The organism is Paenibacillus xinjiangensis, from assembly GCF_059686975.1.
Map to the genome: position 1 here is coordinate 57672 of NZ_JCAALS010000013.1, position 57671 is coordinate 115342.

The following is a 57671-nucleotide window of genomic DNA, read 5'->3' on the forward strand; positions in this document are numbered from 1 at the left end:
CCGCCGACCCCAAGAATAACAATATCGCCTTCCGTAGCTGCCAAATCTTGAATCAAGGCTTCCGAGGGTGCTGCTAATATCGCTTCCAGCTCTGCAACTGACTTCATCTCTACCATCCTCCTCATGACTTCCTGTCTCCATGATAACGAGGCGGCAGATATAAAGACAAATCTTTTAATCGTCTTTAAATACTCAGTAAGAGATGCTTAATGCTCCATCAAAAAGAGAATGCGAAAAATTTGCCGCGGCCGTCCCTTCGGCACCTTCTCCATCCCCGCGATCTCTACGAGACCGTTATCGATCCACAGCAGAAGCAGCCGATGCGCGCTCCTGACCGTAATGCCCAGCAGGGACGCCATCTCGTGAACCGTATATTCATACGTGCCGAATCTGGATTTATGGCTGAGCAGCCTGCTCAAATAAGCGCTTGTCATGCCCGCATCCTCTGCCTGCTTGATCAGTTCAGCATCGGTAGGGGTCAGGACACTTTGAACCGAATCTGCCATTTCGAGCGGCCCGATAAGAGTCTTGTCCTCACGTACGATGAAGCAGGTGTTCCCTCCCGCTTCCTTCGATTTTCTAAGCGCTATCCTTGCATTGGTACCCGCTTCATTAGCCGTCATGCCGAAGCCGACACCGAGACTAAGCGAGATGCCATGTGATTTATTCGCATCCTTCGCTAGCGGGATCGATTTGTAGCCGCCTGTTTCTCGTTCGAAGATACCCCTAGTCGTGAAAAATAAATACTCATCCCCGCCAAGCGAGGTCAAATAACCGTCCAGCGACTCCACATACTGCAGCAGCATCCGGTGAATATCCAGCTTCAGCTTCTGCACCTCATGCTCACTCGTTCGCTGCATCACAAGGGCACCAAAGTCATCGACATTAATGATGCCTGCCACCATCTGCGACTCTTTGCCTTTGCGAGACTCCGTTGCGAGTAGAGCACGCTCCAAGGCGACCGATAGATCTTGACTGGCTGGAATGAGCCACTCGCTCGTCAGACCAAGCTCCGTTAGCTGCTCGGATACAAGCTGCATGCCGGTAAGAGCCAGCGTACACGCCCCTGACTCCGCTTGATGGCGATGGAATGCTATTAGCTGCTCGGGAGCTGCGTAAGCCGGTCCATCGTATACATGAACGTTGACCTCTTCGAGGTCAAGCTCTCTCAGCGTTCGCTTGACCATCGCCAGCGTAAGCGTGTCTATCGATATTCCCCCTGCCAGCTTGTCCGTGCGATAACCTCTCAGCAATGCTTTGTACAACGCAATATCCGTAAGCGGCACATGAAGCACCGGAATATCGAGCTTCAGCTCTTCCTTCACCTGGCGATAAGACGAAGGGCTTGCTAGCAGAAGCACCTCGACCTCTGTGCTCAGCTGCTTCGCGATAGACAGTGTCTGTCCATCCTGCTCCACAATACGCGCTTGCGGAACGAATGTCGGGAATGCTCTGACTGCATCCAGCATTTTATCAATAATCGGCTGCGTCCCAATGAATCCAATGTTAATATGGGGCATCCTATCTGGCTTCCTATCCATCATTAGAGGCTTTCCTCCTCTTCTCATTCTGCTGCAATCATACCCCTCAGCACAGCAATAGTATACAATAAATTCCTGCTTATTGAACCGTCAACAGCTGCTAGCCGCTTGCAGCTGGATGAGCCGTTGTGCTACACTGGTGCTAATTTAAACGAACGGAGGGTTCCGTGTGATAGACTTTATCCGAGTTAGGTCTTTGCGCAGCTGCTAATTGAATAGCGCCAAAGCTCTGCCTGTGCGCAGAGGACTCAGGATAGGTCTGCCATTTTGAAGGTACCCATATTTCGCAATCACCTTTAGAACGGAATTTCCATATACGTGCATGCTAATGATAAGCTCCGGTAACAGCTGGATTACTCGAATCCTGCCTTACTGGTCAGCTATTGTTCATGAAAGTGTGGAAGACCATCATTCCATATGAAGAAGGAGCTATATGCTCCTGTGGGATATTTCTGGATTCCTCTTACCTATTAACGGTGAACACAGGCAGAGCTGCCTGTGTTTTTTAGTTTAACTATAACCTTCTAAAGGATGATGAATAATGGAACAATCGAAGCAAAAAGCAATAATCGTCGGCGTTGAGCTGCAGAGGCAGACCGACTTTGCCTATTCCATGGAAGAGCTTCGCAATCTGGCTGCCGCTAACGATATCGAGGTCGTCGATGAGCTTAGTCAGAAGGCAGACCGTATTAATCCAACCCATTATATTGGGACAGGGAAGATTGAGGAGCTGCTCGCGCTGCTTGAAGCGCATGACGCGCATGTCGTTATTTTCAACGATGAGCTGTCCCATTCCCAGATTCGCAATCTAGAGGCTGCTCTGGAGAGGACGGTCATTGACCGGACCATTCTGATTCTGGATATATTCGCAGAACGCGCCCAGACGAGAGAAGCTCAGCTTCAGGTTGAGGTAGCCAGACTGCAATATATGCTGCCCCGCCTTGTTGGCCTTCGCGCATCTCTAGGACGTCAAGGAGGCGGCGCTGGACTCAAGAACAAAGGCGCCGGCGAGACGAAGCTCGAGCTCGACCGTCGTAGAATCGAGGAGCGAATTACTGTCCTTCAGACTGAGCTGGAGAAGCTGGTCGCCAGACGTCAAATTCAGCGGAAGCAGCGGCATAAGAACGAGGTACCCGTGGTCTGTCTCGTCGGCTATACGAATACCGGGAAATCCAGCTTGATGAACGCGATGCTGGACCAGTATAACCCGGGCAGCGACAAGCAAGTGTTCGCTAAGGATATGCTGTTCGCTACGCTAGAGACCGCTGTCCGCAGCATTGATCTGCCACATAACAAGTCATTCCTGCTGACGGATACAGTCGGCTTCGTCAGCCAGCTTCCCCATCACCTGGTCAAAGCATTCCGTTCCACGCTCGAAGAGGTAGCTGAGGCAGACCTGCTCGTGCATGTCGTCGATTATGCCCACGAGGATTACGAGAAGCTGATCTCCGTTACCAACGAGACGCTCCAAGCGCTGGGAGCTTATGATATCCCGACGATCTATGCATACAACAAATGTGATCTGACGGATCATCCTTACCCGGTCGTTGAAGATAACAACATCTATATCTCCGCCAGAAACAAGAGTGGATTGGAGGATCTCACGAAGCTGATTAGCGACCATATCTATAATGACTATATGGAATGCGAGCTGCTCATCCCCTTCAGTGAAGGGAGATTGGTCGCCTACTTCAATGAGAATGCCCATGTCCTGTTGACTGAATATGAGGCGGAGGGCACTCGGATGAAGCTGGAATGCCGCGTCGCTGATTTCGAGAAATACCGCAGCAATGTTACTGTTCTGTAGCCGAGCAGATGAAACGCGAAGAAGAGGAAGCTGGCTTGATGGCCGGCTTCCTCTTCTTCGTGTCTACATCCAACGTGCTTCATGATTAACGGGCATAACTATTCATGCCGTTACATGCTCAGCCCAGTAGAGTAGACTTCTATATGGCTAATGGTCGGATACCAGCGGGAGCTTAAGATTACAAGGCGAATATGCCTAGCCGTCACTTCCTCGAACCGGCAAATGCGCTTATAACCGATAATACTGCCCTCATGCAAAGGTCGCCATACCTCGCCATCCTGCCACTCCACTCGGAATTGCTCGATCCGCTGACCCTCTTGGATATACTCCTGAATGACAACGCGGTCAAAAGCTTGCTCGCTCCCCAAATCGATTATTAATTGAGCCTCTTCCTGCCCTTCCGGCGCGCACCAATAGGTTGACGGCTGTCCATCGGTAACATGACCTGCTTGGTGGCTGGCATCTTTCTCATAAGTTGCCGACGCCCTAGCTCCGCTTGCTAGATTATGCTTGTAGGCTTCTTGTATTCGCTCACCTAGCTCCCGCATTCGGGCTGCGTCATTCTCATGAATGAGCCCCCTTGTATCAGGCGGCAGATTCAGCAGGAAGGTAGAGTTGCCGCCTACAGTTCGCTCGTACAATTCAGTCAATTCAACTAGTGATTTCACCTGTGCATCTTCTTCCGCATGATAGAACCATCCCGGACGAATCGATGTATTGACCTCAGCTGGATACCAGATCATTTCTTCTGCTTCCGCAAGTACATCTCGACTGCCGAGATCTTCATCCTGCGAGCCAACTCGCTTCGCAAATTCACCATCATCGGCATGCTGCGAGTTCTCCTGAATCTTCTCGTTATCCCGCATGGTCGCAGGCACGACACTCCACTCCTGACTGCGGGTATTGCCCGCTTCGTTCCCGCACCAGCGCACATCCGGGCCGCACACCGAGATTACAGCATTCGGCTGATGCTCCCGAATAACCCCATAATAAGCGTCCCAATCATAGATTTGCCGCTTGCCGCTTGGCCCTTCGCCGCATGCGCCATCGAACCAGACGCAGAAGAGCTCTCCATAGCCCGTTAGCAGCTCACTCAATTGATCAACGAAATGTCGGTTATACACCTCCGAATCTCCATAGCTCGGCTCATGCCGATCCCATGGGGATACATAAATGCCGAACTTCAGCCCTGCTGCGCGGCAGGCCTCCGCAACCTCGCGAACTACATCACCCTGCCCATTCTTCCAAGGACTATTCTTAACCGAATGCTCGGTATACTCACTTGGCCATAGGCAAAAACCATCATGATGCTTGCAGGTCAGTATCAGTCCCCGCATGCCAGCTGATCGGCATACCTCCACCCATTGAGCCGGATTCATTTCCGTTGGGTTGAAGATCGCAGGGCTCTCATCCCCCATTCCCCACTCACGGTCGGTAAAGGTGTTCACCGTAAAATGAATAAAGCCATAGAATTCCAGCTCCTGCCACTTCCATTGACGCTCAGACGGCGTTATGCGCGCAGCCTCCATAATCGAAATTCCCATACCTGCTGCCTCCTTCATAACGGGCCATTCTATGCCAAGACCCACTTAGCCCAAATCTGCCTTATCCGTTAAAACAACAGTAGGCGACTTCATCCCGTGAAGCTCGAGTACAATCAGTTCATTCTCTCCCTCTCGAAGCAAAGGCGCAGGAACATATAAGGTTCGCGTCGGTCCCTCTGCCCAATATCGCCCTAGATTGAAGCCATTGAGGAACACACTGCCCTTATTCCATCCGTCCAGCCGGATAAACGTATCTGCTGCTGTATCGACAATGAACGTACCAAGGTAGAAGGTCGGATGGTTCAACTGGTCATGATCTTCTATTGATGACTCATAGATAACGTTATCCAAGGAGTCCAGCGGCAGCGGATAGATCGTCCAGTCGTACAGGAACTGATTATCAAGCCGCACTCCCTCGGTGATGCCTTTGCTGTCACGCATAAGCGGACCATAATTGACGCGGCCCATATTCTCCACGAGAATATCCAGCCGGACGCCTCCTTGCGGAACTTCCAATGGCAGGGCAATCGGATTCCAACGCTCGACCGTTCCGATATACTCCCCATCTACGAATACAAGAGCTCGATCCCGCACCTCCTGAAGGGTGAGCTTCATCCCGCTTCTTGGCCCTGTAATCGTAGTGGAGTATACGATAAAGCCATACGCCTGCCCCACCTTCTCCATAGGGTCTGGGCAGGTTCGCTTCACGGGAGAGGAGAGCCGCTCGAGCTGATCCAATAAGCGAGCCGACTCTGTCAGGTGAACTTCTCCATAAGCTTTTTTGGCAGTAGGCTCGGGCAATTGCAGCTCTGGCAGATCCACATACTGCTCCAGCACCTTGCGAACGGCATAAAACTTCTCCGTCGGCTCTCCTGATTCGTTCAATAAAGTGTCGTAATCGTAGCTGGTAACTGTAGGCTCATATCGCTTGATATGATTAGCCCCATTATAGAAGCCAAAGTTCGTGCCACCATGGAACATATAGAAATTGACGGAGGCACCCTCCTGCAGCATCTCATCCAGCACCTCGGCCACCTCGGCTGCAGGACGGGATTGATGCTCCTCCATCCAATGATCGAACCAGCCATTCCAGAACTCCATGCACATGAGCGGTCCTTCCGGCTGGTATTCTCGCAGCTTGCGGAACGCTTCCGCAGCCCCAGAGCCGAAGTTAACCGTCTCTAGCACACCTTCTACCATACCGCCTTGCAGCATATGATCCTCCGGTCCGTCCGAGGTGAACAGAAGCACATCCATGCCTCGGTCTATCATCGCTTGGCGAATCGCTCGCAAATACGGCTTGTCATTGCCATAGCTTCCGTATTCATTCTCGATCTGCATCGCAATGATCGGACCGCCGTTCGTGCACAGCAATGGCTTCAGCCGAGGCAGCAGCTCGTCGAAATAGTGGTCTACCTTGTCCAGATAGCTTCTGTCATAACAACGTAGACGCAGGTTGGCATCCGCGAGCAGCCATGCCGGAAGACCGCCGAACTCCCATTCCGCGCAAATATAAGGACTTGGCCTCACGATCACATGCAGCCCGAGCTCACCAGCCAATGATACGAACCTCTCGATATCCGCCATGCCGTCGAAGCAGAATTGCCCCTCCTTCGGCTCATGCAGATTCCAAGGCACATAAGTCTCGACCGTGTTGAATCCGCAGGCCTTCAGCTTAAGCAGCCTATCCTCCCAGTACTCGGGAACAACACGGAAATAATGAATCGCTCCCGATAAGATCAATGTGGGTTTCCCTTGATACACGAACTGATTCCCTTCTATTCCAAAAGCAGCCAATCTGCTCATCCTTCCTTTGTATATGATAGACGAGAAGCTAGAAGCTATTAGCCCTTCACTCCGCCAAGCATCATGCCTTGAGTCAATTTCTTCTGAAGCAGCGCATAGACCACGAGAGTCGGTACGAGGACGATAACCAGACCAGCGAACAACGAGCCCCAGTCGGTCGCATATTGCTGAATCGACATTAGATTGGATAAGCCAATCGGAATGGTTTTCTTCGTATCGGTCGTAATGAAGGTCATCGCAAGTACGTATTCATTCCAGAAATCGAAGAAGCTGAATACGATGAGCGTAATAATTCCCGGGCGCGCCATCGGCATGATCACCCTGAACAGTGTGCCGAAATAGCCGCAGCCATCAATCATAGCCGCCTCTTCATAATCATGAGGGATGGACTTCATGAAGCCCGTCAATAAGAAGACAGAGAATGGCAGGCTCCCCGTTGCATAGACGGCACTCAGCCAAAAACGATTGTCGAGCATATGAAGGTCGTTCATCATAATAAATAAAGGAACAATAATATATACGCCGCCGATGAATAGGCCAGCCATATAGAAATTGGTCAAGAAAGACCTTCCACGGAACCGCATCCGCCCCAGCACATACGCAGTCGGAACCGCCGTAAGGAGCAGCACGGCCATCGACATGATGACAACGATGACGGAGTTGATCATGTAGTCGCCGATCTTAGCAGTCGTGAACGCTCGCACATAGTTATCCAAGTTCAATCCGGTGGGGAGTGACCATGGGCTTTCCATAACCTCGGTATTGGTCTTGAATGAAGCAAGCACATTCCATAGCAGCGGATACAGGACTACGAGAGTCTGGACAAGCAGGAAGATTCTTAGAATCAGCTTGCCGACGCCAATGGAGGACTTCTTCTTAGCAGGGATAGACATAGGGCGTACGGACATCTTAATGCGATCCCCTTTCTGTTAATTTATTGCTGATCAGGGCAAGCAGCAGGGAGATAATGAAGATAAAGACGCCGATCGCCATCGCATAGCCGAAGTTCGAATTCGTGAAGGCTTGACTGTACAGGTAGGTCATAACAACCTCAGAATGACGGTCAGGTCCACCCGCTGTCATAATCGATACGATAACGAAGCTGATTGAGAGAACCCCGTTGATGCTGAATATAATCGTAACCCGAATAATCTCCCATAGCATCGGAATGGTAATATAGAAAAATTGCTGCAAACGAGTCGCGCCGTCCAAGCCGGCCGCTTCATACAAATCAGGTGAGATGCTGTCGATGCCAGCCATATACATCACCATGTAATAACCCGCAGCCTGCCAGATCAAGGTCACTGCAAGCGCCCATAGCACGGTTCGTTGATCGCCGAGCCACGCCATCGCCCAGTCGCCGAGCCCTAACATCTCAAGTCCAGAATTGACGATGCCCATCGTAGGATGGTAGATGAACGACCATAGAATGGCAATTACGACGAAGGATAATATGCTGGGGAAGAAAAAGACGGTTCGATAAAAGCTTCGCTCTTTCAGCTTGGACTGCGTTAATAGGGACGCGTTCACCAGCGCGATCAACAGCGTCAGCACAGGGACAATCAGCATCAGGAATCCCGTATTGCGAAGAGCTAACAGGAAGGAATCATCCTGGAACATATCAACGAAGTTTTTCATGCCAATGAATTTGGGCTCATCGCCCACGCCGGTCCATTGATAGAGCGACTTCTGGAAAATTTGTACGGTCGGATATACTTTGAACAGAAAGAACAGCACCAGCCCCGGAAGCAAGCAGGCCGCGATGAACAATCCCCGTCTTGTTTTCATATTCATATTCATGCTCTTAACCAGCCCTTTCTCTCCTCAAGATACAGGAAAACCTGCCGGCTCTTCCAAACACGCGGCAGGTTTTCGGTCATTTAGCGTCTGCTTCCTATTCTCCGCTCTCTTGCAGTTCCTTCTGGATGTCTGTGTAGATTTTGTAGAGCTTATCGGCATACGCATCAAGACTCATCTGTTTGTTCATGAGCGAAGAGATTGGCTTGTAGACTTCATCGCTAGGATTGTATTTGCTGCCCTTGGCTACAGATTGGAATGACCCGTTAACCGCGAACATACCGCTGTCAACCGCTTTGTACACGTTATAAGTTGTTTCTGGAATAAATTCCTTCGCCATATCTGGAGCGCCTTTGACCGCCAGCACACCCTTGGATTTCTCTGCATTCAGCTTAACGCTCTTGTCGCTGTACAAGTATTTCAGGAATTCTTTGGCCAGCTCAGGATTTTTGGCCTTCGCCGGAATGACCATCTGCTCAACGTTGGTGAACACGGTAACTGGCTTGCCAGCTTCAAGTGAAGGAACACCAAGGAATCCGAACTGGAAGCCATCCTCACGAGGAGCGTCATTCATCTCATCCTCGAACCAAGTGCCATTCGGGATGAACATCGCCTTGCCCTGCATGAATGCGGTTTGTGCTTGTGTATGATTAAGTGCAATCGTGCCCTTCATAAGTCCATTGTCCAGAGTAGCCAATTGCTCCAGCATACCCCATACCTTTCGGTACGTTTCACTCTTCCAGAACTCCGGATCGTAGTTGAAGAACTGATCCAATGCTTCCTGTCCGCCAGCGCTATAGATCGCTGGAACGATCATTTCCTCTAGATATCCTGGGTATAACCCTTGATAGGTAAATAGGGAACGGCCGTTATCCTTCGCTGTCGCATTAGCCGCTATGAACTCATCCCATGTCTTAGGAGGAGCAATTGCCTTGTCATCGAATAGCGTCTTGTTATACCACAAGCCCATTACAGCGAAGTTGTAAGGAGCGAGATATACTTTGCCATCGCCATAAGGAGAGCTTGAACGCGATTCAAGTACGCCTGACAGAATTTTATCTTTAAGCGGCGCGCCTGTCTCTTCGGTTATTTCATTAAACACATCGGTTAGATCGAGCAGAGCATTATCCTTAATAAGTCCGCTTAGAAGAGGCGTGTTATCGCTTCCTGCAATGTACATGAAATCCGGAGGATTCCCTGCTACGATCTTAGGCCGGACAAGCTCGGCAATCTTGGGGCTCGCGGTAATCGTAATCTTCGTACCGGGATAGTCCTCAATGAAATCTTCAGCAATCGTGTCCCAATATTCGCGTCCATAACCACCTTGGAATACAGCTACGTTCAATTCCTTATTTTCAAAAGTGTTGCCTTCCACTGCTGGACTCTCCGAAGCGGCAGGCGTGGTTGGAGCTGGTGAAGCGTTATTGCCATTGGAATTACCGTTGCCATTGTTCGAGCCGCAGCCTGCCAGTACCGATACCGCCATTACGGAAGCAGCCACAGCTGTGAACCATTTCTTTTGTTGCATTTCATGACCCCCTTAACCTTTGTTGCTCTCATTATAAGCTTCAAGAGAAGCTAGCCAAATGAACAAAAGACATGAAGTTCATGGACGATTTCAAGGTGGATGAGAGAACGAATTCCTTATCACCAGACGATTTTTGTACACATCTTAAAATCGTCTAGGTTCACACCCTCTTCACATTTTTAGGAGCGTAGCCATAATGTCGTTTGAACAGCCTATTGAAATAAAAGGGGTCCGGAATGCCAACCTCGATGGCGGCTTGCTTAACCAGATAGTTGCCAGAGCTTAGCATCTCGAACGCTTTGGTCATCCGAATCTCGTTCAGGTAGGTCAGGATGCTCTGACCAGTCTCGGCTTTGAATATTTGGCATAGATACGGCTCCGATAGACTGACATGGGCAGCCACATCCGTTATAAGAACCCGCTCGTGATATTGCTGCTCCAGGTATTTAATCGCTTGGCGCACCTCATCCCGCCTGGCTAATATCGGAGATAGTCTTCTCATCCATTCGACTACTTCCGCAGATAAATTCCTTATGATTTCCTGTAGCTCTGAGACTGAGCCGGCTGCCTCCACTCTCCTCAGCCATGGCTGCTCATCCCATTTGCCTACTGCTTGGAGTTGCTCATCGCTTGCAACACTCCAGATACCTCCACGGAGTGCCCGCTTCAACACATGGGGATGAATATATCGCTTAGCCGCTGTCTCAACAAGACCGAGCGCGCTCTGTGCCCATTGATCAATAGCCTCCACATTCCTTGTGCGTATGCTGTCGCGGAGCTTGCTCTCCATAAGCCAGAACTCTTTATCCCCTTCACTCGCAGACTCTTGATTAGACAGGCAGCCTGATAGAGACTGTCCGTAGAACAACAGCTCTTCCGCCTGTCTACTGCGATTCATCTCCATAGCGAGTGCGTCTTCATCTGCCGCAACCGCAGCATAGATCACGCTAATCTGCACGCTGTAATACATCTGTGCTAGATTAATCATCCGGCGTGCAAGCTCCTCTGGCGCAGCCGAGGAGCTGTTCGAAGAATATGCAATTGCAAGCAGAAACCGCCGCGGCGCAGTGGGGATGATATAGGTCCAGTCACTCTCTGGGAACAACCCGTCGACTAGTTTGTCTAGCATGTCCAGAGATTCGCTCTCTGCACTAAGTCCGAGCTCGGCGTTATCTTGTAGCAGAATGACGAAGGAGTAGACACGGCTGTCCTGTACCATTAATTGATTCCTAACCCAAGCTGAAGAACCTGCGCTGCTCGCATCCATGGCCTTCAGAATATGCAATATCAGCTCCTTGGAATGGATCGGACGAGAGGATAGCCTCGCAGGCGCCAGTTCTGCCCCTTCTCTCCTGCCATCCAGCTTGACTGCCATTTCCTCTAAGGTCTGCATGAAGCTCTCGGTCTTGAGCGTCAGCTTCAGCATGTAATCATAGGCTCCGCACTTCAGCGCTTCCCGCACCAATTCGAAATCATTATAATTGCTTAAGACCAGCACCTCACCAGTGAATTCCTCTGCATTCAGCCGTTTGATCAGCTCCAAGCCATCCATCTCCGGCATTTTGATATCCGTAATGATAATATCCGCTCCCGTTCTGCCCGCCATATCCAGCGCTGACACACCATTAGCTGCAGAACCCACATATTCGAAGCGGCTTCCTTCCCATATAATCAACGTTTTTACCGCGTGGCGCACGATCATCTCATCATCGACGATTAAGACTTTATACATGGCTTTGACCTTCCTTCATCAGAATAGGCAGGGTGATGACTGTCTCTGTTCCTTCATGCAGCACACTCTGGGTAACTAAACCGTAGGTTTTTCCGAAATGAATGCGTATTCGTTCGTCCACATTGGCAATGCCGATTCCTGATAATTTGGAATGAGTAGCGGATTTGCGGGCATTGGCTTCATTCATGTCAAAGCCTTTGCCATCATCCGTAATGATGATTCTCAGGAAATTCCCCTCCTTGATCCCTTCCACCTGAATGCCTACCCGGCTTCCATCCTCGGTTCCCGCATGCAGGATCGAATTCTCCACAATCGGCTGCAGAATGAACTTGGGAACAAGATAGGCATACAGCTCATCCTCACTCATGGCAAAAGAAAGCTTGAACGAATCGCCATAGCGAATTCGTTGAATAGTTGCGTAATGCATCAGATTATTGATCTCGACATCAAGTGGAACAAGCTCTTCCTTCACAAGAATGGTGTTGCGCAGCAGCTCGGACAAGGACTCGATCCCCTGCTTCACTGCCTCATTGCCGCTCATCATCGCACTCCACTTGAGCGAATTCAGCGTATTGAACAAGAAATGCGGATTAATCTGTGCTTGCAGCATTTTGAGCTCCGCCTCCCGCTTCGCCTGCTGCTCGGATTCAACCTGATAGATTAAGTGCTTTAGCTGCTCAACCATTCGATCGATCGTTTCCGTCAATTTGCCCATTTCATCGGGTTCGGATTTCCCTAGCTTCGTCTCCAGCTGGCCCAAGCGGATCTGATTCGCATATTGCAGCAAGGATCGCATGGGGCTATGTATACTGTAATAAATCCACATTGCTAGAATTCCGCTTAGCAGTAGAGTGACGATACAGATGAATACAATATCAATCCGCATATCGTTGAGCTCCGCAATAAGGAAGGAATGGGGCACAAGCCCGATCAAATACCAATCTGCTGATCTAATATACGAGCTGACGATAAGTGTTTTATCTCCATCAATGTCTGCATAGAATGCTTCATTCCTGCGTTCTCCCGTAACCTGATCGAATACTTCCTTCTGCTCGAATTGCAGGCCATGGGAGATGTCCTCGTTAATGGATGAGACGACGAGACCGCTCGAATTGGCAATATAGATACGCCCACCCCTGCCTAGATCGGTCTGCTCGTATGTATTTCTCGAGAATACCTTCTCATCAATAACTATAATGACGTATCCGATAATCTGATTCAGATTATCCTCCGCATAGATCGCACGAGTAAGTGCAATGCGGTTCGCGCTTCGATTGGATTGCAGGTAGGTCCATAGCGCATTCCCCGATGAAGCATTGACCTCCGCCACCAGATTGTTCAGCTCAATGTTCGGGTACCATTCAAAGCCAAGGTCAAAGATAGATTTACTGTCTTTGGTTACAATGACTACGTTGGATATATTGCTCAGGCGGAATATCTGCTGACCCAGCTCATTGTTAATTTGGGTCTTGAGCTCGTTCTTCTCGTAATCGGTCAGCGCATTGAATTTGGGTAGCCCGCCCTGAATGGACTTATTCATGATGATCGTTTCACTCAGTGTTTCATATTGACTCAGCTCGCGAGCGGTATTGTGGCTGAGCTCCGTTAGAATCTGCATGGAGGAGGCGCTAATCTTATTGGTAATGGAGGAATCATATTTCACATTGGAATAGATCGCGACGAACGCGACGGGCAGCAGCGAGGTGATCAAGAAAGCAGCTATTAGCCTATGCTTAATGGAAAGCTGCCTGAGGATAGAGGAAGCCTCCCTGAAGCTGGGGAGAGAGAATCGTTGTGACATAGCTGGCACCTTCTCAAATGGATTATATTAATTAATTGTTAAGGTTACCAGCTGGAAGATAGATTGACAAGATTGAAATGATCTAAGGCGTTCCAAAAAAACCTGCAATAATGGATGGATCTAGATTAGAATACATCGCGGCAGCTGGCCACTGGCCAAAACGATCGGCTGCCTTTTCCACGCGATCGGGTAGGACAGAACCAATATGTGGTATTATGTGATAGCATAATACTCAATTACTTGAAAATAACAAATAGAAAATAACATATCCATGAAAGAGCTGATGACGATGCCAAGCATACCTATTGGTTACCTTATTCCAGTGCTGCTTGTCGCTTGGTGCATGTATTTTGTTATGATACCTCACAGCTGGCCTCGCGCTATTAATTCTTGGGGATCTTACTTTGGCATTATCAATGAGCTTCCATTCCTTGCACTGTTCTGGTTGATTAGTTCAACCTCGTTGGCCATTAGTGAAGGCGACGTTTCTTCTCCGGTTGGGTGGCTGGCCTTTGGGTTAACGATTCTAGAGGTGACAGGACTCGTTATGATAATCTATTTCGGGCTGCAAACTGCTCCGGTAGTCAGTCTCGCCTTGGACGATAGTCTGGAAAAAAGGTGGCGTGCTTCTATTAGCCCCAAGATTGAGGGTCGGTTACAGAAGAAATTTGCTGCCAAAGCCTTACTCTTTAGTGTACTAGGTTAAAGCGAAGATATGGTAATCTGTATTTACACATTAATTCATGGGGAGTTAAAATCATGGGAAAAGTTAGTGCCGTAATACAAGATCCATATTTTGAGCAGCCCTCTTGGTTATCAAAAGTTGAATACAGGGAAACAATTTATCTTTCCAGATTCTCTACATCGGGAGATGCCATCCTGTTTTTCACGTTGGTATGCGGATATAACGACTTAGATGTGGATAGAGAGCCTACTGAAATATTAAATGAACTTATAACTATTGATGAAGTTGCTATGAAAGGTGGAATTGCCTTTGAGACTAAAGATAAAGCAATACTTCCGAGTTGTTGTTGTGGGCTTGAGAATTGGAAAGACGTGCTTGAGGCTGTCTTAAGTAAAAAGAGTGTATGGCTTGGTCATGATCCATTCCCCACTTTAGAATACGCAAATGATTTGGTAAGAATATGGTCTGACGATTATTCTGGCACTATGAGAAATGATTTGTCAGAACAAGATTTGCAGAAAATGTTTTATATAGAATACAACCAAAATGACTTAATTAGTAAGCTGCAAGCCATTGAGACAGATTTATTGGAGTTTTATAAACATTCATTGGAAAAGGAATTATCTATTTTTGATGATAACCTGAAAGGAATGTTATTCATGAAATATTGTAAGTGGTTCAATCTGAAGGGAAGTTAAAGACTCCACAAAACTAGTTTATGTAAGATAAATAAATTAACATGGGATGTCCCAGGTGATTTTAATGAGTTTAACCCACGAGTTTTTTTATTAGCAGCAAGCTCAAGCAAAAGAGGCAGACCAGAATTTCATTAACATTTCTGGTCTGCCTCTTTGTCTGTCTAATAGAGTTCTCTTTATTTTTTAGTCTAAGCATTACCGTTCCAGATAACGCTCATAAGCCGCTTGCTGAATTTCTAGAGCTCTCTCAATCCCCAAGTCCTTCATCTGCTGTACAAAAGTATCGTAGCTGTCCACAGACTCGGTACCCAATATAATCTTCAGATCCGCTTCCTTGGCCAAGGCATTAATAGCGTTCATAATGCTGCTCAGCTCATCGGACTCTTCTGCGGTAGGTGTAATCGGAGGCAGCAGATGAGCCTCGTGATTGGTTGCCTTCCAGATGTCGATCGCCTCGGCTGTTTGTGTGTATTTGGACGGCAGATGGTTATCCTGCTGGATCATCGGGAAGTTGGTGCTGTGTGAATATTTCAGCATAACCTGATCGCTGCCCAGCTTCTCCTCGTTGTTAACGACGAGCTCGGTATACACAGGCTTGCCGTCCTCCAGGCTGTAAGTGATGCCTTCGATTCCAAACGTGTTCAGCATGCTTCCTTCCTCCGAGTAGGCATAATCCAGCCAACGTACTGCCGCTTCTGGATTGCTGGTAGTCGCCGAGATGGCTGCAGAGCTGGTTCCCGCATAGGCATTATCCAGCTGACCGAAGGTCGGCAGTTCTCCCTTCACTGCAGCCGGATAAGGAGCCGCCACAAAATTGGCATTCGGATCGATTTCCTGTACGGCCGCATTGTACTTCTCAATGTAGTACTGCCAGCCAATCGTAGCTCCGCTGACTCCGGAAGACATTTTTTGATCCACAGTAGCGGAATCAATAGAGGCAAAATCCTTATCAATCAGCCCTTCCTTATACCACTGGCTCATCGTCTGCAAGTAAGTCTTGTACTCAGGCTCCAAATAGCCATATACGACTCTGTCATCATTCACATAGAAATTGCCCATCACCCCGAAAGCCCCTGCGAAGCCGCTGGTCCGCTCTCCCAGAAATAACGTCCGTAAGGTCACTGGTGAACTAGCATTTTTCTTTTCTTTAAAAGCTGTCAGGACGGTGTGCCATTCATCAATCGTCTCGGGAATGCCCAGATTCAGCTCATCCAGCCAGTCCTTGCGGATAATCGGGCCGCCATATACCCGGCCTAATTCAGAACGGATGAAAGGGAAGGCATAGTAGGTGCCGTCATCCGTTTTGATCATTTTGTCGATAGTGGGATTCTCTTGCAGCACCTTCTTCAGATTCGGCGCATACTTATCGATTAAGTCGTTAAGCTTCAGAATATATCCCTGCTCCACGGCTCTGTCCGGCCCTCCCGGATATTGAAGCCAGGTATTCAGGAAAATATCCGGCAGCTTGCCGGAAGCCAGCACGAGGCTGAATTTCTGGTCAGTCATCGGTGCTCCGCCGAGCTGCTTAATGGAAATGCCGGTTTTCTTCGCATATTCTTCATCAATGGGCAGAGTCTCCGGGGCTCCCCCCAATTGCTCATTCATGAAGGTAAGCTCAACATTGCCTGTCATAGGATAAGTGAATGCTTCAGCAGCATCCGTGTTTACAATTGAATGTGAAGCGTTTTCATCATTGACACTGGTTGAGCCTCGACAACCGGCAGCCAGCAGCACTACACCTAATACAAGAATGAACAGCTTGCGAAGCTTTGTTTGCTGATCCCCTTTTACCAACATAAAAGACCTCCATCCTGTGCTCATCATATTCTTCGCTTTGCTCCATCAAAGGTTATTGCATATCTCTGTATTTGCCGGGTGTAACGCCTTCATATCGCTTGAATACTCGAATGAACGCGTTGCTGCTGGTGAAGCCTGTCTGCTGAGACGTCTCCTCAATCGTGTTCCCTTGGACAAGAAGAAGCTTAGCCTTCTCGATCCGGGTTCGGTTAATATAATCATATAGACCTTGGCCCGTCTGTTCCTTGAATAGCCTGGACACATATTGGGCATTGATGCCGAATTCTGCGCCGATCAGCGATACACTAAGATTCTGATCCATATAGCTGCGCTCTACATAGTCCGAGACTTGCTCGGCAATGCCTGGGCTCGACAGCAGCGACTTCCTGTCATTGATTCGAGTACAGGTAATATCCAGAATGAGCATCAGCTCCTTCCGGAAATCTGCCTTGGTGGTACAGGCGAGCAGATACTTCATCGGACGCCATTTGTCCCCCTGCTGATCCTCACGGGTCTCCTGTGGAGCAGATTTCATAATGGAGCTGGCTAGATCAATCATCGTATATTTCAACATTTCGATTGAGGACTGACTGCTGAAAATATGGTGAAGAATCTCATCCATCAGCTCCTCGGCCTTGGCAAGCTCTCCGGTCTTCACAACGTTAATAAAGGCCAGCTCATCATTAATAGTTAAGTAATAATCTTCGCTGGTCGGCTCAATATCCGCATACCAGATCGACACATTCTCCTCCAGCAGAAGCCGGTATTCCTGGGCCTCCAGCGCCTGCAGATAAGCTTGATGCATGCCGGCAAGCCCAAGCTGCAGCTCACTGCCTGCCATGACGGTCTGCAGCTGGTAGCGCCGCTCGATGAATTCCATCGTTTTGGCCAGCGCTTCCTCCATATCCTCTTTCCACACATCCATCCGCTGCGGATTAATATTCAAGATGGCCGTGAGCAGCCCGTCCATATCGGTGAAGCTAAGACTATGCAATCCGCCGACATTGTCCTCAATAATATTCGATACGATAAAGTTGGACAGCTCCGCTGACAATGACGTCTCCTCGCCAGGCTGGATATAGAACAGCAGCACGGCAAAGTTCTCCGATGTCCAGTCCAGATGATACGACGCGGCCGCTTCCAGAGCTGAACTGCTGTCCTCGGCCTGCCCTTTGAGCATGCGGGACAAGTAATAGGCCTGAATCACACGCAGCTGCTTGTGCTGCCTGCTGTTCATATCATCCCGTTCCTTAAGAGCAGCCAGTACATTCTCCCGAATGAAGGAGAATTCGTCCAGAACGGACTCGCCCTCTTTTTTACCGAATCGACTAAAGACATGAACCAGCTCACGCACCGGGTTATAGTTCCTGCGAGCAAAGTAATAAATGACAGCTCCACCCAGCAGAAAACAGACAAGAAGACCAAGCAGGTTCATCGTTCGAAGCTCTCTCGCCTTCTCCCAGAACACCGTTGAAGGAAATACGCTCATGTATGTCCAGTCCGAGGTGTCCGAGGTAACGAACGAGACCATGCTCTCCGTACCGTCAATATTCACGAAGGAGCTGCCTGTCTTGTCGTCTTCACCAATCGTGTTGATAAATACAGGCTCACTTCTGTTCTTATTGTTCTGGAATAGGATGTTATTCTGCTCGTCCAGAATATACACCTCTCCTTTGTTGACCCAATCGACGTTGTCGAGCATTTTACGTACCGCGCTTGTGTTCAACGGAAATAATAATGAGCTGCTTGAAGCATGACTCTCACTTGCCGCGCCAAGAGACTTGATCAGGAATACCGTGTCGCCCGAACGCTCGAAGGTGATCGTATTCAGCTGCTGCCGCTCTCCAGAAGCGGCATTCCTAACGGTAGCGAGCCATTCCTCATAATGGTCGGCGAACAGACGGCGATTAATATCGTAGAACATTTGCGAAGTCGTATAGGTTTCATCAGTTAGAATTGTGTCCAGCTTATCTGAATATACATAAATGCCATTAATAAAATCATTGGTAGACTTTAACTTGCCAAGCTCCTCACGAATCTTATAAACCTCATAAGCGGCAGTTGGCTCCGTGAGCCGTGATAGATTCAAAAATCGGTTAACATCACTGTTGATCGAGAGCTGCATCGCCAGCTTCTCGGTTTGGCTCACCTCACTGTCCACCATATATTTAACTTGCTTAAGCATGGCTTGGCTGGCTCGCTGAATCTCGTACTCCACGATTTGTTTGGTCTGAACATAAATGATAGCGCTAATCACCAAAGGAATAAGCATGATAACTGCATAGGAAATCATCCATTTGTATGCCACGCTCTTGCTGAACACGAACCAACGATCCTTCATAAGCCCCCTCCATAGATTAACTTAGGAATTGAATTGATTTGATTTGCATTATATCAAATAAAGACAAAAAACTCTGCCGACATCCAAGAATGGTTTGATTTTCCATTCCTGTTCATGCCAAGCAGCGTTCTTTGTATAAGTGTATTCAGCTCTATTCACACCACCCGGAATATCGGATGCTGCGGGACAAAATGCACGGGCAGGCCGGGATAAGCGGCGGCCAGCCGTGCTGCCAGAAGCTTCATCCCGGGAGCCTCGCTCTCCGCATGGCCCAGCATAATAAGTGCCTTCTTCTTGCCTTGATGAACAGCATCCTGTATATACTCCGGCGTTTCCCACTCCGGTCCTTCTCCAGCAATGATCAAATCCAGCTCCTCGCCGCCCCATAACGGTATAGCTTGGTCTGCGCTTCCCCTGTAGCCCACTAGCATTCCGACCTTGCTGCACGGCATCGACAGCTCCCCGGCTACGCGCACATAGGGAATGCCTAGCTTCCTTTTCAAATAGGCAGCAACCTCCCCCAGTTCCATAGCTGGGAGCGTCAAGAGTGACACTGCTGCGCGATGCTCCGTTACATACTGCTGCCACTCCAGCTCTGCAAGCAGTCCTTCCATAATCCTATCCGGCTGATCGCGGTGCAAGCCGTCATGGTCACGATAAATGGCTAGGTTAGACGACTGGATCAAGCTTTTTTTGTGCAGAACGACAGGATCGCACTCCATCCAGCCCCGCTGATCCTGGTGGCTGAAATACGTCCCTTCATGGGCAATGATCAGATTGGCGCCTAGAGCAATGGCCTGCTCCACGACATGCTGCGACGCGGAGAAGGCGGTTACGATACCACGAACCTCGTCATCTGCAGCTCCGGATTCAAGCTTGTCTACCGTGTGCTCTGGAAGCTCTATGCCTGAGACAAGCCGCTCTATCATTTGTCCGATCGTTATACTCATACGGCTATTCATTCGGATAGACGATAACCTTGAGGCTGCCGCTCTTGTTATGGATTGCCCGTTCCAGGGCCTCCTGCGTTCGTGCCAGCGGGTATCGGTCTGTAATTAGTACACCCGCATCCAACCCCTCTGCCGCCAGAAATGCAATGCCGGCGGGGTACGTGTTGGCATAACGGAATATGCCGTAAATATCGACTTCATTGTCGGCAATAAACGGAACATTCAGCGGAATCTCATCCTGCGCCGGCAGACCGACTATCGCCAATCTGCCTCCGCGCCGCAAGGAATAGAGCGCCGATTGCAGTGCGCGGGGATTGCCCGCAGTCTCCCAGGCTACATCCACCCCTGCCCCAGCGGTAAGCTCCTTGATGGTCTGAACCGCGTCCTCGTTCATGATATTGATGGCATGGGTGGCTCCGAGCCGGAGTGCCGCTTCCAAGCGAGCCTCCTCTAGATCCGTCACAATGATTCTGGCTGCACCATACGCTTTGGCCGCAGCCACAGCCATCAGGCCGACTGGCCCCATCCCCATAATGGCTAGAGTCTCACCAGCCTGCAAGCGGCTGCGTCTCGCCGCATGAATGCCGACGGAGAACGGCTCGTTGAGCGCCGCTTCCTCGAAGGACAGATACTCCGGAATAGGAAAGACCATATCTTCACGAATTGCCAAGTACTGTACGAAGGCTCCATCCACCGGCGGTGTAGCCAGGAACTGGACATCAGGGCACAGGTTATATCGTCCGGATTTGCAGGCACTGCATCGCCCGCAAGTAACGCCGGGCTCCACCGCCACTCGGTCGCCTATGGCGACACGGCTGACTTGGCTGCCTGTAGCTGCAATAATTCCTGCGCATTCATGTCCGAGAATGATAGGCTTCTCCACCACGAAGCGGCCGATCCGGCCATGCTCATAATAATGCAGATCCGACCCGCATACGCCGACAGCCATAATCTTCACCAGCACCTCGTCTTCCCTAATCGAAGGGACGGGCCTATCTTCCATACGGATAATTCCAGGCTCGGTCATCACAGCCGCTTTCATCGTCGCCGGAACGCTCTCTTCACTTGCCACTGCTTGTTGCTCTTCTCTCATCTGCACCCCACCTCTTCTAGTAGATCGTTCTTCCCTGTGCATCGTGAATACCGCTCTTGCGGTAGAAATAGGTGTTGATTGTATCCCGCCATTCCTTGGCATGCTCGGCCTGCTCGATAAGTCGCCGCTCCACCTGAATGAAGAGGCCTTCGTCCATTCGCTCCTGCAGGCTGCGCCATCCGGCCAGCAGCTCTGCGGCTCGCTTCGCACCTTCGAAGTGAGTATTATAAATATGTTGAATAACCGTTGTTCCCGAGTGGAGCACATGGGTATACGGAACATGATGGAAGAATAGCAGCAGCTCATCCGGACAGTCTGCCAGCGATTCGTAGCGCTCGGCATTCTTGCCCATATATTGGGCGCTGTAGCCTGTTCCTGTCCGGACAGTCCGGTCTACACCGATTCCCTTGTTGTCGGCATAATGATAAGTGCCCCACAGGGAATACTCATACCCATCGACATTAGGCCCATAGTGATGATTCGGATTGACCATCCAGCCTACCCCAAGCGGAGCCGTGTAAGACTCATAGATGCTCAAGGAATGGAGCAGAATTCGGGTAACGGTGGCCAGCACCTCCGGATCAGAGCCGAAGGTAAGCTTGACCCACTCCTCCGCAATCGCTTCAGCGGACAGCTCCGGATTCCAGGCCAGCCTGCCATAGCCGTACAGATTAGCCTGGGCCAGCAGATGACCCGTCCAGTTCAGATCATCGCCGACATTGGAGACTGCTGCCATTCCACTGTAGCGGTTCCCCCAGAGTGAACCGTCCACCGCATGCTTGACGGGTGAAGCCTCACCGCCCGCATAGGTCTTGAACTCCAGCACTTCTTTCCACTGGGGAACCAGATAGCAGACATGACGCTGTTGACCGGTATACTCCTGAGCAATCTGGAATTCGATCAGATGATTGGTCTCTTGCAATGCTCCAAACAGCGGCGATACCGGCTCTCTAACCTGAAAGTCCATCGGCCCGTTCTTGATCTGTAGAATTACATTAGCATGGAACTTGCCGTCCAGCGGCTTGAAATGATCGAAGGCTGCCCTCGCACGGTCTGTCTTACGATCCCGCCAATCCTGCTTGCAGTTGTACACGAAGCAGCGCCAGATTACTAGTCCGCCGAACGGCTCCAGCGCCTCTGCCAGCATATTGGCACCATCGGCATGGTCGCGCCCATAAGTGAACGGACCCGGCCGGTTCTCCGAATCGGCCTTGACCACAAAACCGCCGAAATCAGGGATGAACCGGTAAATCTCTGAAGCCTTGTCGCTCCACCATCTGCGCACTTCAGGAGCGAGGGGGTCCGCTGTCGCACATTCCAAGACATGCAGCGGGCTGGCGAAGTTCACACTTAGAAAGAGGCGGATGCCATAGGTACGGAAGATCTCAGCGATGGCTGCCACATCAGGCAGATAGGTCTGTGTGATGAACAGCGTCTCCTGCTCATGCACATTGACGTTATTGATAGCAATGGCATTAATGCCGACCGAGGACAGCAGTCTGGCATAATCACGAATGCGCTCCGGGTTATCAAGAAATCGGTTGTTCCCGTAGAAGAAGGATTGTCCGGCGTAGCCCCGCTCGACACTCCCGTCAAAATTATCCCAATGATTAATCATTCTGAGCCCGTTGACTGGACTAACCACTTCGTCCAGCTCTTCCAAGCTCGATAATCCGGCTGCAGTGCCAATGGAACGAAGCAGGTGGAATACACCATACAGCACCCCTGCTGGAGAAGAAGCCCCAATAGCCAGGCAATGGTGCTCCTTGCTCATTCGGAGCGCATATCCTTCACCCCCTGCGGACGGAATGACTTGCTCACCGAACACTTGGCGAATACGTTCATTGCCGCCCTGAAGGGTCCCGATGGCGATACAGAAGCCTTCAGGCTCCGCCTCCTTCACAATAGCCACATCCACACCCAGCATAGCAGCCATGCCGCGTCTATATTCCTGCGCAGCGGCTTGAAGCGTGGCATTCTCTTCGGGAACATATAGCGTGCTGAACCGTTCCAATCGCTCTGTAGTCCCCTGCCCATTCTGCAGCTGCGGGTAGCTCAGCCAAGCCTCATAGCCATTATTGTGATTCACTTGCGTCGATCCTCCTGAGTTTCTCATGCCTGCAGTCCTCCATTTTGTCGAATCAGTGACCGGCTGCCCGTTCCTTCATAGAGCCAGGTCAGCTCTACAAAAACAACCGGTACGAGGGCAGCCTTGAGCTCTTCCGTGCTTGCCGCAGCCGGATCAGGGACGGAGCGTACAGGAGAGTAGATTCGAAAGGTTACATCTCCCGCATGCCAAGTGTCCGTTGCAGCCTCCAGCGTTCTGCTGATTTCACTGTCGTGAAACGCTTTCAAAACTACCGGAGCAGATGAATCCGACGCACTAGGCTCCTCCGACTTCTCAATATCATATCGGGTGCTGGCATCCACCACTTCTTCAAAGAAAGGCAGTGCCTCATACCGCTGTCCATCATTAGACTCCAATCCGATATAAATGTTCTGGTCGGCCGGCTTCCCGAGTTCTATTCCAAGTCCCCCGTGCTTCCCCTTGAACCCTAATGTAAAGCTGGCAAAGGCACCGATCGGTGAGTGCTGCGCGTTATAAAATATATGGTTTCTTGTCATATTAACTCCTCTCGAAACGTTACTCTGCATGTCTTGCTCTTCACTTGCTTGCCTACATCCTAGCATGGCTTCACGAATGAAACCCATCTCCAAATCCAGCAGAATTTTACCCAAATCGGGCTGCGTCTGATATACTCTAGCCATAGATTCCATCTGAAGGGGGCATCTGTTATGGTTTCTCATTTCATCACACCTGCACTGGATCAGAGCATCAGTGAAAAGATCATTCCTGATATGAAAACAACGTTAAATCTATTCGGTATGCATATACGCCAAGTAAGCGGCCAATGGGACTACCCCGTCCACACCCACCCTCAATATGAATTCATGTATCTGCTTGAGGGAGAACAGCTGATTACTGTCAATAACCGCCGTTACTTGCAGCGGGCGGGGGATCTTGCACTGCTGAGGCCCGGAGAATTCCACTCCAGTCGAAGCGGCAATGGCGAGCCCTTCACCTACTTCTGCATCCATTTCGATATTGATGACAAGCTTCTAATCTCTTTGCTGAGCCGTCTGGATCATGTGCTCTTCGAGTCGGGCAGTACCGTTACGCTTAGAATCGGACCCGCTCTAGCCAAATTGGTGGAAATATCGGACAAAGTGTCAGGGGATATGACTATGCTGCAGCGCATGCGTGTCCAATCGGCACTCTTTGAGCTGTTCGGACAGCTGTGGGAAGCCTTCTCGGACGAAGAGCATCAGTCGTCTGCCACCTATGAAAAGGTCGAGCTGGCCCATCAAATCCGCAACCAGCTTCATGCATTGGTCTACCAGCAATTCAAGGCGGAGCAGCCCCCCGATAGAAGGTACGGCATCGATGATATCGCCGCTGACCTCGGCATCAGTGTCTCGCACTGTAACCGGGTATTCCGGCAAATCTATGGCATGTCGCCTCGAATCTATCTGTCGGAGCAAATGCTTCATGAGGCCAAGGTTCTTCTCGATGACTTGCGCCTGTCCATCAGCCAGATCTCGGGCATTCTGGGATACCGCGATATCGCCCACTTCAGCCGCCAGTTCAAGCGCTGGCATGGTCAATCCCCACGTGGATACCGCAATCACCCAGAGTAAATGCTGTCCTGCCTATGAGCGATTTCTTCCAGCTTAATCACTGCACAAAGCGGAACCAGCCGAAGTCGAAATTGCTCCCAGGCAGGAAGATGAAAGTTACCTGCTGCAGCCCCGTTACCTGCTCCAATTCGAATACACGCTCTTCGTATCCATCGGACTTCTCGAATTCCACAAGCTGATTGTGGTCGCCGTTCTCGCCACTAAATCGGATGTGAATGGTGTTGTTGTCGATCGGCGATCTCCCTCGTATGACTACCTTTGATGCACCCATGCCTGAGAACGCCATATGAGCGAACGCAAGTGAGACATTGTTGCCGATGCCTTCGACACACTCATCCGCTAAGGTGAACGTATCACCATAGATTCGATCGCAGGAGGCTGCTGCATTTTGTTCATAAGCCCGGTTCTGTGGCTCGAAGGAGAATCCTCTGATATGCACCTTCTGACGAAGCACAAAACTTACCGAAGTAATGCCGCGCAGTCTCTTGGTCAGGCGATAGGTTTCTTCTTGATAGACGTTCCACTTGGAAGGCTTCTGATAAATCACGTCAGCAGCTAAGGAGCTGCCTGCTTCGCCGGGCATCCCTTCCCATATTTCCAGCCTATAGGGCTCGCTAGACAAGGCGAAGATCGGAATCGTGATCGTATCTGAGCCATAAGGGCCGAAGTCGATATCCCTGAAGCCGACTGTCGTAACACCGTCTCTGCTCGTAGCTACACCTCTTTCATTGCCGTTCCCGACATCACCCTCACTGTAATCGTACAGTCCTGCTGAGATGAAAGAATAAGGATTCTTGTAGGCCGTTCCCAGACCTGTCGCCTTGAACTCCAGCTGCGAGATCAGCTTCGTCTTGTCCGTACCATTCTTCGTCGTACATCGCAGACGGAAGGCTCCGTCGCCGATAGCCGATATTTTTGCCTCAAGTCCATTCGCTTCGACCTTGGCTATATTCGAGTCGATACCCTCGTCCGTTACGGCGCGCCATTCAACCTCTCTATAGGTGGTGTTCTCCGGCCATAACTTGGCTAGAACGGTGAGCACCTTGGTCGATTCATCTAGCACTTGCCCAGCATCGCTGACGATTTCGATCTTCCGAACGGGAAGTTCATGATCGTGCCCTGTCACGCACTGCAGCTCTTGATTACTTGTGTTCGCTGAAATTCCAAGCAGCACGTCTTCTGCAGGGTGCGATTCGAATGCTATCACTGAAGCTGCCATCCCCTCAGAGGATACCTCCACTCGGATGGTTCCTGACTCCAGTGTCGCGCCGATGATCGCCATGAGCTTACCGCTGAACAATCTTCTGCTAGTTCCCTTATAGGGATCACAATCCGTACTGTCGCCATTATCAAGCCCGAGTAATCTTCCTGCCCCTGCTACCTGCACATGCACACGATTGTTCGCATTGTCTACCGAATTCCCTTCATCGTCCAGCATACCAATCTCTACGAATATCAGATCAGTACCGTTTGCTACTAGTGTCGCTTTATCCGCCCGAAGACTAATCCTGCTCGCATCCCTGAAGGATCGCCTGACATCGGTTGCTATTACACGGCCATTGTCGTCATAGGCAATAGCCTTGATCTCACCTTCCTCATAAGCTACCTTCCACCAGCCAACAAGCTCCGTACCATGCTCGTGGTCGATCTCATGAGCTCCAATCGTAATCCCGTTAAGCTGCAGCTCGATCTTGGGGGCGTTCGAGCACACACGGACATCGATGATTTGCCCGGTATTGAAGTCCCAGTATGGGAAGAGATGGACCATTGGATGGGTTCGATAATCTGTCCAAGCGGCTTGATAGATGTAATAGGAATCCTTTTTGAACGCAGCTGTATCGAGCTGTCCGAAATATGAATTTTTCGTATGATACGGCGTCGGTTCCCCAATATAGTCGAATCCGGTCCATATGAATTGACCAAGCGAGAACGGCGTATCCCTCTCCGCGACAATACAAGCCTCTGCCGATCGGGCTCCCCAGCTCGTCGAGCTGTTGCCGAGGGCGGAGCATTGCTCGTCATCGTCGGCAAGAATCGATTTCTCGAATGGGAAATGATAGATTCCTCTGCTCTGGACGATAGACGCAGTCTCGCTGCCATAGATGATCCAATCCGGATGCTCCTCATGATGCATACGATAATATTTCTCCGCGTAATTATAGCCGGTAGCCTTCACAATATCAGCACATTTCTGCGCATTGTCCCATGGCATATAATTCGAACCAATCGTTACTCGGGCATTCTGCCTCGGATCGAATTCCAATACATATTCCATAAGCATTCTGGTGACTTCCTGACCTCGCTCATCTGCATGCGTGTCGTAAATCTCATTCCCAATGCTCCACATGAGCAGGCTCGGATGATTACGATCGCGCAGCACCCAGCTTTTCACATCCGTATACGCCCACTCTTTGAAAAATCTCGCATAATCGTAAGTCGTCTTAGAGCGCTCCCACATGTCGAACGCTTCTGTGACGACGAACAATCCCATCTCATCCGCCAAATCCATGAATGCTGGGGCCGGCATATTATGAGCTGTACGAATCGCGTTAACGCCCATTTCTTTCAGAAGCACAAATCTTCTTCGCAGCGCATAGACGTTGAACGCCGCTCCTAGAGCACCCAAGTCATGATGCTCGCACACCCCATTCAGCTTCAGCTTCTTCCCATTCACCTGAAGTCCCAGCTGCGGGTCGAGGACGATACTCCGAAAGCCTAAGGGAGATATGATGCTCTCCAGTTCCTGATATTCTACCCCTGACTCGGTACATTCGCGATGCATGCGCGTGACAACCTGGTACAGATTCGGCTCATCCGGGCTCCATAATAAGGGTTGGTCTACGAGTAGTGTCTGGCTGTTCTTCACAATCGGGCCGTTCCTTGCGCGTACCCGCTCTGAAGAAACCGCCACCGTCTGCCCCTGATACATGATCGTATGCGAAATTAGTATGTCTTCTTCAGCTTGTACGTCCGTGTCTATCTCGACCAACCAGCCATTGCCCTCTTGCTTCGCAGCTGTCATATACACTCCGTCGGTAACAATGTGATTGGAGTCCCGTTCCTTCAGCCACACATCCCGATATATGCCCGCTCCCGAATACCATCGGCTGTTCGGGCTCTGGTGCACAACCTTCACGATGATTTCATTCTCTCCCTCGATAGCTAGATCCGTAATCTCGAATTCGAAGGAGGAATATCCGTATTTCCATTCACCGGCAAGCTGACCGTTCAGGTATACGGAGGAATCCATGTATACACCATCGAAGCAGATCAGGAGCTTCCGATCACTTCGTGTTCGATTAAATGTCTTGCGATACCAGCCAATGCCATTCTCGTAGAGCGCCCAGGTCTGATAGATCAGCCAATCGTGAGGAAGATCTACCGGCTCGAAGATGAGGTCAGCATAATCCGCAGCATCCAGACCGCTTCTAGCAAACTCCCAATTATCATTGAACAGTAACTTCGTATTCATGACTCGAACAGCTCCCTTTTATCCATTATGAGATCGAGCGTATTGTCAACGAAAAGGGCTGGGCGCAGCCTCCTATAGGAAGACACACACCCAGCCCTTAATGTTCTTAATTAATAGCCTAGCAAGCTCTTCGTCTTCTGGAAAATATCATTGGCCATGTCCGTATACCGCGTGCTGCCATTCGCTTCAACCTGAGCCTTATAATTGTCCCACTTATCGAAGCTTTCTTGACCCGTTATGAACTTCAATGTCATTGTCTTAACGTAATCCATAAGCGGCGTCGAGATTAATTTCATCTGCTCACTTTCCTCTGGAGTCGCCATGATCGGCGGCGCCAGCTTGATCTTGTCCCTAGTAGACTGGACACGAGTCACAAAGTCCTTCTCGTCCTCGGTCATCTTAGACATTCTGAGCTTCTCCGAGCCGCCATACGCGAACATTCCTCCGGCGAAGCCGTAATCGACGTTCAGCTGCTTAGTCGCTCCTTCATTCATTCCGTTGTAATAAATATCTGACCCCAGCACGACATTGCCGTCCGCATCAAGGGTATACGTCTCGCCTTCTACACCCCATAAGCTGAGCATTTGACCTTCATTGGAATACCAGAACCAGTCAATGAACCGGAGCATCTTAATAAATTCTTCTTCGCCCAGATCATCGAGTGCGTTCTGACTGATCATAACCCCGTTCTCCAATCGGGAAGTCTCGACCTGAAGCTTTCCTTTTGGCCCGCCGGGCTGTGTAATCATGTATAATTCACTGTTCGGATCTTGCATCTTACTCTTGAAGTCTGCTAATACCTGATAAATACCGCTTATGACATAGGTATCGCCTTTGAAGAACTTGGCTCTTGCAATATCATCTTCTTGTGTGAAGGATTCCGGGTCCATGATGCCCTCGGTAACGAGCGTATTGAAATAGCTTAGATAGCTCTTGAATTCATCCGAGTTATCGGCGAAGGAGAACTGCTGCTTATCATGATCGAACGCCAGACCATTAGACAAGCCCCACCCTCCAGTAACGCCATATTGAACAGCGGCAATGTTCAAGGCCGACTCGCCCTTGAATTGATCAGAGAGGACATAATCTGCGCCAGTATGCTCTTTGACCTGCTTCATCGCTGCCCGGAAGTCCTCGTATGTCCAATTTCCTTGCTGACCCTCGACATCCACGCCTGCCGCTTCGAACACATCCTTACGAATAATATAGGAATAACCGCCGCCCGCGATCTCCCACATGCCTGGAAGGACATAATATTTCCCGTCCTCCTTCAGCTTGGCCTTCAGATCCTCTTCCATTCCCCAGTCCTTCACAGCTTTCATATAATTCGGCATATATTGCACCCAATCGCTGACCGGTACGATCTGGCCTGTTGCCACGAATGCGGATTCATCATAGGTTTTCGGAATAATATAAGGTGCATCGCCACTGTTGACTAGCAAAGACTTCTGATTCTCGTATTCTGTTCTAGCTGTAATAGACAAATCGAAGGTTACGTTGGTTTTCTCCGCAATGGCGCTCCAGAGCCTCCAGTCCTTGCTATAAGGATAGTTCTCATGGTCACTGTACATCATGGAGTAAGACACCGCTTCCTCAGAGTGGAACGTCTGGTCTTCTCCGAAGGTGTAGCCCTCTGCCTCTCCTGCTGGTCCATTCGTGCTTGCAGCATCCGTGGCAGCCGGCTTGTCTGTGTTCGAAGCGCCTTCATTCCCGGACGTACATGCCGTCAATACGAGCATCAACGCCAGCATTGCCAATACCAATGATTTACCGAATCTCATCGTTTTGCCTCCCCTTTTTTTGGTTCTAGCTTGTATATATAACGGAAACAGCCGTAGCGTCCCCCATTATATCGATTATCCCTTGACAGCCCCGATCATCATCCCTTGCACGAAATACTTCTGTACGAAAGGATAGATGCAGATAATCGGTAACGAGGTGAGTACCATAGCTGTCGACTTGATGCTTGCCGCGATTTGGCTGGTCTGATCGGATGTGGCCCCGATTTCAGTCGGACTTACCGCATTGTCAATGATTTGCTTCAAATACAAGGCAACAGGCCATTTCTCCTTCGACTGCAAATAGAGGGATGGTCCGAACCAGTTGTTCCACAGGCCGACGATGACGAACAACATAATCGTTACTAGAATCGGCTTCGATAGAGGAATAATAATTCTCGTGAATATCCCGAACACGCCTAGACCGTCAACACGTCCCGCTTCTTCCAATTCATTCGGCAGCCCAGCGAAGAAAGTCTTCATCAAGATGACATTGAAGGCGCTGATCGCTCCTGGAATGACGATCGCCCATATGGTATCTCTCATGCCTAAGGTCTTGGCAATCAGGATGTAGTTCGGTATAAGGCCTCCGCCGAAATACATCGTGAACAGGACGAACGGGATGAAAAATTTGTTGAGGCGCAGCTTTTCTTTGGACAGCGGATAGGACATGACTGCCGTCGCGGCTACCGCAATAAATGTGCCGATCACCGAATAAACAATCGTATTCCAGTAGTAACGGAAGAAGTCAGGCTTGCTCAATATGACTTCGTATGTTTTGGTCGTAAACTCCACCGGAAAGATGGTCACCTTGCCCGCATAGATGGCGGCTTCAGAGCTGAAGGACTGAGCCACTAAATAGATGAACGGGTATAAGGTGAGCAAGACAACCATCGTCATAAATAAGCCGTTTGCAATATTAAATAGGCTAAAAGTTGAAGTTCTCTTCACTGGATGGGCTCCTCTCTACCATAAGCTGGCTTTTGTAGTCCTCTTCGATACTTCGTTCGCAGTCGTCACCAGGATTAGTCCAATAATGCCTTCGAACAGCCCTACCGCCGTCGCATAGCTAAAGTTCCCGCCGGTAATACCCATTCGATACACATAGGTGGAGATAACGTCCGCCGTTTCATAGGTAAGAGGATTATACAAGAGCAGTATCTTCTCGAAATTCGAGCCCAAAATGCTGCCGATATCCAATATTAAGAGCACCATGACCGTAGGCAATATGCCAGGAATCGTAACGTGCATGGCCAATCGCAGCCGGCTCGCGCCATCGATCTTCGCCGCCTCATAGAGCGCCGGATTAATGCTCGTCATCGCAGCCAAATACAGAATCGTTCCCCAGCCTAGACTTTGCCAGACGCCGGAGGTGACATATATAGCCGGGAACCACTGCGGCAATGAGATGAATGCAATCTTCTCAAGACCGATCGAGGCTAATATATTGTTGATCGGTCCCGTTAAGGAAACAATCTCTTTCACCATCCCCGCCACAATAACCATGGATATAAAATGAGGAAGGTAGGATACCGTCTGCACAAATTTCTTCCATTTGACCATTCTGAGTTCGTTCAGCAGCAACGCGAATAGTAAGGTAATAGGGAATTTAACCAATAGGTAGCTCACGCTTAAGTTAAGATCATTGAAGAACGCTCGCCAGAAAGTCGGGTCCTTCATGAACATCTCGAAGTACCTGAAGCCGACCCATTCCGATCCCAGAATATTTGGTCCGCCTTTATACTTCCGGAACGCAATGATGTTCCCGAGCATGGGCGCATACTTAAAAATGATGAAATAGAGGACGGGGATGACTAGAAAGGAATACAGCTTCCATTCCTTTTTCACATGTTGCCACAGCGGGGTTGAATCTGTACCCTTGACTTGCGCATGAGTTGCCATTGCGTGATCACTTCCTTACGAAAATTTACTCTAGCAGTACTCGAGCAGGAACACTCATTTCTATAACCAGCATGAAACCATCCTGGATATTCGATTCTTCCCATCTTGTAACCGTTCCCAAAAAGTACTGCCGCAATTAATAGCGAGTCTATCCTATTGCCCGCTCCGTCGCTCACTTAATGTAGTTGAATCGCCCTCCGGCAGCAATGTTCAATAACGGAAAAGCATGTGCAATAACGCAAAAATGACGATCATCAATTTGAGACAAACCTGCTATTTCCCTAATCCGCTGCAACTCCCCAGTCGGAGTTGCAGCGGCTACAGAGGAAGATAAGTGGGACGTATGCCTATTTTCCAATCCTTTAAATAGGCAGCTGCATAGGCTACAAGGTAAGCAATGAAAATGATAAGGGGAGAATGAATATGTACCGTCATTCAGGCTATCACTATCAATGGCATAATCCTATGCAAGACAACTGGAACAACAGTCATTGGAGGAATAATTGGAATCCTCATTATTACAATTGGAATAACAACAACAACAACAACAACAACTGGCATCCTTATGTTCACAACATTAAATTAACCGACTATGGACCAAGACCATTTGTAGTGAATATTGACCGAGCTACTAAGCAAAACAATACTTACCGAACCGCTTTATGGACAGGGAAACACTTTCAAGTGACGCTAATGAGTATTAATGTTGGAGATGACATCGGTTTAGAAGTTCATCCCACGACAGATCAATTCATACGTATTGAAGAAGGTCAGGGACTTGTTCAAATGGGCAATAGTAAAGAAAGAGTTGATTTTCAAGAAATGGCCTATGATGACTATGCCATTATGATACCTGCTGGAAAATGGCATAATCTTACCAATACGGGTAATACACCACTGAAGGTATACGTTATCTATGCTCCGCCTGAGCATCCGTTTGGTACGGTGCATGAAACAAAAGCAGTCGCCATGTCCGCTAACGAAGACTAATGTATCGAGAAGCAAGGGGATTGCACACCATTTAGCAGTAATTCAAATATAATTATTCCGACCAATTTACTTTATATAGGGCTATAAAAAAGTTCGATGCTCCCTCTCCACTTGGGAGAAAGCATCGAACTTTTTTGTTTCTATAGCCCGCCCCTATCAACCTTATTCCGTTGCGTTGCGTTGCGCGCTAGTCTTGTCGACTTGGATTTGCCATTCCAGTCTCAGCTAACGCTGTTTTTGAGCTTGTTGGCGGCAATCGGCCTCGGTTTCTGGCATCTAAGGTCGTTTTTGAGCTTAGATGGGCCTTCTCGGGCATAGACTAGCTAGTTTCAGTTCATCTAAGGTCGTTTTAGAGCTTATTGATGCGTTTCGAGCTCTCATGCCAGCATCTAAGGTCGTTTCTGAGCTTATTCCGGCCTCTGACCGCACGCATCAGCTCATTCGGACTCAGCTAACGCTATTTTTGAGCTTGTTGGTGACGATCGGCCTCGTTTCCAGGCATCTAAGGTCGTTTTCAAGCTTATTCCGGCGTGAGCCTACAGGCTGCTATTCTACAGAAGCGAGCAGCTCCAATGCCTCCTCATGATCTGGCTCAATCACTAACGCCTGCTTAGCATACTTCGCAGCACATGCTTCGTTCTCCAGCTCATAGCAGCATATAGCCATGCGATAGAGCTGCTCCGCGTCAGGCTGGCGCCCCTCATCCACTGCTTGCTCGAAGAATTGCAAAGCTTCCTCGAACTGATCAATCTGATACAGCAGCATGCCGCAGTCTACAGCCAAATGCTGGCGTTCCTCCACCTGATAGTAGCCTCCCCACATCACCTGAATGCCTCCGCGCAAATCCTCCCATTGCTCCTCATCCCCTTCATCCAGCAAGGTCGAGATTCGCTTGGCGCTCTGCAGGAACAATTGAGAGTCGTAGCTTCCCAGCCGCCAGAAAGAGTAGATCTGAGAGAGCTCCAGCTGCTCCAGATGCTCATCGAACCATTGCTTCATGCTGAAGAAGTCGTCCGGACCATACCGATCTACGAAGCGCCGATAAGCAAGACGGGTATGGGCATAGCTGCCCGGGGCGTCCAGCTTCAGCATACAGCCGACATTCAGGTTGCGATAATGATGCTCTGTGAAATAAGACTTCGCCCCCTGCTCTTCATAGAAAGCTTGGATGGCGTGATAATTAGCTGTCAGTGAGAAGCTTCCATGATGAATCAGCTTAGGAGGTGCTGCGAACGCCCAATTGTCCAGCCGATGATCCCCTTTATCTGCCGTAATCAATACGAACCCTTCCTGCGACAGCTTCCCCAGCCGTTCGAGGCAGGCAAGACCGCTCACCGGGAACAGAATATGCGAATCCTCAAGCTTACACTGATAGAGCTCGATCACGCTGCGATAAGGATAAGTATCCTGCTCATATTCAGGCGCTCTATAATAATGATATTCGGCCGAAGCCCGCTCCAGCTTATCCGATGCGCTAACCGCGTCCTCCGAGAACTCATAGGAAACTCTGCATTCATAGATGCTGCCCTCGTCGACGTAGAGCAGCTCTTGCGGAATACTATCGAAGAAGTAGTTCGCTACGATCAGCAGCGGCTGCGCCAGATCAGCTGGACTAATAATCATGCCCGACTGCGTCAAGCGCAGCTCGGTATCCTGCACAGCATCGAAGACGGCAAAGTCCAAGATGCCTTGCTCTACGAACGGAGACAGCCGCGGATGCTGCTGCCAGAAGGTCACATTTTTCTCAGCCAGATCACTCATGACATAACGATAAGGAGGAAGCTGTATCCCTGCATAATCGATGAGCTCGCTTAACTGCTTCATAATATGAAAGGCCAATCTCCCCGAGCCCGCACCAAGCTCCACAATCGTAACAGGCTCGGAGCCGCAGCCAAGCGCCGCACGATCCTGCAGAAACCCGAATATCATCTCGGCATAAGCCCTCGCGATCACCGGATTGCTCGTAATATATTGTGGTACTTCCTCACTCTGCCATGCTTGAATGCCTTGCTCCTCGAAATAAGCTCGCTGAAGCTCCCATATTGGAGACTCGCTAAACCGGTAAACAGTCTGTGTCATTAATCATTAACCCACTTTACTATATTTAGTATGTACTTACAGCAGCAGCAAAGCACCTATCAATACAATCCATAAGGAAGGAATCAGATTAATAATGATAGCTGTGCGCCTCCTGCGGTCGCGAATGATCCAAGCTGCAATAGCGCTTGCTAGAAGTGCCAGCGGATAAATCGTGATTCCGATGAAGAAAAGCGTGTTCCACACATGGATGCCTCCATCAAACACCATAACGGATAGCCCCCAGACGATAAGCCATGGTACTAGAGCGCATGTATAAATAATTTGACTAATGACAAGGTAAGTCTTCATCCTACACCCCTCACTCGAATTTGATTCTATAATAGCATAGGTTAACATCCTTATAGGAAACGAAGTTCCGCACTCGCTTACTTACTTCCTGCCCCTAGCAGAAGAAGTCTTTGTACTTATGTAAGCTTTTCCGTTATAGTAAAGACTTCTCCTTATACGTAATAGAAGCAAAGGACTGATCGCATGCAGCTCGCTACAAGTGAGCCCTATGTCATTACGAAAGATGAATTGATTCATAACGGCCTGACTATGTTGCAGGAATTAGGCTCAGATCCTATTTGCAGAGTATGTATTACGAATGGAGGCTCCTGCTGCCGAGGCTGCTCTAGCTTAATTAACGGGCTTGGCTGCCAGAGTCGTAATACGAGCTGTACCTCATGGCTGTGCGGCTATCTTAAGCTGTTATTGTACAGCGCACAAAGACTAGAAGCATGGAATGAATTCTGGGAGGACGTTCCCGGTATGGATTACAGACAGGATTTCACCCCTCCGCTGATCACCATGACCAAGCATCTGGAGATGCCTTCAATAACCGAGTGGGGCCAGGCATTAGCCAATGACCTGCAGAGCAAGCTGGACATTGATCAAGACAATCTGGATTTCATCATATTGGCATCCGAATTGGATGAAACCATTGATGAGATCATAACCACTACGGATCCCGCTATGATTGCTCTATTAAAGAGAAGACTTCATTCCCTGACCAAGGATTTGCATGAATTCAATACCACCATCTCAGCCCATTCAAGGTACAGCACAAAAAACGTCCATCCAAGTAACTTATAACCGGGATCGACGTTTTTTTCGTATGGTATTGGACAGCCGTTCAAGAATGCTTGTTTATAGGAATATGCCGATTAGCGGTAATGATAATCGCACGGCTTTGATTATAGGTTAGAATTTCAATAAGCTGTTCTGCCATATGCTTGGGTGTATATTTGAACCCGCCCTTCACCCATTCCATAATTAATCCGAAGAGCGCATAAGCGTTATAGCTGGATAACAAATCAGTGTTTATCGTAGGATGCACATTCACAAGTGATGATAAATCCTGTTGGAGCAATTGTATTAAGGTGTCACAAATTTTATTCTGAAACCCCGGCAAGGCATTGGAATTAACAATTATCGTGTAGAAATTGGAGTAAGCTGCAACATGCTCAAAAATCTTCACGGTGGAGGTCGTAAGCTCGCCAACAATTAATTTTTCTGTATGAAGGTACGGCTCCTTGAAGGCCCTTATCAAATCTTCCATGACATCATCAATCAGTTCATTCAGAAGCTCATCCTGCGACTGATAGTGCTTATAGAAGGTGCCACGATTCAGATCCGCAGTCGTCACAATATCTGTGATCGTAATTTTCTTGAAATCTTTGATTTCCATAAGCTCGGTCAACGCATTCTTCAATTCTTTCCTCGATTTGCTGACTCTTCGATTATTTTGTATCAACAAAACACCCTCTAAATGTTTATTTTGCATTCCTATTTATACAGATGCTTGTCTGACTATATATTTATGAACATTTTGAACTTCATTTGCTGATTGATACCTCAATTATAGAGGATTACACTAGGTATGTACAAATGTTTGCGTGCTTCGATTGTTTGTCTATTTCTCTACTCATTGCACAACAAATACACAACGTAAGGGAGATAATAAAACATGAAACTTCAACAAAAAGTAGCTGTTGTAACAGGTGCAGCATCTGGCATGGGAAAAGCAATTGCGGAATTGTACGCTAAGGAAGGTGCGAGTGTCATTGTAGCGGACCTTAACTTTGAAGGTGCAGCACAAGTGGCAGAAGGCATTATTAGCAATGGCGGAACAGCGCGTGCGATACAAGTAAACGTTGCCAAGCTTGAAGATATCGAGAATATGATTGATACAGCCGTAAGTGAATATGGTACTTTGGATATTCTGGTTAACAATGCTGGAATTATGGATGGCTTCGAGCCAGCTGGTGAAGTAACGGATGACAGATGGGATCTCATCTTCGATATTAATACCAAAAGCGTCATGCGTGCTACACGCAAAGCATTGCCTATTTTCCTTGAAAAAGGACAAGGTGTAATCGTCAATACAGCATCTACTGGCGGACTGAACGGCGGTCATGCAGGCGCTACTTATGTAGCATCGAAGCACGCGGTCGTAGGATTCACGAAAAGCACAGGATTTATGTATGCCAAAAACGGTATTCGCTGTAATGCGATCGCTCCAGGTGCAACTATCACTAACATCAGCGCCTCTATGAAAAATGTTAGCGAATTCGGTGTAAGCCGCTCGCAATTAACTCAATCCTTGATCCCTCGTGCGGGATCTGCAGAGGAAATTGCTAAGGTTGCCTTGTTCCTCGCTTCTGATGATTCCAGCTTCATTAATGGAACAGTCATAACGGCTGATGCTGGCTGGACTTCTGGTTTCTAATTGATTGAGCAGAAAACAAACAACTACACAGACGAATGTTCTTACGATCGCTTCTACAGAATCATTCGTCCGCTCCGTTGCCTTTACCATCTAAACTAAAGATCGCATAATAAAGAGGGGGTGTCCCATAAGTCATGAAAATGACGAAGGGACACCCCTCTTTTATTTGGTTAAACAGCAACCTACGCATTTTAATGTTCTTCCGATTGCCATTGCCCAGTGATTCCTCTGAATCAATGTTTTAAAGGTAGGAATCCCTTCACAAAAACGACCGCTGACGCTTCTCCAGAATCATTAAAATGCTCCGTTTGCCATTAACCTGTTCAAGAAATGCTCAAACTAAAATAACCGGGGATTCCGCCGGTTCCTGCTTCGAGGTTTGCCAAAAGTCAGCCTAGAGGTCGGGTGGCTTTCGCTTGCCCACAATTTGCTGAAGAAAGCTGCAAAGAGTCAAAATCGAAAAATAGCGTTACAGGGTCTGCAACGCTATTTGTATGAGAATCACTTCTTAATTTACTAATGCGAGCCGTTTCTTCAGCGAGTGAACCCTTTTGAGACGGCCCCTTTATTACTTAAGCCTTACGATATTTCTTCGTACGCTCATCCTCAATGACGCCGCTCCAGTTCAGTCCGAACCCGAAGTCATACTTGTTGTTATCGGAATCAACATAGCATTCCATGTCATGGGCAACGTCCTCGAATTGCTCCTCAACCGTCTTCATATTGGCAGGCATCTGCATTGGCAGCAGTCCAGAAGGCTCAACTTCTCCAGTAAGCACCTCCATGAGTGCCTGATCCTGAACACCGAAGTTAGCAATGATGGCGTTCACCTCGTTCTCGAATTCCTCGACGATTGCCGGATTAGACAACAGCATCGAGACGATGACCGGCTTGCCATCCATCTGCTTTCTCGTCTCCAGAACAGCCTCCAGATCGGCAATATTATGTGCTGTAACGGTTTTCCCCTTATAGGAGCGGTTTCTTACATCGTTGTCACGCGGGTCACCTGTGATACTGACCTCACGGGCATGCTCCGCAGTATACGTCTTGTATTGCAGGCTGATTGGCACATAACCGTTGCCGCCGTTATCCGCATCCTCTTGACTGTAGCCTACTCCCGCTTTAGGTCCCTCGATGAGCACGAGAGCGAAGTCAGCATCCGCCGGATTGTCAGTTACCTCGAAGTACTTCGACACAACGTCCAGATTCACCGGATACTCATGACTCTCTGGCGTTGGCATACCAATCCAATTCTTTCCTGCAGGTGTGAACCTCTTCGGAATAAAGACACGGCTGCGACGCGGAAGCGGCAGAACATTATCTTGGTTCTTGAGCAGCACGAATGATTTCAGCTGTGCCTCATAGCCGGCTTTCATGAAGTCCGGGTTACCTACAAGCCGCTCACTCTCTTCCGCCTGCAGATAAGGATTCTCGAAGAGTCCTACACGGAAGATATTCTTCAGCAGCCTTACAGCCGAACGCTCGAAGCGCGCCCGCATCTTAGCTTCGCCATGCTCTTCTACTCCCATCCGATAGGCTTCGAGAACAGGCTCAATGTCATTGTTGCCGCCGAATTGGTCTACACCCGCCATCAATAGCTTATAATGACGCTCGGCAACCGTTAGCCCTTCAACGCCCCAAGGCTTGCCCGAGATGAAGGTATCCTTGCTCTGCGATTCGTCAGCGGTAATGAGCCAATCCGTACAAACGACGCCATCATAGCCATATTGTTCACGGAGCAGATCATTGATGAGATAAGTGCTGTAGGAATTGCCGACATTCTCACCGTTAACTGTGTCTTGATCAGTAGAGATGGTGTAGTAAGGCATAACAGCTGAGGCTTGCCCGGTCTTGCCATCGAGCTTGAATGCACCTTCTGTAAAAGGAATCAGATGCTCTTCGAAGTTATTCCCCGGATACACCGCGTATTTGCCGCAGCCGAAGTGCGCATCCCTGCCGCCTTCTCCAGAGCCTCCGCCCGGCCAATGCTTCACCATCGCATTCACGCTATCGTAGCCCCAGCCGCCTGCAATCTCCTTATCCTCATCCGAGGTCTGGAAGCCGTCCACATAAGCACGTGCCATGTCAGTGGACAGCTGTGTATCTTCCCCGAAGGTACCATTGAATCGGAACCAGCGCGGGTCAGTTGCAATATCAATCTGCGGCGATAATGCGGTCGCAAGGCCAAGTCCGCGATATTCCTTCGCGGCAATATGACCGAACTCACGAGTGACTGCCGGATCGAATGTCGCTGCGAGACCTAATGTCTCCGGCCACATGGAGATTTTGCCGCCTGCTCCTGCATTAAATTCAGAGCTGGAATCAGAAGCATGCCGGGGATCTGAGCTGTTGTTCGCCGGGATGCCAAGACCTGTACCTTCTGCGAAGGATTGCACGACGTTGTTCCAGCGAGCTGCGACGTATGGACTCTGAACGCCAACAACGAGCACATGGCGCAGATTGTCTTTGCTGAGGAAGCTCTTCTGCTGATCAGTCAAATCCCAAGGATTCGCACCGCTGTCCTCGAAGGACTTGCCGCCATACGTACCTGGGAACCAAGTCGAGCTAGCTGCGGGAATGAACTGATGCGCGCTGTAGAGCATAAGCCCGGCTATCTGCTCAACCGTCATTTTGGAAGCAAGATCCTTCGCTCTCTCCTCCGGAGACAGCCGCCAATCCTCATAGGGATCAAGCTTGCCATCACCACTAAGATCTTTAAATTTCAAGCCATCCTGTTCTATAATCTTAACACCTGACGAGGTGGAATAACCTAAGGTTGGTCCGTTCTCGTTATGCACATACCCAATCTGTTCCTCAGTCATTATTTGTTTATTCGTCATCTATGATTCCCTCCACTTAATTGATTACGGAATGATCTGCATCCACTGGCCGTTTATTCGTTGAAGCTTGATTCACTTCCGGCAATGGCTTAATCGCAAGAATACCAGCCACGATACATAACGCTAGGAACAAGTAGAAGAAGGACCAGCTGCCAATCGCGAGCAATATAGGTGCAATAGCCGGAACGATCGACTGCGGCAGCGCATTGGCTACGTTCATCAGACCGAAGTCCTTCGCCGCATCCTCTTTGCGAGGAAGAATCCGTGAGACAAGCGCCATATCCACTGCGCTGAAGCAGCCATAGCCAAGACCGATGATCGCCGATGCAGCAATAAACACGCTGTACTGCGGAATATAAGCAAAAGCAAGAATACCAATGATCATGATAGCCGCTGAGCCATAAAGGAACGGTTTTTGCTTGCCAAATTTATCAGACAGAATACCGCCGAATATACTTGTCGCTGCCATGGCCAGCATGGTAATAATGTTGATGGTTCCTACGCTTGCCGTTGCTTCTGCCTCTGAGAAGCCCATACGGTTCACAAGCATAACGGTCAAATACAAGGTGCTGCAATATCCCATCATGAGTAGAAATTTAGAGACGATAGCCCAAGTGAAGGAAGGGAATTTGCGCGGGCTAGGATAAATGCCAGCCAGCTTAGCGCCTAGAGTCTGCTTCTCTTTCTCCACACGAACAAGCTCAATCTTGCCTTCTCTGATCAGGAACAAGCTAATGATAGGACCAGCCATTCCGATTATACTAACGGTCAGCCATTTCATTTCCGTAGGAATTGAGGTAAGTAGGATCATCAGTACCATTCCGATACCCATTCCAATCGTCATGACCATGCCAGCTATGCCTGACATTGTGCCTTGCTTCTCTTGCGGCACTTGATCTGGTATAAGAGCTGTATAGGCAGCCATGCCGAAGTTGAAGAACAATTGTGCAATAGCCCAGCCAACAAGGACCTGCCATATTTCCGTTGCGAAGCCAATATATGCAACTGCTGCACTCCCAACCAATGGACCAATTAAGATCCAAGTACGACGCCGGCCAAAAGCATTGTTCGTCCGATCGCTGAGCGCACCGCCAAGTGGGTTGCCAATTAATGCGAACAAAGCGCCAATTGCAGCAACAAGACCGTAGGAAGAGGTGTATCCATCCGGATCAATCTGGATTATTTTGAACGTAAGCAGCAGTACCGCCGGAGTCATGAGCGCAAGCATCATCCCGCCATTGCCGATCAACATCGCTAACGCTAATCTCCGAAATGGAGTAGTTAATTGTCCTTTTACTGTTTCAGCCATAAGGGCTACCTCCTAATAAACTCTGTTTGAATATCTAGTAGTAAGCGCTTTCCGAAATCGTTTACAATTTAGATTATATAAGAAAAAGCCTGTCCGTCGACAGGCTGCAGCTTACTCTCTTATGGGGTGATATTTAATGTCTTTCCTGAAAGCGCTTCAATAACCTTGGACTTGCCACATTAACAATTAACCCAATAGCTATACCCTAAGCATCGGAATGAGCTCTACAAGCTCGACGGCATGAGGCTCCAATATCGATATGCTCGTCATGTCGTTATCCAGCTCCACCTCGCTGACACGTCTGTGAGGATGAGCATGCAGCTTCAAATAGCGAATATCCTCCTTCGTAAGCGACGCTGGCGCTCCCATGGCAAGCCAAGCATCGTAACTGCTGCCATGCTTGCGGTTTAATGAATGTGTAACTACACGGTACTTGCCGCTAGTCAGGCCCTTCAGCTCCACCTCAAGCTTGATCGTCTTGTCCTCCTTGAAGCCGTTATAGCGATTCAACTCGTCTATAAAGGAGGTATCACCCAGCGCGTACAGCTCGTCGTAGTGACAATAGTTGAAGGATAGAATTTGATATCCCCCTCGTCCGGCCGTCACGATATAACCCTCTCCGCGGGCTATCAGCTTATCCCCCAGCTTGGCTAGCAGTTCATAGGCGAACAAGCCGGCTTTGGGAATGCCATACTGCGCAATCAGTCCAAGCCCTCCGTGGAACAGCTGAGAAGAGGCCGCTGTCTCCTCTATATTATCGCTAAGCACCCAGTATCCGAATCCTTCGATTGTATCGAGATTATCGACTATATTTTTCACAATATAAGCGGCTTTGTACAATGTATCATTCGTTAATTCTCGATGATAGGCTGTAGAGTTCCACTCGGTTAGATACTGCTCTCGATCCGCCAAGCCATGCTCAGCCAGCAGGCTTCGCTCTCTACTCAGCATGTCCTTCAAATAATCAGGATTCGCTGAAATGCCCATAAACTCTGTGAGCAGCTGACGATAAGATTGCAGCTTGAACCATTCATCCAACTGTCCAGTCTCCCAGTTCAGCTCATCCAGATCCTCATGCGGATAGAAATGAAGGGGGAAGAAATCCGGCAAGCAATCGTTCTCTCGGCAATAGCTGATGAATGCATGGAACAACAGCTTCGATGAGAATGTGATGACTCTGCCTGGCGCCCCAATCAGCAGGTTGCTTGAGATCGACTTGAGCGCATGATAGGTCTGACGGTACATCTCCATATAATTCTCTAACGTGCCTGGCATAAAGATTTGCAGCTCTGGCTCGTTCCAGAACTCGAACCGCCAGCTCTCCACCTCCTCGAGCCCATAACGATTAATACAGTGGCGCATGAATCGATCCACCAGCTCACCCCAGCGGTCCATCGTCTTCGGAGGGCTCACACAGCTGGAGCGATAGAACACCGTCATGCTCTTATCGGCTGCCATATCTGCAGGCATGAAGCCTAATTCAACGAATGGCTTGAGGCCGATAGACAGCAGGAAGTCAAACAGCTGATCGATCAGTCTGAAGTTGAAGCGCGGCTCACCCTGATCATTCTCTTGATAGACCATCATGCTGTCATCGAATATACCGTGAAACCGCAAATAACGAAAAGCTGAAATCTGCTGCATATAACGCAGCTGCTCCTGCACATCCGCATGGAGCCCTTCCTTCGCTTTGCCGATCGTAATGAGGTTTTTCCACGTATGCCTGAGGGGCTGGCTGCTCCCCGTAACGTCAACCTTAACGTTCATCAGCTCCAGCGTCTGTACATCGGTCGATAGGAACGATTGCCCACGCTGCAAATACTGATTAATAATGCCAAGCGCGTTGGACTGGCTGAATGCAAAATAGTTCGAAGAAGACGACTCCTGATCCGCCTCTAGCTCCGGACGATATTGATTCCGATATTCATTCGGTGTCATCTTATATTTGGTCTTAAAGGCTGTATAGAAGGATTTGGCGTTCGGGAACCCATGCTCGAGCGCAAGATCTGCAATGGATACCTCGTCGCTGCGCAGAAGGCCCTCGACTGCATTTTTGAGCCGAATGCTCGTCAGATAGGACTGGAAGTTCAGACCGATATTCTCGCTGAAGAACTTGGATAAATACGGGACAGATAGAAACTCGCTCTCTGCTATGGCCTGCAGCGTCACCGGTTCCTTGTAATTGTCCTCAATATAACGAATAATACGAAGCATTCGCTCCATGTACTTCTCATTCATTGCGCCACTGGTCGTCTGGGTCTTGAACTGCTTCATTAAGATTGTAAAAATACTGAGCAGTCTCACCTGCATCTCCAGCACGTAGACCTCACTCTTCTTGTGCTTGAGCTGAACCATCTCCGCCATGAACTGACGGATGCGATCCAGCGCCAGTCTTTGCTCACTGCCAGCAGATCGAGAGTTGCATCCGAATTGGATATGTTCGATTCCTCTGATGTGTTCATTCAAATAGGAGGTAGGAATCTGAAAGGTCGCGATAATATTCTGATCTAGACCGATCACCTCATGCACATGGCAGTCATTAATAAGCAGGACATCCCCCTCGAGCAGAGAGAATTGCTCATTGTTCACAGTTACTTCCAGCTTGCCGCGCAGGACGAAGATCATCTCTAGACTATTATGCCAATGGCTGGGTACATAATTAACGCTATGTAGAGAAACGTCGAATGGCAAGGCGTCGCCGGTCTCTACCATTTCATAGATGGAATTTCGCATAGGTGGACCTCCTTACCGAACTAACAGATGCAATCATTGTATTCATATTAGCATTAACGAGGGACGTTTGTCCTATGCCAGCCACCTCAATAACAATAGCTAAGCCGACCAAAAAAAAACCGATCCGAACACCGCAGTGTGTCAGATCGGTATCACCGCCTGTCTTTTTCTCCTCCGAGCTTGAACTTCATGAGGTTCACGTATCACTCCACAGCAGAATCCAAGGAGGTATGTATATCCCCTCCCGGATTCTCTAATTATTGGATTAGGCCTGCTGCCTCCAGCATTCTATTCATAATGACCGCTGTCTCTGCCCTTGTAATAGAACGCTCAGGACTGGCAAGACCATCACTTCCTTCAATAATACCCAGCTTCATCGACAATGCCGCAGCAGCTTTCGCCCATCCAGCAACGCTCGAGGAATCTGTAAAGCCTAGTAGCTGCGCATCTATATCCTCATTCGTCATCACTATCTCTTGACCAGCAAGCTGTAATGCACGCTGCACAATCACCATCGCCTCCTGACGGGTAATCGATTGGCCTGGACCGAACCCCGATCCGCTGTAGCCCTGAATCAAGCCATACTGCTGACCGATTGCCACTGAGGTATAATACCAATCCTTCGCTTCAACATCGGTAAAGGCTGTCGATTGATCGGCTTCCCTCAGGCCTAATGCCCGAACCATTATTGCTGTAAATTCTGCCCGAGTAATCGCTGTATCTGGCGCGAAATGTGTGTCATCCACACCGCTTACGATCAGCCTTGCACCCATCTCCTCTACAATGTCTTTCGACCAATGGCTGGCCAGATCCACGAATGATTGTTCATTATAAATGACAGAGTAGATACTGTTGGTCAGGCTATTAATGACAGCATAATAACGACCATCTTGCTCCACTAGCTTGGTAGGCACATGTGCAATAGTTCCATCCGACTTCACCACAACACCTGTTGTGAATTGATCCACAGTAATGCCGTCTGGAATGACAATCCTTCTCTCGACATAACGATTGAATTGCCTGATATCCACAGTCTTGCCATTATAGGCAGCCGTCATTTGAAAATCCACTGCTGGTGCTACAAACAAGATATTCCCGTTGTTCACCTTCTGGAAAGCAGCTTCAGGGGAATCTGGTGATAGCTTCGTAATGGTAACGTTGACCGCCAGATCCTTCAGCTCCAATTGTCCCCCGAATTGCGAGGACAATGCATCCAGCTCGATCTCACTTCCTGGAACACTATACGATGCAGCTGCAGTCTGCAGCTGCAAGGTAATGCCTTTCAATGTCAGGCTTGCAGCGATTGGACCACTCAGCATAACGGAAACCTGATCCGACTCTTTGAGGTATGGAATCGTAATCGTTGCGTGTTGATCTATTGTAGCAAGTATCGGCAGCAGTTTATTATCATCGAGCGTAATGGTCGTTATCGTACGGCCATCGCTTGACGTAGTAGTACTCGCTGTAGCAAACTGCTCATGAACAGCTCCGTTTATGGTTATAGCAAGACTCTCCGTACTTGGTTGAGTAGGTGTAGATGTCGAACCAGAACCAGAACCAGAACCAGAGCCTCCGGTTACCGTAAACGTTACATAAGCATTGGATTCTGCATAGACCTCTCCATCACTGCCATTCCACTCCAGCGTGGTTGTTCCTCTCCATCCGCTTCTTGGTGTATAGGTCAGCTTCGCAGCATCCGCCATGTCTATCGACTGGCCAGCGATCACAGCTGTACCATCCAGCTTAATCGCTCCATATTCCGGAAGGGTTATGAGCTGAATACTCTGTAGTCCGCCTCCATCCTCATTACTGTACCTGAAGTCATCTCCAGACAATGCAATGATATCCGTATTTTCGCCTGTTCGCGAGACATTCGAGAGCTGCGGCAACGACTTGTAATCAATCGTATCCGATAGGCTCACATTGGTATTGTCTAGAGCATCTCTCAGCTCCATGTATACCGTCTTCGTTCCTTTACCAGCTTCCAGCGTCCAGTCCTTGCTATAGGCAGTTGACTCCACGGCTTCCCATTCACTCCAGCTGGTCAGATCATTCGAGAATCTCGCATGCACGCCCCCGATTCCGCCAACATCCTCTGCTGTAACGGTCAATATCGTTTGTTGATGTCTAGCTGTCACATCTCCATTCTGAATGACAATCGTACCTGTTGGCGCGGTCATATCCAGGGTTATACCTGCTTCATAAGCTAGGCTGGTTAGGCCCTTTTCATCGCGAAGCTGCATGTATACCGTTTTGTCTCCATCTTGCGTAGAGAGCGTCCATGCTTTGGTTGCTGCAAAAGGCTCCCATACTCCCCATGCCGCACCGTCGTTAGAGAAGCGCATGTCCAGTGTGTCACCATCAGGATCGGAGGCAGTCAGCTGCATGGTAATGTCTCGTGTACCAATGACTTCTGCATCGCTTTGAATAAGGAGCGTTCCTTCGGGTGCTTCATTCACATCATTAACTGTAATGAGGAAGACCTTCTCCAGAGTGTGGCCCGAAGAATCCTTCACCTGAACACGAATGCTGTAGCTCGATTGAGTCTCATAATCCAAGCCCGTATTAAGCACAAGCTCCGCCTCATCCAGAATGAAACGTGTGTTATCCGTATCTCCTGCCCCACTGAAAAGTGTGTACGTCAGCGTCTCGTCTTGATCCGTATCCGATGCACTGAAGGACCCTATGGTTGTTCCAACAGGTTCATTCTCGTCTATCGTTGTTGAAGACAAGCTGAGCTCCGTAGGCGCTTCGTTGAGGTTAACTACCGTTATAACAAAGGTCTTCTCGTAACTAAGCGCAGGAACGCCATCATCCGTCACTCGTACCCGAATCTCATAGCTGTCTCTGGCTTCATAATCAAAAATAGCATTGGTAAGCAGCTGATCATTCACAATCTGAAAGCTGCTATTGTCCGTGCTTCCAGCTCCAGTCACTAGGCTATAGACTAAGGCATCACCAATATTCTCGTCGATAGCGCCAAACGTTCCTACCAACGTTCCCGACGGCTGATTCTCCTCAATCGACGTTCCCGTTAACCTCACATCTGTTGGTGCCTCATTAGCATCCTCAACCGTGATGGTGAACACTTTCTCATAGCTTAGACCCCCGCTGTCTGTTACTCGAACACGGATGCTGTAGTTCGATTGCGTCTCGAAGTCAAGGTTAGCTGCCGTCTGCAGCCTATTGCCAGAGATGCTGAAGCTGCTGTTATCTGTGCTGCCAGCTCCACTTACTAAGGTAAAGGTGAAGTTCTCATCTGTATCCGGGTCTGTAGCGCTTAAACTTCCCACTGTTGTGCCAACTGCTGCATTCTCGGGTATGATTGAATGCGATATCGTCATCTCTGTGGGATCTTCGTTCACATTCAAGACCTCAATTGTAAAGCTCTTCTCGAATGTAAGGCCCGCTGAGTCTGTCACCCTCACAAGAATACTGTAGGAAGATTGGGCTTCGTAATCAATGCTCGCGGCTGCTAATAGCGCATTACCACTAATCTCGAAGCGGTCGTTATCCGTATCTCCAGAGCCGCTCACCAAACTATAAGTAAAGCTCTCTCCTGCATTATTATCCACAGCGCTAAGTGTCCCTACCGTTGTGCCTGCGGCATTATTCTCAGCAATCTGAGTGTTAGAAAGCGTAATATTCGTAGGAGCCGATGCCTCCACTACACTGTTCAGAACCTGAATATGAGTGGTACTTCGAATAGCGATGTCTGCTTTGTCATCACCATTGAAATCACCAGCAGTCAGAATACCTGTAGCCGCCCCAAAAGGATAGTTCCATAAAGGCCCAAAGGTTCCATCTGTATTGCCGAATAGAATCGCAAGATTAGCAGCCTGCACACCTCCAGCCAGATCAAGCACGCCATCTCCATCGAAATCTCCTACTGTAATATCAAGAGGGTAATTACCTAGATGGTAGGATGAGTACGATCCGAATGACCCATCTCCTTGGCCAAGAAGGACGTTTGCACTATGGTCACCATTCGAAGCTAAAGCCAAGTCCATATTGCCATCCGAGTTAAAATCAGCAGCATGAATGGCTAGAGGCGATTGGCCAGTACTGTAATTCATGCTCGGGCCAAATGAAATCACGTTCCCAGCTCCACTATTGAGCAGTACACTTATATTATGTGAACCATGATTAGTAGTAGCAAGATCCATCCTGCCATCTCCATCAAAGTCGGCTGCCACTAAACTTCTCGGATATACCCCTACTGGCAGCTGTGTTTGTACCACGAAAGTCCCATCTCCAGCACCTTCTAGAACCGACAAGTTATTTGAATTATAGTTAGAAACGACAATATCTACCTCGCCATCCCCGTTCAAATCCGTGGTAACGACATCAATCGGCCAGACCCCGACTGGAATCGAGCTAGATACCTCGAAGCTCCCGTCTCCATCTCCCTTTAGGATGCTGATCGAATTCTCATTCGCACTGGTAACAACGATATCCGCCTTGCCATCATGGTCGAAGTCCGCAATTGCAAGTCCCCTAGGGTTCGCCCCTACACTCACATCCTTCTGAGCTTGGAAGGTCCCATCTCCATTACCTAACAGGATAGATACACTATTGTTTCCTATATCCACAACTATTAAATCTTCTTTACCATCTCCATTAACATCCGAACTCTCTACGTCAATGATATTACTACCGTTATAATATTGAACCTCATCCTGGAACACCGGCGCCGCGGCATACCCTTGCACAGGTGCGGCTAGCAGTGACAAACACAGCACTATCGGCAGCAGTTTGTATCGTAGAGTCCCTTTTGTTAAAAATCCCATCTTCCATCTCCCTTTCGACAAATACTGCTATAATCATACAACCAAATCCATCCATATGTAATCCTAATTCGAGAGATTTTCAGATTCTAGCTGAGATGTGCCAGGCCAACAGGAAGAGCCCGCTCCTCCTCAAGTGGAGAAACGGGCCCTTCCTGTACGAACGGGCAGGTCAAGCTGCCCTAACCACCATTCTTTTTCTCAAAATTATAGGTGCCGCTAAACAGATTATCGTCGTGGAAAGCAAGGATTAACATATCGTAATGTTCACTCTCTAAAATATTCTGTAGGCTGAATTCCGAATAATAGCGATTATCGAGAACGGTCAGTTTGTTGAAATGCTGAGCTAAATACGGCGTAATGGGGTTCATGTAGGAATCCTTCAGCAGCAGGACATTCAATTGATTGTTCGCCTGTGGGTTCTCATAGGCGATTTTTTGTCTGTCTCCCCCATAGATGGTGCCATAGGCATACGTACTTCGACCTCTTTTGAACCCGTAGAAATCGTCAAAGTCTGATACTGTCTCCGTACCATCCTTATTAATCACTTCGAAGTTCGCGAAGGAGAACGGGGTCTTAGGCTCGTAAATAATCGTTCGATCTGCCTTCTTCGGATTGATCACGTAATTGATCTGATTATTATAGCTGCCTTCGAATCTGCCGTCTATCAGCTGAGAGATGTTGATCTCATTCAAGGACATCGGCTGATCTTCGAATAGAGGCGATCTGTCCGAGATTTGGGTAATCATTTCTTGATACGCGGAGAAAGCGCCTTGGATATTCCAATGATGGTCGGTCTCCAAGTACAGCTCCTCCAGCTCTGCCTTCGTGTACGTATCGAACCTGTCCCCGACATCAACAACTTGAATAGCCGGATCGATCTTAGACAAGAAATACTGCTTCGACTTGATATAAGAATCCGTCTGCAGATAGGCCGGGTACAAATGCATCAAGGCTTTGGTTCTCGATGGATTGAAGACGAAGTACGTTTCTGTCCCTTCAGCCTCGGCGAACGTAACTGCCTCGCTTAGCTTGGCGAGCGAGGCATCGATCTGATTCGTATAGACGACTTTGCTAGGTACAGGGAATATCCACTTATTGTTCGTTATGACAAGCTTGGACACAATACGGGCATCCTTTACCTTGGTCCCATCCTCCGGCTTCTGCGGGGTATTCGCATGGAGGATGTTCTCGACCAGCATGGAGTTGAACATTTTGGAATTTTGCTGATTCTGATACGCCCAAACCATCTCGTCACGGAACACAATTTGATCATTCAAGTACTGGTTCATATCCTCGAAGAAGCTTCGTGATGCCAATGCATGGGTGCTGATCGTGGGCAGCTTGCTTAACGTTCTATTCTCGCTGATGGAGAAGCTCTTATCCGGCAGAATAAGGCTGGTTATGGAGAACCCGCCAATAATGACTAAGAAGGTTACCATATATACGATTGAGATTGATTTATTCACGGTATGGATACTCCCTTGCTAACCTTGTTGTATGACATTTAGAATCTAAAATATAAGAAAGGATTATACGTTGAGCTAACCAAATACAAGATTACTTCTACCAATAAGAAAAAGTAAAATACGAACGCAACAGCGGCTTGTATGCCAGCCAGCGGCTTATTGAATCGCAGCTTCTGCAGCTTCGGGAATAGGGGAGCAGCAACTAGACAAGCAATAGTAAGATAGAGCCAATTCAAAGACAGCAGCGAGAGAGCCTGAGCATCGAACAGCTCATCGCCACGTGTATGGAACATCGCCGTAATGAAATCTGTTGCGTAACCCATGTTGTCAGCGCGGAAGAACACCCATCCGATCATGACAAGCAGCAGCACCACCACATGATTAAGCGGATATAGCCTAGACAGCAGCCTCTCTAGACCTGCTTTCTCTAGCGCGATCAAAATGCCGTAGTAGAGTCCCCAAGCAATGAAGGTCCAGCTCGCTCCATGCCAGAGCCCAGTTAGCGCCCATACGATAAACAAGTTGCGATATATTTTCCACCGAGCAACCCGGCTTCCGCCGAGCGGGATATATACATAATCTCTGAACCAACTGCCCAGAGAGATATGCCAGCGTCTCCAGAACTCTGATATGCTCTTAGCTATGTATGGATAATTGAAATTCTCTGCGAACTCGAACCCGAACATTTTGCCTAACCCGATAGCCATATCGCTATAACCCGAGAAATCAAAGTAGATTTGCAGCGTATAAGCAATAATGCCAATCCAGGCACTGCCGGTTGACAGGTCTGTAGTAGACGTCATGAATACGGTATCGGCCGCAGCCCCCAGAGGGTTAGCTAACAGTATTTTTTTGGACAAGCCTAGAATGAACCGTTGAATCCCTTCAGCGAATTGCGTCGAGGAGAATACGCGCTTGCTAAGCTGCTCAGCGACTGCATTGTAACGGATGATAGGCCCTGCTACCAGCTGCGGGAAAAAGGTAATATACAGCGATAATTTGAATAAATTGCGCTGCGCTTCTTCTTTTTTTCTATACACATCTATTAAATAGCTAAGCGCATGAAACGTATAAAATGAAATGCCTATCGGCAGTGGGATCGGCTGCAGCTGTAGATCCGTACGCAAGGCAGCATTGATCATATCGACGATGAAGTTCGCGTATTTGAAAAACCCCAGGAGCCCAACATTCACTATAATGGCAAAGGCAAGTATCGCCTTCCTCTTATTCTCGCTGTGCTGTGCTCTATCGATCCAAATTCCATAACCATAGTTAATGAGTATGGATACTAGCATCAGCAGCACATACCTCGGCTCACCCCAGGCATAGAAGACCAAGCTGAACAGTAATAGAATTATATTCTTGAATGCGAATGGTACAGCAAAATACAGCGCAAGGACGAGAGGTAGAAAGAAAAATAAAAAGATGACTGAACTAAAAACCAAACCAAACTTCCCCCTCATGTTGGATGATGCAGGCGATGAACAGCCTATAATTTGACATATCATAAATGTCCTTGAACATTATACTCTATGTTCTCGTACTGTTACAAATTAGGAACTTTTCATATAATCGAACAATGGATTGTTGAAACATAGCAAAAAAGACCGGTTTCCCAGTCCTTATTGCTGTTATTATTGTAGTTTACTAGCAAACTGAGCAAGCTTCTCGGACATTCGCTTAATTTCCTCAATGAATGTAGACGTATGCTGAACAGAATCCGCCTGCTCTTGTCCGATCACAGCTATTTTCTCAATAGACACCGCCATTTGATTCGTAACTTCCTTAATCTGCATCATGGTTTCATTAATGTTCTGGGTGGACGCTACCGTTTCTTGGGAGAACTTCCGAATTTCCTTGGCAACGACTTCGAAGCCTCTCCCTTTCTCCCCTGCATGTGCTGCTTCTATAGCTGCGTTCAGCCCGAGTAAGTTCGTCTGATCCGCAACTCTTTTGATAATGGATAGAACCTCGGTTGAATTCTCTATATCTTGCCCAGCCTGCTGAGATTGGATAAGCAATTGCTGAGAGAAGCCGGCGAGTGAGTTAGAGCCATATGCAATATTCGTGATTTGATCATTCGCTTGCGATAGTGAGATGGAGATCTGCTCGGCAATGGCTTTTAATTCGCTCTGCTTGCGGATTTGAACCGCAATTCCGCCAATGACACGGCCCGCTTCGTCATGAAGAGGGGTTGCCGTACCTGTAAACTCATAGCCATAGAAGCTAGCTGGCACATCCGCCTTCAATGCTTGGTTGTCACGTATCGCTATGTAGAGCGGCTCTTGTTTATTAAGCAGCTGGCCTTCCTTAATAGCTAGATTGATAGACTCCCCAGGGAAATACGCTATAAACTTCTCCAAATCACAGATAGCTATCGATAGATCAGCCGGTATTGCGGCTTTAAGTATAGGTATATGTGCTACAAGTTTATCCAAAGAATCAATGTTATTCCTCACAAAATCAAGTCCCCATTTCTTCAATACATTAATTAAAGTGTAACTATTTTACTACACCTAGTACTATCGGCTGGAAGACTCATTTCGAGAAGGGTTCGGGCAACTATTCTTGCTATAAGAGCATAATGAAGAAGGTCGACCTGATTGGCCGACCTTCTTCGGGGGGATATGAAATAGTACGCTCCTAAGCTGATAGTCTATAGCTGTCTGTCAGTCTTCGGATAGACTTCACTTGTATGAGCTTCGTATAAATGATAAACCCAACTACGCCGCCAATGGTATTGGCGATGATATCATTAATATCCGTACTTCTGCCGTTGCCAAGAGTAATCCGGAGGAGCAGCTGTAGAAGCTCCAGAGAGAGGCTTACACCAATCGAGAATTTCGCAATACTCGCAACAAACGTCTTCGCTCCAAAGTACAGGAGCAGCGCCAGTAATAGAGGAACGATAACGGTCCATGATGGTATTGGTATTGTGAAGGAAATAGACATCTTTCTCTACTCAATCGGCAGCAGGAAGCACAATCTTCGTCTCCAGCTCTTTCAAGAATTGATCTTCCTGCACAACCTCTGCGAAGTCGTCTTTGATTACAAAGGGTTTGACCGTTAGATATTGGCTTGCTCCCGGAGTAGAAGCATATCGGCGATCAAATACAAGTCTATTCCCCTCCAAGATGCCTTCTCCGTTCAGCGCAGTCAGCTGCCGTCCTTGATCGTCATACACAGCTACTCCGAGCTTGATCAGACGCTTTTCCTGCTTGCTAGTCAGGGTCTTCGCCTCTGTGAGCGCTATGGAGGTTGTTACGCGAGTGGTGATCGGTGTTACAGACACCTCAGCGACGGAAAAGGTATATTCACTACCCGTAGTGATGACATTCGGGCTCGTCTGAATCGCTTGCTCCGTTGTTCTCACGAACGGAATATCTACGACAAATTCATGATCAATCCCACTCAGCTTGATCGTCAATTCTGACTGGAAGGAATCCGGAGTAGCTGCCGGATCCACTACTTGTTCTATGACTATCGTATTCGGATGAGCTTCACCTGCGCTGCCGTAGAATACGCCACTCTGCGACTTGCCGTCGATTGTTAGAACCACATTGTCAATCGCCTGACTAAGCGTCATATTCTTATTGCCGTTGTTATAGACTCCATCGTTAAGATTCGGTGCTGACACGTTCAATAGTACAACAGCTCGGTTACCGTCATACAGGGTCTCTGTCACTTCAAGACTTACATCTTCATAGGACACCCTTTCATTAACGGAGGCTGTAAGACCGAGGTCGCCAGCTGTACGGAGTCCCATGTCGCCTTGTATCGTGCTGAAGATGCTATTGATCACTGGAATGCTCCTCAATGCATCTGCCATAACCGGCGATACGAATGCGGAGGAGAATGCAGTGACCCCTAGAATGCCTGCCGCTGCCGTTGCAATGGTGAACTTGCGCAGCCCTGATGAAGCCTTCGCTCTTCCGCTGCTCGAGGTTTGCTGCCTCGATAATAAGGCATAGGTATCATCAAGACGAGCTCTGACAAGAGGGGACATCTCCGTATTGCTTGTATCCAGCTTTTCAAATTCCTTATCTATATTAAATGTTGCCATAGTTCATGTTCCCTTCACGAAAATTAGTTAACGTTCGTTGCAACGTATCACGTGCTCGAAAAAGTCGCATCTTCACGGCGCTTTCCGAAATATTAAGTACTCGAGCCACCTGGCGCAGCGGAAGATCTTCGAAATAATGAAGAATGACCGCAATGCGCTGTGGCTCCTCTAATTGGTTAACAGCTTCTCTCAGATCGACCTTCTCATAATCATCAGAGTGAGTGGCAATTGGCGGAACCTCGTCATAATAAACCGCATCTGTTCGCTTCGCTATAATGCTGTGGCATTCGTTGATTAAGATCCTGAACACCCATGTCTTGAAAAACTTCGGCTCCCTTAGCGAACCAACAGCCTTGTAAGCCTTAAGGATTGTTTCTTGTAAGGCATCCGCCACATCTTCCTCTTTGTGCAGTATGGATTTGGCCATATAGTACAGAGAGTTTTCTAGCTGCTTGATCAGTTGGATAAAAGCATCAGAGTCGCCTGCTTTTGCTTTTACGGCAAGTTTTGTAAGCTCCACATCTTGTTCTCCTTTCTTGTTTGTCTGTCTGTCTGTCTATTAATTAGAGCGATAGGATCGTGAAATGGTCACTTCTTATTTTTTAATTTTAATTGTATTGGATTAGGTTAGGTTAGGTTAGGTTAGGTTATAATAAATATTTAAAAAAATGATAACGATATGATCATCACACCACAACAAAAAAAGCCGCATTGCGGCTTTTTCATGTATTTCTTCTAGGAATGCTTCATTAATGCCGTTCTTGCTCGATGTTACTGATCAATTCTTCAATCACCGAATCCGGTGAACGCTCTCCCAACCAGCTTTGGCCGAACATTTGGATGAGCTTCACGACTGGGAAGTCCTCCCAGAAACCAACGAATTCTTCGTTTAATATCATCTTGTCGACCACATGCTCGTTCATTTCGGCTAAGAACCTCTCGAGCACTGTCTTCGCCGCCGGATCATTCAGCCAATCCGTAAGCAAGCTGAATTTATGGAAGGAAGCCTCCTCCTTGCCAAAATCGCAGAGCATCCGTTCTCTTATCCGGATATCTCTTGAGGAGCTTCCGATTACGATTTGATAATAGCCCGTTTCGGCGACCCATTTGCCAAATTTCGTATTGTAATAGGAGAAGTCGCGTTCCTCGAGAGTGAAGGAAACCTCCTTGCTTTCACCAGCTTCAAGAGCAATCTTATCAAAAGCTTTCAGCTCTTTTTCCGGACGAGCCCACTTGCATTCCTCATCATGAATATAAAGCTGTACCACTTCTTTACCGAACCTGCTGCCGTTATTCGTGACCGTGAAGGACACGGTTACAGCTCCGTCTTGCTGCTGCTTGGTCTTCAGACCAGAATAGACAAAGGACGTATAGGATAATCCATGTCCGAACGGGAACTCTGGCGCCAGCTCTTTTTTATCGTAGTACCGATATCCAACGAACAGCCCTTCGCGGTAATAGAGCTTACCGTTCTCGCCTCGTATACGCATATGAGATGGATTGTCGGAGAGCTTCACCGGGAACGTCTCGGACAGCTTGCCAGACGGATTAATGAGGCCAAACAAAATGTCGGCAATTGCTTTACCGCTTCCTTGGCCACTTAACCACGAATGGATCACACCAGGAACTTGCTGCACCCAAGGGCGCATCGCCATCGCGCTGCCGCTGCTCGTCACGACAATACATCGCGGCTGTACAGCTGCTACTGCCTGGATCAGCCTCACTTGATGCAAGGGCAGCTCGATTCCTTTCAAATCATGCATTTCTGATTCTGCATATTCAGGCTGACCCACGAACAATATCGCAGCATCAGAAGACGCAGCAAGCGCAACACTCTCCTCAATTAGCCGTTCGTCCGTGCGATCGTCTTGAGGATAGCCCTCAGCATATCCGAGCGAGACCGAATCTCCTGCAGCCATTCGCATTTCCTCAATAGGAATATCGATGCGGGTCGGCGTTACTTTTGCGCTGCCCGCGCCTTGAATTCGCGGCTGTGTGGCGAATCTGCCGATAACGGCAACGCTATTCAGACGGGAGGCATCCAGCGGAAGAATGTCATTGTCGTTTTTGAGCAGCACAATGCTTTCAGCGGCCGCTTTCCTTGCAAGCTCATGATAATCGATACCATCGGCCATATTCCCTGCAGCATCGGTCGTCTTGGACACTAGCTCTAGTATGCGGCGTACAGAATCATCAAGCTTTGCTTCGGATAACGTCCCGTTCTTCACTGCGTCGACAATAGCCTTCGAATTATAATCGGCTGGTCCCGGCATTTCTAGGTCAAGTCCTGCTTTAAGACCGCGAATCCGGTCGTTCACAGCTGTCCAGTCCGATATGACAACACCGTCATAGCCCCATTCCTTGCGCAAGATGTCGTCCAGCAAATGCTCGTTCTCACTAGCGTATGAGCCGTTAACTAAATTGTAGGAGCACATCAAGGTCCAAGGCCTCGCCTTTTTAACGATACGTTCGAATGCGCTCAAATAAATTTCTCGCAGCGTCCGCTCATCGACTTCCGAGCTGGTTACCATCTTTTCAAACTCTTGGTTGTTGCAAGCGTAATGCTTGACCGAAGCGCCTACACCTTGGCTTTGGAGTCCGTTTACGAACGCCACACCAAGCTCCCCTGATAAGCACGGATCTTCGGAGTAATATTCGAAGTTCCGTCCGCCGAGCGGCGTTCTTTTCATATTAATACC

Annotated in this window: 39 protein-coding genes and 1 pseudogene (2 of these 40 cut by a window edge); 7 read left to right on the forward strand and 33 right to left on the reverse strand. The window is 48.7% G+C overall.

The features are described from left to right. A protein-coding gene (locus AC6ESP_RS14585) for an NAD-dependent epimerase/dehydratase family protein (RefSeq protein ID WP_497097467.1) crosses the window boundary here: on the reverse strand, positions 1 to 107 show its 5' portion. It extends 910 nt beyond the left edge of the window; 107 of the gene's 1017 nt are visible here — the first part of the coding sequence; its start codon is at positions 105 to 107; the stop codon falls past the left edge of the window. A gap of 99 nt (positions 108 to 206) precedes the next feature. Beyond that, positions 207 to 1544: a GGDEF domain-containing protein gene (locus tag AC6ESP_RS14590; RefSeq protein ID WP_497097468.1), complete on the reverse strand. Its 1338-nt coding sequence runs from the start codon at positions 1542 to 1544 to the stop codon at positions 207 to 209. Between the two features lie 538 nt (positions 1545 to 2082). Here AC6ESP_RS14590 and hflX point away from each other — a divergent pair. Next, the gene (gene hflX / locus AC6ESP_RS14595; RefSeq protein WP_497097469.1) at positions 2083 to 3348 is read left to right on the forward strand and encodes a GTPase HflX; all 1266 of its coding nucleotides are present in this window, start codon (positions 2083 to 2085) and stop codon (positions 3346 to 3348) included. A gap of 110 nt (positions 3349 to 3458) precedes the next feature. Here the strand turns inward: hflX and AC6ESP_RS14600 are convergent, their stop codons facing one another. The 7 genes from AC6ESP_RS14600 to AC6ESP_RS14630 form a co-directional block, all read right to left on the reverse strand. Next, positions 3459 to 4892, reverse strand: coding sequence for an alpha-L-fucosidase (locus AC6ESP_RS14600; protein ID WP_497097470.1), 1434 nt, complete (start codon positions 4890 to 4892; stop codon positions 3459 to 3461). Positions 4893 to 4937: 45 nt separating this feature from the next. After that, positions 4938 to 6689: a glycoside hydrolase family 35 protein gene (locus tag AC6ESP_RS14605; protein WP_497097554.1), complete on the reverse strand. Its 1752-nt coding sequence runs from the start codon at positions 6687 to 6689 to the stop codon at positions 4938 to 4940. Between the two features lie 47 nt (positions 6690 to 6736). Then, on the reverse strand, positions 6737 to 7606 hold the full coding sequence (locus AC6ESP_RS14610; protein ID WP_497097471.1) for a carbohydrate ABC transporter permease: 870 nt from the start codon (positions 7604 to 7606) through the stop codon (positions 6737 to 6739). Between the two features lies 1 nt (position 7607). Further along, a complete protein-coding gene (locus tag AC6ESP_RS14615; RefSeq protein WP_497097472.1) occupies positions 7608 to 8486 on the reverse strand; it encodes a carbohydrate ABC transporter permease in 879 nt (292 codons plus the stop codon). A gap of 106 nt (positions 8487 to 8592) precedes the next feature. Further along, a complete protein-coding gene (locus AC6ESP_RS14620; RefSeq protein WP_497097473.1) occupies positions 8593 to 10023 on the reverse strand; it encodes a carbohydrate ABC transporter substrate-binding protein in 1431 nt (476 codons plus the stop codon). Positions 10024 to 10183: 160 nt separating this feature from the next. Beyond that, positions 10184 to 11755, reverse strand: a complete 1572-nt coding sequence (locus tag AC6ESP_RS14625) for a response regulator transcription factor (RefSeq protein WP_497097474.1) — start codon at positions 11753 to 11755, stop codon at positions 10184 to 10186. Further along, entirely contained in the window at positions 11748 to 13556 is a 1809-nt protein-coding gene (locus AC6ESP_RS14630) for a cache domain-containing sensor histidine kinase (RefSeq protein WP_497097475.1), read from the reverse strand. Before AC6ESP_RS14630 ends, AC6ESP_RS14625 begins: the two co-directional genes overlap by 8 nt. 289 nt (positions 13557 to 13845) lie before the next feature. On the opposite strand from AC6ESP_RS14630, the gene AC6ESP_RS14635 reads away from it, so the two are divergent. Both AC6ESP_RS14635 and AC6ESP_RS14640 read left to right on the forward strand, forming a co-directional pair. After that, positions 13846 to 14262: a hypothetical protein gene (locus tag AC6ESP_RS14635; protein WP_497097476.1), complete on the forward strand. Its 417-nt coding sequence runs from the start codon at positions 13846 to 13848 to the stop codon at positions 14260 to 14262. Between the two features lie 53 nt (positions 14263 to 14315). Then, complete coding sequence (locus AC6ESP_RS14640; RefSeq protein ID WP_497097477.1) at positions 14316 to 14939, forward strand: hypothetical protein; 624 nt, start codon at positions 14316 to 14318, stop codon at positions 14937 to 14939. Positions 14940 to 15134: 195 nt separating this feature from the next. On the opposite strand, the gene AC6ESP_RS14645 is transcribed toward AC6ESP_RS14640, so the two are convergent. From AC6ESP_RS14645 to AC6ESP_RS14670, 6 genes and pseudogenes are all read right to left on the reverse strand, one after another. Further along, the gene (locus AC6ESP_RS14645; RefSeq protein WP_497097478.1) at positions 15135 to 16736 is read right to left on the reverse strand and encodes an extracellular solute-binding protein; all 1602 of its coding nucleotides are present in this window, start codon (positions 16734 to 16736) and stop codon (positions 15135 to 15137) included. Positions 16737 to 16788: 52 nt separating this feature from the next. Beyond that, a complete protein-coding gene (locus AC6ESP_RS14650; protein ID WP_497097479.1) occupies positions 16789 to 19077 on the reverse strand; it encodes a helix-turn-helix domain-containing protein in 2289 nt (762 codons plus the stop codon). Between the two features lie 155 nt (positions 19078 to 19232). Further along, entirely contained in the window at positions 19233 to 20027 is a 795-nt protein-coding gene (locus AC6ESP_RS14655; RefSeq protein WP_497097555.1) for a Nif3-like dinuclear metal center hexameric protein, read from the reverse strand. A 4-nt stretch (positions 20028 to 20031) separates the two neighbouring features. Beyond that, entirely contained in the window at positions 20032 to 21120 is a 1089-nt protein-coding gene (locus tag AC6ESP_RS14660; protein WP_497097480.1) for an NAD(P)-dependent alcohol dehydrogenase, read from the reverse strand. 16 nt (positions 21121 to 21136) lie between these two features. Next, positions 21137 to 23236 (reverse strand): alpha-glucuronidase family glycosyl hydrolase, encoded by a 2100-nt coding sequence (locus AC6ESP_RS14665; RefSeq protein WP_497097481.1) that lies wholly within the window; start codon positions 23234 to 23236, stop codon positions 21137 to 21139. A gap of 59 nt (positions 23237 to 23295) precedes the next feature. After that, positions 23296 to 23745, reverse strand: a pseudogene (locus AC6ESP_RS14670) (glycoside hydrolase family 52 protein); the annotation flags it as partial. Positions 23746 to 23916: 171 nt separating this feature from the next. On the opposite strand from AC6ESP_RS14670, the gene AC6ESP_RS14675 reads away from it, so the two are divergent. Beyond that, a complete protein-coding gene (locus AC6ESP_RS14675; protein ID WP_497097482.1) occupies positions 23917 to 24819 on the forward strand; it encodes a helix-turn-helix domain-containing protein in 903 nt (300 codons plus the stop codon). A 37-nt stretch (positions 24820 to 24856) separates the two neighbouring features. On the opposite strand, the gene AC6ESP_RS14680 is transcribed toward AC6ESP_RS14675, so the two are convergent. From AC6ESP_RS14680 to AC6ESP_RS14695, 4 genes are all read right to left on the reverse strand, one after another. Next, positions 24857 to 28291 carry a glycoside hydrolase family 2 TIM barrel-domain containing protein gene (locus AC6ESP_RS14680; RefSeq protein WP_497097483.1) on the reverse strand — a complete coding sequence of 1145 codons (3435 nt, stop codon included), beginning with the start codon at positions 28289 to 28291 and terminating at the stop codon, positions 24857 to 24859. A gap of 110 nt (positions 28292 to 28401) precedes the next feature. After that, on the reverse strand, positions 28402 to 30072 hold the full coding sequence (locus AC6ESP_RS14685) for an ABC transporter substrate-binding protein (protein WP_497097484.1): 1671 nt from the start codon (positions 30070 to 30072) through the stop codon (positions 28402 to 28404). 75 nt (positions 30073 to 30147) lie between these two features. Then, positions 30148 to 31020 carry a carbohydrate ABC transporter permease gene (locus AC6ESP_RS14690; protein ID WP_497097485.1) on the reverse strand — a complete coding sequence of 291 codons (873 nt, stop codon included), beginning with the start codon at positions 31018 to 31020 and terminating at the stop codon, positions 30148 to 30150. A gap of 15 nt (positions 31021 to 31035) precedes the next feature. Then, positions 31036 to 31971 (reverse strand): ABC transporter permease, encoded by a 936-nt coding sequence (locus tag AC6ESP_RS14695; protein ID WP_497097486.1) that lies wholly within the window; start codon positions 31969 to 31971, stop codon positions 31036 to 31038. Between the two features lie 423 nt (positions 31972 to 32394). Between AC6ESP_RS14695 and AC6ESP_RS14700 the strand changes: the two genes are divergently transcribed. Continuing rightward, complete coding sequence (locus AC6ESP_RS14700) at positions 32395 to 32961, forward strand: cupin domain-containing protein (protein ID WP_497097556.1); 567 nt, start codon at positions 32395 to 32397, stop codon at positions 32959 to 32961. Positions 32962 to 33507: 546 nt separating this feature from the next. On the opposite strand, the gene AC6ESP_RS14705 is transcribed toward AC6ESP_RS14700, so the two are convergent. Further along, complete coding sequence (locus AC6ESP_RS14705) at positions 33508 to 35040, reverse strand: SAM-dependent methyltransferase (RefSeq protein WP_497097487.1); 1533 nt, start codon at positions 35038 to 35040, stop codon at positions 33508 to 33510. A 36-nt stretch (positions 35041 to 35076) separates the two neighbouring features. Beyond that, positions 35077 to 35349, reverse strand: a complete 273-nt coding sequence (locus AC6ESP_RS14710; RefSeq protein WP_497097488.1) for a hypothetical protein — start codon at positions 35347 to 35349, stop codon at positions 35077 to 35079. 183 nt (positions 35350 to 35532) lie between these two features. Here AC6ESP_RS14710 and AC6ESP_RS14715 point away from each other — a divergent pair, with 183 nt between their 5' ends. Continuing rightward, positions 35533 to 36135, forward strand: coding sequence for a hypothetical protein (locus AC6ESP_RS14715; protein WP_497097489.1), 603 nt, complete (start codon positions 35533 to 35535; stop codon positions 36133 to 36135). Between the two features lie 40 nt (positions 36136 to 36175). Here AC6ESP_RS14715 and AC6ESP_RS14720 read toward each other — a convergent pair whose 3' ends face one another. Continuing rightward, a complete protein-coding gene (locus tag AC6ESP_RS14720; RefSeq protein ID WP_497097490.1) occupies positions 36176 to 36799 on the reverse strand; it encodes a TetR/AcrR family transcriptional regulator in 624 nt (207 codons plus the stop codon). 210 nt (positions 36800 to 37009) lie between these two features. Between AC6ESP_RS14720 and AC6ESP_RS14725 the strand changes: the two genes are divergently transcribed. Beyond that, positions 37010 to 37771, forward strand: coding sequence for an SDR family oxidoreductase (locus AC6ESP_RS14725; protein WP_497097491.1), 762 nt, complete (start codon positions 37010 to 37012; stop codon positions 37769 to 37771). A 572-nt stretch (positions 37772 to 38343) separates the two neighbouring features. Here AC6ESP_RS14725 and AC6ESP_RS14730 read toward each other — a convergent pair. The 11 genes from AC6ESP_RS14730 to AC6ESP_RS14780 form a co-directional block, all read right to left on the reverse strand. Next, a complete protein-coding gene (locus AC6ESP_RS14730) occupies positions 38344 to 40611 on the reverse strand; it encodes a glycoside hydrolase family 3 protein (RefSeq protein WP_497097492.1) in 2268 nt (755 codons plus the stop codon). Between the two features lie 16 nt (positions 40612 to 40627). After that, complete coding sequence (locus AC6ESP_RS14735; protein ID WP_497097493.1) at positions 40628 to 41920, reverse strand: MFS transporter; 1293 nt, start codon at positions 41918 to 41920, stop codon at positions 40628 to 40630. Between the two features lie 198 nt (positions 41921 to 42118). Then, complete coding sequence (locus AC6ESP_RS14740) at positions 42119 to 44653, reverse strand: GH39 family glycosyl hydrolase (RefSeq protein WP_497097494.1); 2535 nt, start codon at positions 44651 to 44653, stop codon at positions 42119 to 42121. 257 nt (positions 44654 to 44910) lie between these two features. Further along, the gene (locus tag AC6ESP_RS14745) at positions 44911 to 49443 is read right to left on the reverse strand and encodes an FG-GAP-like repeat-containing protein (RefSeq protein ID WP_497097495.1); all 4533 of its coding nucleotides are present in this window, start codon (positions 49441 to 49443) and stop codon (positions 44911 to 44913) included. Between the two features lie 179 nt (positions 49444 to 49622). Further along, entirely contained in the window at positions 49623 to 50909 is a 1287-nt protein-coding gene (locus tag AC6ESP_RS14750; RefSeq protein ID WP_497097496.1) for a DHHW family protein, read from the reverse strand. A 38-nt stretch (positions 50910 to 50947) separates the two neighbouring features. Further along, complete coding sequence (locus AC6ESP_RS14755; protein WP_497097497.1) at positions 50948 to 52354, reverse strand: MBOAT family O-acyltransferase; 1407 nt, start codon at positions 52352 to 52354, stop codon at positions 50948 to 50950. Between the two features lie 189 nt (positions 52355 to 52543). Then, positions 52544 to 53368: a methyl-accepting chemotaxis protein gene (locus tag AC6ESP_RS14760; protein ID WP_497097498.1), complete on the reverse strand. Its 825-nt coding sequence runs from the start codon at positions 53366 to 53368 to the stop codon at positions 52544 to 52546. Positions 53369 to 53552: 184 nt separating this feature from the next. Next, the gene (locus AC6ESP_RS14765) at positions 53553 to 53861 is read right to left on the reverse strand and encodes a VanZ family protein (protein WP_497097499.1); all 309 of its coding nucleotides are present in this window, start codon (positions 53859 to 53861) and stop codon (positions 53553 to 53555) included. A gap of 10 nt (positions 53862 to 53871) precedes the next feature. Beyond that, positions 53872 to 54972, reverse strand: a complete 1101-nt coding sequence (locus AC6ESP_RS14770; protein WP_497097500.1) for a DUF4179 domain-containing protein — start codon at positions 54970 to 54972, stop codon at positions 53872 to 53874. Continuing rightward, positions 54959 to 55492 (reverse strand): sigma-70 family RNA polymerase sigma factor, encoded by a 534-nt coding sequence (locus AC6ESP_RS14775; protein ID WP_497097501.1) that lies wholly within the window; start codon positions 55490 to 55492, stop codon positions 54959 to 54961. Before AC6ESP_RS14775 ends, AC6ESP_RS14770 begins: the two co-directional genes overlap by 14 nt. Positions 55493 to 55721: 229 nt before the next feature. Then, positions 55722 to 57671 carry the 3' portion of a beta-glucosidase family protein gene (locus AC6ESP_RS14780; RefSeq protein ID WP_497097502.1) on the reverse strand. Its footprint extends 321 nt past the window's final position, so 1950 of the gene's 2271 nt are visible here — the last part of the coding sequence; its start codon lies beyond the right edge, outside the window; it ends in the stop codon at positions 55722 to 55724.

Coding starts and splice junctions, on each gene's coding strand:
- AC6ESP_RS14590 (WP_497097468.1), bottom strand. CDS start 1,544: ATGATGGATAGGAAGCCAGATAGGATGCCCCATATTAACATTGGATTC.
- hflX (WP_497097469.1), top strand. CDS start 2,083: ATGGAACAATCGAAGCAAAAAGCAATAATCGTCGGCGTTGAGCTGCAG.
- AC6ESP_RS14600 (WP_497097470.1), bottom strand. CDS start 4,892: ATGGGAATTTCGATTATGGAGGCTGCGCGCATAACGCCGTCTGAGCGT.
- AC6ESP_RS14610 (WP_497097471.1), bottom strand. CDS start 7,606: ATGTCCGTACGCCCTATGTCTATCCCTGCTAAGAAGAAGTCCTCCATT.
- AC6ESP_RS14615 (WP_497097472.1), bottom strand. CDS start 8,486: ATGAAAACAAGACGGGGATTGTTCATCGCGGCCTGCTTGCTTCCGGGG.
- AC6ESP_RS14620 (WP_497097473.1), bottom strand. CDS start 10,023: ATGCAACAAAAGAAATGGTTCACAGCTGTGGCTGCTTCCGTAATGGCG.
- AC6ESP_RS14625 (WP_497097474.1), bottom strand. CDS start 11,755: ATGTATAAAGTCTTAATCGTCGATGATGAGATGATCGTGCGCCACGCG.
- AC6ESP_RS14630 (WP_497097475.1), bottom strand. CDS start 13,556: ATGTCACAACGATTCTCTCTCCCCAGCTTCAGGGAGGCTTCCTCTATC.
- AC6ESP_RS14635 (WP_497097476.1), top strand. CDS start 13,846: ATGCCAAGCATACCTATTGGTTACCTTATTCCAGTGCTGCTTGTCGCT.
- AC6ESP_RS14640 (WP_497097477.1), top strand. CDS start 14,316: ATGGGAAAAGTTAGTGCCGTAATACAAGATCCATATTTTGAGCAGCCC.
- AC6ESP_RS14645 (WP_497097478.1), bottom strand. CDS start 16,736: ATGTTGGTAAAAGGGGATCAGCAAACAAAGCTTCGCAAGCTGTTCATT.
- AC6ESP_RS14650 (WP_497097479.1), bottom strand. CDS start 19,077: ATGAAGGATCGTTGGTTCGTGTTCAGCAAGAGCGTGGCATACAAATGG.
- AC6ESP_RS14655 (WP_497097555.1), bottom strand. CDS start 20,027: ATGAGTATAACGATCGGACAAATGATAGAGCGGCTTGTCTCAGGCATA.
- AC6ESP_RS14660 (WP_497097480.1), bottom strand. CDS start 21,120: ATGAGAGAAGAGCAACAAGCAGTGGCAAGTGAAGAGAGCGTTCCGGCG.
- AC6ESP_RS14665 (WP_497097481.1), bottom strand. CDS start 23,236: ATGAGAAACTCAGGAGGATCGACGCAAGTGAATCACAATAATGGCTAT.
- AC6ESP_RS14675 (WP_497097482.1), top strand. CDS start 23,917: ATGGTTTCTCATTTCATCACACCTGCACTGGATCAGAGCATCAGTGAA.
- AC6ESP_RS14680 (WP_497097483.1), bottom strand. CDS start 28,291: ATGAATACGAAGTTACTGTTCAATGATAATTGGGAGTTTGCTAGAAGC.
- AC6ESP_RS14685 (WP_497097484.1), bottom strand. CDS start 30,072: ATGAGATTCGGTAAATCATTGGTATTGGCAATGCTGGCGTTGATGCTC.
- AC6ESP_RS14695 (WP_497097486.1), bottom strand. CDS start 31,971: ATGGCAACTCATGCGCAAGTCAAGGGTACAGATTCAACCCCGCTGTGG.
- AC6ESP_RS14700 (WP_497097556.1), top strand. CDS start 32,395: ATGTACCGTCATTCAGGCTATCACTATCAATGGCATAATCCTATGCAA.
- AC6ESP_RS14705 (WP_497097487.1), bottom strand. CDS start 35,040: ATGACACAGACTGTTTACCGGTTTAGCGAGTCTCCAATATGGGAGCTT.
- AC6ESP_RS14710 (WP_497097488.1), bottom strand. CDS start 35,349: ATGAAGACTTACCTTGTCATTAGTCAAATTATTTATACATGCGCTCTA.
- AC6ESP_RS14715 (WP_497097489.1), top strand. CDS start 35,533: ATGCAGCTCGCTACAAGTGAGCCCTATGTCATTACGAAAGATGAATTG.
- AC6ESP_RS14725 (WP_497097491.1), top strand. CDS start 37,010: ATGAAACTTCAACAAAAAGTAGCTGTTGTAACAGGTGCAGCATCTGGC.
- AC6ESP_RS14730 (WP_497097492.1), bottom strand. CDS start 40,611: ATGACGAATAAACAAATAATGACTGAGGAACAGATTGGGTATGTGCAT.
- AC6ESP_RS14735 (WP_497097493.1), bottom strand. CDS start 41,920: ATGGCTGAAACAGTAAAAGGACAATTAACTACTCCATTTCGGAGATTA.
- AC6ESP_RS14740 (WP_497097494.1), bottom strand. CDS start 44,653: ATGCGAAATTCCATCTATGAAATGGTAGAGACCGGCGACGCCTTGCCA.
- AC6ESP_RS14745 (WP_497097495.1), bottom strand. CDS start 49,443: ATGGGATTTTTAACAAAAGGGACTCTACGATACAAACTGCTGCCGATA.
- AC6ESP_RS14765 (WP_497097499.1), bottom strand. CDS start 53,861: ATGTCTATTTCCTTCACAATACCAATACCATCATGGACCGTTATCGTT.
- AC6ESP_RS14770 (WP_497097500.1), bottom strand. CDS start 54,972: ATGGCAACATTTAATATAGATAAGGAATTTGAAAAGCTGGATACAAGC.